Below are 57,671 nucleotides of genomic sequence, written 5' to 3'. Positions count from 1 at the left end.
TCCTGAACCGGTTCCCTTTGTTCTCTAACCGGCCGGCGATTGCTTGGTTCTTCTGCATACTGATATGTATGGGCATAGTCTCTCTCTGCTGATGGTTTTGAACTAGGTTTGGCACGTAATTCCTCTTGCTCGTTAAAGCCGGTCGCAATAACCGTAACAAGTATTTCTTCCTTTAGGGAATCATTGATGACCGAGCCAAAAATCATATTCACTTCCTCGTCTGAAGCGGAAGCGACGATATCTGCAGCCTCTTGCACTTCATATAAGCTGATATTAGCACCGCCTGTAATATTCATGATGACGCCGCGGGCTCCATTAATGGAAGTTTCTAATAAAGGACTTGATATTGCTTTACGGGCTGCTTCAGCCGCACGGTCTTCCCCTGTGGCAATTCCAATCCCCATCAAGGCTGTTCCTTTATGGGACATAACTGTTTTAACATCGGCAAAATCGAGATTGATTAAACCAGGAACGGCAATCAAATCAGAAATACCCTGAACACCCTGGCGGAGGACATTATCCGCTTCCATAAACGCTTCAAGCATAGGTGTTTTCTTATCAATAATCTCTAATAAGCGATCATTTGGAATAATAATTAGCGTATCGACTGCTTTTTTCATTGCCTCAATGCCTGCATCCGCATTGGCTGCACGCTTGCGGCCCTCGAACTTGAAGGGGCGGGTTACCACACCAATTGTCAGAGCGCCTACTTCACGGGCAATGCGTGCAATGGCAGGAGCAGCACCAGTTCCAGTTCCGCCGCCCATTCCGGCAGTAACGAATACCATGTCAGCACCCTTCAATACTTCACGAAGCTGGCTTTCACTTTCTTCAGCCGCCTTCCTGCCTACATCAGGATTTGCCCCTGCTCCCAGGCCCCTCGTTAAGGTAGCACCGATTTGCATGGTTACTTCTGCCTTTGATTGATTTAGAGCTTGTCCATCTGTATTAACAGCAATAAACTCTACTCCCTCAACTCCATGTTCAATCATCCTGTTTACAGCGTTGTTTCCCCCGCCTCCGACACCGATGACTTTGATCGTAGCATATTGGTCTATATTTGTATCAAACTCCAGCATTGCGGCTCCTCCTTTAATTCAAATAGACTTGCATGATTGCTTTAAAAAAGAGAGTAACCCTTTAAAGGTTTACTCTCTTCTATTGTAAAGGCCTATATGAAAGAATTCGAGTGATTTATCTATTTTTTGGGGCAATTTTCTTAAAATTCCGGTGGTAAATATTACTATAAAAAAACACCCCCAGCTTAGCCAGGGGTGCTGATGTTTTTATTAGAACTTTCTTTCCGAAACTTCGATCCGATTGATTGCACGCTGAAGTGCAAGCTCTGCACGGCGAAAATCAATGTTTTCACGCTTCTGCTCATTCAGGCGCTGTTCAGCACGCTGTTTCGCACGAACGGCACGCTCTACATCAATTTCTTCTGCCTGCTCAGCAGATTGCGCTAATATCGTTACCTGCTCCGGACGAACTTCCAGGAATCCGCCGCTGACTGCGACGAAATCAGTTTTTCCGCCGTTTTTTAAACGAACGGCTCCAATTTGTAACGGTGCAACCATTGGAATGTGTCCAGGTAAAATTCCAAGCTCACCGCTTTGAGCTTTTGTGCTTACCATTTCCACATCTGATTCATACACCGGGCCATCGGGAGTAACAACACTGACTTTAATCGTCTTCATTTTTTACCCTCCTGGTCCAGAATTAGACCTCTACGCCCATTTTCTTAGCACTCTCGATAACTTCTTCGATTCGGCCGACAAGTCGGAATGCATCTTCTGGCAGGTGGTCATACTTTCCTTCAAGAATATCTTTGAAACCTTTAACAGTTTCTTTAACCGGTACGTATGAACCTGGCTGGCCAGTAAACTGCTCAGCAACGTGGAAGTTTTGTGATAAGAAGAACTGGATACGGCGTGCACGTGCTACGACTAGCTTATCTTCATCAGAAAGCTCGTCCATACCAAGAATCGCAATGATATCCTGAAGTTCTCTGTAACGCTGTAATGTCTGCTGCACCTGGCGTGCAACTGAGTAGTGCTCTTCGCCAACAATTTCCGGTGACAATGCACGGGAAGTGGAAGCGAGCGGATCCACCGCTGGGTAGATACCCATCTCAGAAAGCTTACGCTCAAGGTTAGTTGTTGCATCTAAGTGGGCGAAAGTTGTAGCCGGAGCCGGATCCGTATAGTCATCGGCTGGTACGTAAATCGCCTGGATGGAAGTAACAGAACCTACGTTAGTAGATGTGATACGTTCCTGTAATTTACCCATTTCAGTTGCAAGTGTCGGCTGGTAACCAACGGCAGATGGCATACGGCCTAATAGGGCAGATACCTCTGAACCTGCCTGTGTGAAACGGAAGATGTTATCCATGAAGAAAAGAACGTCCTGTCCCTGGTCATCACGGAAGAATTCTGCCATTGTCAAACCTGTCAGGGCAACACGCATACGCGCTCCTGGCGGCTCGTTCATCTGACCGAATACCATCGCTGTTTTCTTGATAACGCCTGAATCTGTCATTTCATGATAAAGGTCATTACCTTCACGAGTACGCTCACCTACACCGGCAAATACGGAAATACCGCCGTGCTCCTGAGCGATGTTATTGATCAATTCCTGGATTAATACGGTTTTACCTACACCGGCACCACCGAACAGACCGATCTTACCACCTTTAATGTATGGAGCAAGAAGGTCTACTACCTTAATTCCAGTTTCAAGAATTTCTACTTCAGTAGAAAGCTGCTCAAACTTAGGAGCCTCTCTGTGGATAGAATCACGACGGGCATCTGCAGGGATTGCAGGATCTAAGTCGATTGATTCACCAAGTACGTTGAATACACGTCCAAGTGTTACATCACCTACTGGTACAGAGATTGAAGCACCCGTGTCAACAACTTCACTTCCGCGCTGTAAGCCGTCAGTAGAAGACATTGCAATGGTACGGACTGTATCATCACCTAAATGAAGGGCAACTTCAAGGGTTAAGTTGATGTCAACTTCAGATTCGTTACGCGCAGGATTTGTAACAGTCAATGCATTATAGATCTCAGGAAGCTGGCCGCTTTCGAACTTTACGTCAACAACCGGACCCATAACTTGAAGAACGCGTCCTTTGTTCATCTTTTTCCCTCCGTTCGTTTTACATAATGGAGAGCAGGCAACAACTCACCTGCTAACTCCGCTTTTCGTTTGTCTAGCTCTGGCGCCTAGCCCATCGAGTCATAAGCCATTTCCTTCCTGAAGGATAGAACACCTTCCTGCAGGGCTCGTCTTATGCTTTTAGGGGCTGATCGAGGCGCTTCTGCTTTTCTTTATTATTCTAACGCGGCTGCTCCGCCGACGATTTCGGTAATTTCCTGCGTGATGGCTGCCTGACGTGCACGGTTGTAGCTTAAGCTTAATGAGTTAATAAGATCTTTAGCATTATCCGTTGCATTCTGCATCGCTGTCATCCTTGCAGCATGCTCACTTGCCTTACTGTCTAATAGCGCACCGTAGATTAAGCTTTCAGCGTATTGAGGCAGCAATACTTTTAAAATTTCTTCAGCGGAAGGTTCAAACTCATATGATGTAAGCTTTTTCGAGCTGGAGATATCCGTAAGCGGAAGAAGCTTCTTCTCTGTTACATCCTGTTGAATCGCGCTGACATAATGGCTGTAGTACATATATAATTCATCAAATGTTTCATCAGCAAACATGCCAACTGTTTTGCTGGCAATATCTTTGATTTCAGCAAATGCTGGCTGGTCTGCAACGGCAACGATATCCAGAATGACGTTCATATTGCGCTTTTTGAAAAAGTCGCGGCCAACACGTCCGATCGCAATGATTGCATACTCATCAGGTGATTTATGGCGCTTTTGAATCGTCTGGTAGACATTTCGCAATACGTTACTGTTATAAGCTCCCGCAAGTCCGCGGTCAGACGTGATTACCAGGTAACCAGTTTTCTTGACAGGGCGGCTGGTCAGCATTGGATGTGATACATCTTTGCTTCCCAAAGCGATGGATGCCGTAACTTCCTGGATTTTCTCCATGTAAGGCACGAATGACTTTGCATTCATTTCTGCCTTATTCATTTTCGCAGCTGATACCATCTGCATTGCTTTTGTAATTTGACTCGTTTTCTTCGTAGAAGTAATACGATTTTTTATATCGCGTAATGATGCCACAGGTTCTCACCACCCTTATTCAGATTAGGCCAGCTGCAGCGCCTAACCCCTCGAGGTCATAAGCCAATCCCTTCCGGAAGTAAAGAACACCTTCCTGCAGGGCTAGTCTTATGCTTGTCGGGGCTGACCAAGGCGCTTCCGCTTTTTATTGTTTGTCAGAACCGAATTGAGGTGCTTAGATGGGGAGCACTTCCCCATCCGGGCAATCTCGATTATTCGGATACTGCGAAAGTTTTCTTAAAGTCGTTAATCGCAGATGCCATATCGTCATCAGAAGGAAGTTCTTTAGTAGCCACGATATGGTCTAACAAATCTTTGCGGTTATGGTCTAACCATGAAAGGAATTCAGATTCGAAACGACGAATATCCTGTACAGGAATGTCATCTAAGAAGCCGCGAGTTAGAGCGTAAAGGATTGCAACCTGCTTCTCAACTTTTAACGGCTTGTTAAGATCCTGCTTTAGAACCTCTACTGTACGGGCACCACGGTTAAGTTTAGCCTGTGTTGCTTTATCAAGGTCAGAACCGAACTGGGCAAATGATTCAAGTTCACGGTATGAAGCAAGGTCAAGACGCAGTGTACCTGCAACCTTTTTCATTGCTTTGATCTGTGCAGATCCACCTACACGTGATACAGAAAGACCTGCGTTGATCGCCGGACGTACACCGGAGAAGAATAGGTCTGACTGAAGGAAAATTTGTCCGTCAGTGATTGAGATAACGTTTGTTGGAATATAAGCAGATACGTCCCCTGCTTGTGTTTCGATAAATGGAAGCGCAGTGATTGAACCTGCACCTTTCGCATCGCTTAGCTTCGCAGCGCGCTCAAGCAAGCGGCTGTGCAAGTAGAATACGTCCCCTGGATATGCTTCACGGCCTGGAGGACGGCGCAATAGCAATGAAAGCTCACGGTAAGCAGAAGCTTGCTTTGTTAAGTCATCATACACAACAAGAACGTGCTTCCCGTTGTACATGAACTCTTCACCCATAGTTACACCAGCGTAAGGAGCTAAGTATAGCAATGGAGCAGGCTGTGATGCAGATGCTGTTACAACAATTGTGTAATCTAAGGCACCTTGCTTACGAAGCGTTTCTACTGCATTACGAACAGTAGATTCTTTTTGTCCGATTGCTACATAGATACATACCATATCCTGATCTTTTTGGTTCAGGATTGTATCAATTGCAACAGATGTTTTACCTGTTTGACGGTCACCGATGATTAACTCACGCTGTCCGCGGCCGATTGGCACAAGAGCGTCAATCGCCTTGATGCCTGTCTGAAGCGGCTCGTGTACAGATTTACGATCCATAACACCTGGTGCCGGGCTTTCAATTGGACGTGATTTTGTTGTGTTGATTGGTCCCATGCCATCTACTGGCTGTCCAAGAGGGTTTACTACGCGGCCGATTAGTTCTTCACCAACCGGTACCTCCATGATGCGGCCCGTACGGCGTACTTCATCGCCTTCACGGATTTCTGTAAATGGTCCTAAAATGATAATACCGACGTTATTTTCTTCAAGGTTTTGTGCCATACCCATAACGCCGTTTGAAAATTCAACAAGTTCTCCAGCCATGACATTGTCGAGGCCATGAGCACGAGCGATACCGTCACCAACAGAGATAACCGTACCTACATCACTCACTTGAATTTCCGACTGATAGTTTTCGATTTGCTTTTTTATCAGCGCACTGATTTCTTCAGCATTGATGCTCATGAGTTTCACCCCTATCTACGAATCTTAGCCTAATAATTGACGTTCAAGACGCTCAAGCTTCCCGCGCAAGCTGCCGTCGAAAATCCGGTTTCCGATTCGAAGCTTGATGCCGCCGAGCAAGTTAGTATCAACTATATTGTCAATACGAAGTGATTTTTTTCCAACCTTAGCTGCAAATGACACAGATAATGCTTCCTTCTCTGCTTCAGTCAGCGGACGAACAGTGTATACTTTCGCATCCGCAATCCCTTTTTTGTCATTCGCAAGGCTTATAAAATGATCTGCCACATCAGAGATATGATCTTCGCGGTGGCGTTCAATTAGTATCATTAACGTATTTAATACAAACGTGTTCACAGATGCAAATGCGTCTTTTAAAATCTCTTTTTTCTTCTCAATTGAAAGCTTTGGAGATTTCAATACAGACTTTAAATCTGAGTTATTAGTTACTACTTCTTTCACTGCACGAAGCTCTTCTTCCATTTGGTCAAGAAGCTGGTGTTCATTCGCAAGCTGGAAAAGAGCCAACGCGTAGCGCTTTGCTACTGTGGAGCCCGTCATCGCTTTTCTCCTGCCTCTTGAATGTATTCATTGATCAGCTTTTCTTGATCAGCTGCGCTTAATTCCTTCTCAATAACCTTGGAAGCAATTAGGACAGACAATGAAGCGACCTGCTCGCGGATAGCGGCAACCGCCTGTTCTTTCTGCTGCTCGATTTCAAGCTTAGCAGATTCCTTAATGCGTTCAGACTCAGTGCGGGCAGCCGCAATGATTTCCTCACGCTGCACGTCGCCTTGTTTCTTCGCATTTTCGATAAGGCCCTGTGCTTCTGTACGTGCTTCTTTTAAAAGATTTCTTTGCTCTTCTAAAAGTTTTTTTGCTTCTGTACGGCTTTCTTCTGCCGCTTGGATTTCACTGGCAATGTGCTCTTCACGCTGCTGCATAATGCCCATTAAAGGACCCCACGCGAATTTTTTCAGCAATGCCAACAAGATGATGAACATGATCAGCTGGTACAAAATGTCCCCGCCGTTAAAACCGCCGCCTGCAGCGCCTAATACTAGACTGTTTGTTAACACCCTCGATTCACTCCCTTCAAGAGTTGTTCCACTTATGAAACGGAGTCATATGCATGATTCCGAATTAGTTTTAAGGTAAAAAAACATAAAGGAATGGCGAAGGTTCATAGAATGATCTTCGCCATTTAGAACGATTGGTACAGTATTAATTAACCGCCGATAACCATGAACGCGATAACAACGCCGATGATCGGAACAGCCTCTACTAACGCAACCCCGATGAACATTGTAGTTTGAAGCATACCGCGAGCTTCTGGCTGGCGAGCCATACCTTCAACTGTTTTTGATACGATAAGACCGTTACCGATACCGGCACCTAGTGCTGCTAAACCGATTGCAATTGCTGCTGCTAAAAGACCCATTATTGAGTTCCTCCTTAAATTGTATGAAAATTTATTTGTTTAAAATGTTTTGTCCATGAAATGAACAGGTATATATTAATGGTCATGGCTCACTTTGTGTGCCATATAAACCATTGTTAACATACAGAAAATGAATGCCTGGATAGATCCGACAAAGATTGAGAATCCTTGCCATACAAGTGTCGGCAGGATTGCTGCAAGCATTCCGCCTACACCGGCGTGAGCCAGTCCTCCGACAAGCAATGTCAGCAGGATTTCACCTGCATAGATATTACCGTAAAGACGAAGTCCCAACGTCAGAGTGTTTGCAAACTCTTCAATGATTTTCAATGGGAACAAGAAAGGCATTGGCCTGATAAAATCCCGGCCGTATTCTCCTACTCCTTTAAGCTTTACGCCATAGTAATGCGAAAGCCCAACAACCATTGCCGCTAATGTTAATGTGATAACAGGATCGGCTGTCGGCGATTTCCACCATAAAGTGTGATCATAAGTGATTGCGAACGGAAGTCCGAGCATGTTTGAAACAAAGATATACATGATCAGGGTTAATCCAAGGATGTGGAATCTTCCGCCTGTCTTCCAGTCCATCGTGCTGTTAATGATATTCTTAACAAAATCCATAATCCATTCGAAGAAATTTTGCATCCCCGTTGGTTTCATGGCCAATCGACGGGTTGAAAGCAAAGCAATAATGAAAACAATAGCACTTGCCACTGTAATCATCAGTACGTTTGATAAGTTAAAATTCAATCCTAAAAAGTCCACTATAGGAGCTTCATGATGCAATAGTGTTCACCTCTCTTCCCGCTATTTACGTAATTGAAAAGATTGAAGAAAATAATCTATCATAATGACAATATAGGATGTCATTAATCCAAATACCACACTGATCAGGTGCAGCTTATCAGGGTATTCCAGAGCGATCATCACAGCAAATACTGCTGTAGCCATTCTGGATACCGTTCCAAGTGAACGCACCTTCTCGCCTCTCTCGACTGCCTCTCCAAACTGCAGCGCCTTTCGTGAAATCAGCCACAAATTGAACAGGCTTAAGCTTGTACCAAATATCAAGCCCAGAAAAATAGATTGATAAGGTGTAAACCCCCAGCCGAGAACGTATACAGACAACAAAAGGAATATGTATTTTCGCTGTCTTTGAAAAGTTACTTTGATTTCCGGCATGATGTTCATTCTCCTGTGAAGAAATGTTGGATTAAGCGAAGCATGGCGTAAATCCCGGCGCCCAGTCCAATGAACAAACCGACCAATAGGAATAACGGCTCTGTTCCTGCCTTGCTGTCAAGCCACCTTCCGGCGAAAATGCCAATGAGCGTGGAACCTACTAACTGAGAAAGAATGGCGGACATTAAGGCCATCGCCTTAAATGGGTTGCGGTCTTTTTGACGCATAAAAACGCATCCTCCCTTAAGAGAATGGTAAGTGGGTTTTGAGGCCATAATTAATCATATTAACATCATGCAGAAGTGGGAAATATGTCTGCACAAATATTTTGAAAACCCTATCATCTTTTACCCTTTGTAAGCATACAATAGGGCTTTGTCAATGTCAATGCGTTTGGAGTGAAAAAGTTCACAAACAAAAAGGTAAAAATATGGTATGTTCACATATTTATCACATTTAATTTTTGGATATCTATTGAAAAAGGAGCGAGTTTCTGCATCGCTCCTGAAAACGTTTTATTTTAACATTATCACTTACTTTGAGTGGTCCGCTTGTTTGCCGAAGGTTCCGGGTCCCCAAGCTGCCCATCCGGCCTCACAAATAGGTAGGTTTCAATCCAATCTTCCTTGCCGGCTTTTTTGGCAAACACCTTTGCAAGGTACAGCCCAGGCCCAGGAAGCTTATCTGCCGGAATTTCCTGCAGCAGCTGTCCTTTGCCTGCATTTCTTTTCCAGTCAAGAAATCCCATGAAGCGGAGGCTTTCCGAATCAAACATGGCAATTCCGAACTCTTCTGCCCCGCCAGGAAGATACACTTCATAGCGATACGTGCCCGGCTTATCTCCTTTGCCCAGTCCGAATCCCATCACCCTTGGATAATCCGGCTCTTCAAGCACATAAAGATAGGGAATTCTGATGCTTTCGGCACCTGCCTTCATAAGCAGGTACCCATCATAGATCTTTTTCTTTAAAAGAGTCGGGTCTGCCGACATTTTGATTTCCACCTTTTTCTTATCACCTGGGTTTAATTGAAATGTCATAGGCATTTCCCAATTGATGCCCTGTGCCTTATAAGGTACAGAAAAGGAGTAGGTCTGCGTTTTCTCACTAATATTTTCAACCGCTATAAAACTGCTGTGTTCATGCAGCCTGTCTGCGATCTGAAATTTCCCAAACTGCAGAGAGGCCGGGAGGACAAGCGTTTCTGCTCTCAGCGCTTGATCAAGCTGGATTCTGCCTGCTCCCTGCTCATAAGTTCTATATGTTTTTCCTTCTGTATTCATAAGAAGCTTAGCCGTATTCATAAGTACTGCCTTAATCCGTTCCGGCCCCCATTCGGGATGAGCCTGTTTCAGGATGGCACAGGCCCCTGCGACATGCGGAGCGGCCATGCTAGTCCCCTGCAGCGGCAGGTAACCGCCAGGAATGGTGCTATTTATGGCGACTCCAGGTGCCACAACATCCGGCTTGATTTCCCATGTTGATGTAACGGGTCCGCGGGAACTGAAGTCAGCCAGGATATCCCTTTCTTCTATTATATTAGTCCGGGCAAGGAGTCTTCCTTCATTAATGTTCTTCTTGAGCTCCTCTCCTTCTTCCTTTGATAACGCCGCTACCGGAATTGGAACACCACTGTCCAGATTGCCAAAGAACCTGCCTTTTGTATTATTAAAAATAATGATTCCCTCTGCTCCTGCTTCCATTGCATGGACTGCCTTATCAGTAAACGTTAGTTCCCCTCGTTCCACTAATACCATTTTCCCTTTGGCATTCTTCAATTCTTCAGGATGACCGAGTCCTCCATCGACCAATTCATAGGATCGGTCAAATTCCCAATCCTTTGACCCCTGCAGCAAATCAAGACGAATTTCCCGCCCGCCTATGCTCAAAAATGGCACCTTCATTGTCGGTGTTGAGGCTCCTACAGAAATGGCCTTCGCCGCTGTGCCCGGTGATCCGACCGTCCAAATATTCGGGCCCGAATTACCCGATGAAGTGACAGCCGTTATTCCCTTTTCAACTGCTTTATTAAGGGCCATGCTTATCGGAAGGTCAGGTCCGTTCACGTTATTTCCCAAGGAAAGGTTTAACACATCTACTTTATCCTTTATTGCCTGTTCGATGGCCGCTATCACCTGTTCTGTTGTTCCGCTGCCGCCTGGTCCGAGAGCCCGGTAGGCGATAATGGTTGCTTCAGGTGCAACCCCTTGAATTCTGCCATTTGCCGCAATGATTCCTGCGACGTGAGTGCCGTGCAGTGTGCCTTGTCCCCCTGCAGCTTTTGTTTCCATCGGATCCTTATCATTATCCACCAGATCATGTCCGCCGCCATAGCTCCTTCGCAAGTCTGGATGATTATAATCGATGCCGGTATCGATTACGCCCACTTTCACACCCTTGCCTGTGAGTCGCTGATTATCTCTGTCATAATAGCCTCTGGCACTAATTCCGCCAATCAGCTTGATATTGTCATCGGAATGTACATGATAGGTATTAACCGGTGAAACAGAAGATACTGACTCTATCTTTTGCAGGCTTTGCAATGCAGATTGCTTTCCTATAACTGAAAAGCCGTTCAACGCCTGATTGAATGTATGCCTAATTTGCAGATCAGGATTTTGATCGATCATTTTCTTAATCCCCTGTTCGTTCTTCGCATCTTTCAGAACGACGATAGCCACTTTTTCTATATCAGGTGACTCTTCCGGAATAGGAGGGTGTGAAAGTGTCCGGGCCAAAACAGTACTTTGACTCCAAAAGAAGGAGATGAATGTTAAGATTAGCAAGAGTTTTTTCATAAGAAAACCCACCCTCTTTTTGTTTTAGGGTGGGCTGAATAGGTGCCATGTATGCGTAAATTGATATAAAATAAACGGCTAGTTCAAGGATTCATAAACAATATTAGCTACTTCTTTTGAAAGAGCGCCTGTGCTTCGGTATGATCCGCTTGGCAAAGGACCATTGTTTTGTTTGTTCGTAAGCAGGATAATCTGGAGGTTTTCCTTTGGATCTATAATAACCTGGGTTCCAGTAAAACCAGTATGGCCAAAGGCTATGTCAGAATAGTGATCTCCCATATACCAGCTTTTATCCAGCTCCCAGCCATATCCCTGGCCAAAACGCTGAGGAGAGGTAAAGATATCAATCACTTCTTTATCATACATTTTGGTTTTTCCATATGTTCCGCCATTTAACATGGTCTGGCCCAATACGGCAAGGTCCCTTGCTGTCGAAAATAAACCGGCATGGCCAGCAATACCTTTATTGCCATAGAAGCTATTCCCATCATTAACTTCTCCAATTAATGTGTAATTTCTCCAGTATTTAAACATATCCGGACTTTCTTCAACATAGTACCCAAAATTAGGGTCATCAATCATTTTATATTCATAAGGATTCCCCCAGGAAGTAGCTGCAAATTTATGTTTGAAATGTTCAGGAGGAGTAAACATCGTATCATGCATTTTTAAGGGATTATATATATTTTCCTCTAAGTATTTATCCAATTTTTGTCCACTTATCTCTTCAATTAAAAAACCCAGCATCATAAAGCTAAAATCACTATATCTTCTGTCCGTTCCAGTCGGGTATTCAAGGGGCAGCTGGTTTATATAACTCAGAACCTCTTCCGAATTGTCAGCATATAGGTATGTCGGTTTCCAAGGAGTCAATCCTGAGGTGTGTGTCAGCAAGTCGGCTATTGTAATATCTTCTTTTCCACGCTGAGCAAACTCAGGTATATATTCAGATACCTTGTCATTGACTGAAAGTTCACCGTCACTTACCAGTTTCATAATGCCCTGAGTTGTTCCCATCACCTTCGTAACGGAAGCAAGATCGAAGATTGTTCTCTTTTTCATTTTTCGGGGATTACTGAGTAATTCCCCCATATCGTATTTTTGTGCATATCCATATGCTTCCTCTTTGACGGTTTTTCCATCCTTTGCCACAAGAACTACTGCACCGGGTGTAATACCATCCTCAATAGCCTCCGTAATTGCTCTATCAATACCCTTTAATTTGACAGGATCAAAGCCAGCCTTTTTCGGATCAGCATGACTTAATTTCTGCCCGGACCGTTCTGTGGCATTCACCATATTTCCAGAAAATACTGCAGAACTTAAGGCTAATGCCAATACTATTAACAATATCTTTAACCTTTTCAAATTTTCATCTCCTTTATAACCAATATACAATATTTTGTATAATTAATATTATCTATCTTTCAATCGATTATCAATATAGTTTTTAGTATTTTCAGAAAATAGTACTTTTAGATTATCACGAAAAAAATAAGCCATCAAATAAATGATGGCTTACTCCCTTTATGTATTAGAATAGCTGATTCGGTTCAAGTTTCCCCTTTTGGATTAACCGGTCACGCTTCTTATCTCTCCACATATCCGTTAGCGTCGCAGCTATTAATAATAATGTAAGCAGAATTCCTTTTCCTTCTGCCAGTTTAAATACCAGGGCGATAAAACCTTCGGACATGAAGGTATTCATTAATGAACCCAGCAGCATGATGATCCAGACAATTAATGCTCCTTCTACTACGGCTAATGCTCTCATTTATTCGACCTCCCGAGTATTTAAAATCATTATGCCAATACCCTGAAGACAGCAGTCTAAACGTACATCTAGCAATTTGGGATTGCCTTTACTTTCCAAAAATCTTCTGCCAGATGCTTTTGCTTTTTTCAGCTTCTAATGCACCGGCTACTTCTTCTACAGACTTTTGTGTCGCCATCAGTTTTTCATAGAGGGAAGTGACTTTTTCGCTCTCTTTTTCATATCCTTGTGCATGGGCATTTCTTAAATCTTCAATTGTGAGTTTGAGCTCATGCACCTCATGTATCAGCTGTTTGTTTTGTTCTCTGATTTTATTTTGGGTTAGACGGGATTGTTCATTTTGCTGAACGAGAAAGCTGACCAGCTTTTTCATATCTGTCAGTTCTGAATTCACATTCACCAATGAGGTGGTGCTGCTTTCTTCCTCATCTTCCACTGTAATGATCACTGGGATTCCTGCATCCTCAAGCTTTGCTGTGACTTCCTCTTTTTTTAACCCATCTGAATACAATTTCCGGATGAATTTAAGCTTTTCGATTTCGGAAGCCTGGATTTTATAGCGATTGTGTTCTTTCCGATAATTTATGTATTCTGCATGCTCCTGCAAATAGCGCTTTAAGCTATTCTCAGGTATGTCCGGAAGTGCTTCTTTGAGCTCCTTCATTGTCAAATACTGATTTGCCAACGTCCTCAGCACCTTTCTTGGTATCTTGCCGATTCACCCAGCCCCTCTGGGCATTACCTATGACTAACCACCTAACCGCCAACAAAACCACCATCAATATTTTTGAGGTGAATGCCCCATCAACGAAGCTATTTCTGTTGTCTTTCTTCAACCGTGACCAGACCAACGAATCACTTTGAAACATCTAGAAACACTAATATATCAACAATTTGCAAATAACCATCCAACCATCAACATGTTAACCGCTTACTACTTCAGCGCGAATTATACTTTCATTTCTTCTATACTCTATCATAACTTTTCCAGCTTTGCGGGGAAAGAGACTTTTAACATAATTATTGATTAATACTATAAAAATCCATCTACTCATGATCACCCACCCAACCACCAACATATCAACCATGTAATTTTGCAGTAGTTTGACACTCTTCTCCCCTCCCCTTTATAGAAAAGAACAGAAAAATGCACCTCCTTTTAAGAGAGGTGCATAATACTAATATTAATTGCAGAACTGTTAAAATCTCATTTTAAAAAATGTGATAGAAAAAAATTTTATTTTGTTCCGAATAAACGGTCGCCTGCATCGCCGAGACCAGGAACAATATAGCCTTTTTCGTTCAATTTTTCGTCTAATGCTGCAATATAGATATCAACGTCAGGGTGAGCTTCCTGTACAGCTTCTACCCCTTCAGGGGCAGCAATCAGGCACATGAATTTAATGTTTTTGCCTCCGCGCTTTTTAAGAGAGTGGATGGCTTCAATTGCGGAACCGCCAGTTGCAAGCATTGGGTCAACCACGATGAAATCTCTTTCTTCCACATCACTTGGAAGTTTTGCATAGTATTCAACCGGCTGCAGTGTTTCCGGGTCGCGGTATAAACCGATATGGCCCACTTTGGCAGCTGGAATCAGCTTCAAGATGCCGTCAACCATTCCAATTCCTGCACGCAGAATAGGGATAATTCCTAACTTCTTACCTGCTAGTACGCTGGACTTCATCGTGCTGACTGGAGTTTCTATAGTAATTTCTTCTAAAGGCATATCACGGGTGATTTCGAATGCCATAAGTGTTGCCACTTCATCGACAAGCTCACGAAATTCCTTTGTTCCCGTACTTTTTTCACGAATGTATGTAAGCTTATGCTGAATTAATGGATGGTCAAAAACGTAAACCTTTGCCATGATTATCTCTCCTTTTCAATATGCAGATTAGTCGAACCACACTTCGTCTAATTTTACAGAAAAACAGTTCCATCGGCAACTATGATTCGCTTTTGTTAAAGAAAAGTCATTTTTAAAAGAAAAGCGTAAGCGCCTCGTTCACCTAAGGAACGCAGGCTAAGAGCGTCACGTCCTGTGGCAGCGTCTGCATGACCCGCATCCTCCCAAAAGCTGCCGCTTTTGTTCGTGCGAGGATTATGCTGACGAAGCCTTCCTTGTCCTGCGGGCCTCAAGCATAAGACGGTTCCTGTAAGAAGCCATTTTTCCTTTTGAAAGGAAACGGGCTTAGACCTAGAGTCCCTGGAGCCCCAGCTAGACAAGCTTGTAACCTCGAGGGGGCAGGCTGCTTGCGCCAGACAGTTCTCGAAGTTCGAAATTTTCTTATATAACCATACAAAAGCCGGCCTCTTGCTGTGGCCGGCTGACTGATTAATATTCAGGATATAAAGTGAAGCTGCCTGTTAAGGCTTCGACGCGCTGAGCCGCTTCTTGAAGCTTCCCTTCATCTTCATGATTCTTTAGTGTGAAGGCAATAATGGATGCAATTTCCTGCATTTCTTTTTCGCCAAATCCGCGGGAAGTAACAGCCGCTGTTCCGATGCGGATGCCGCTTGTCACGAATGGGCTTTCCGGATCGAAAGGAATCGTGTTTTTGTTGACTGTAATGCCGACCTCATCAAGTACTTTCTCAGCTACTTTCCCTGTTAAGCCAAGGGAACGGAGGTCAACTAACAGCAAGTGGTTGTCTGTGCCTGCCGATACAAGGTCAATTCCTTCAGCCTGCAATGCTTCAGCCAGCTTTTTGGCATTAGAAATAATATTGCCTGCATATGTTTTGAATTCTTCCTGAAGCGCTTCGCCGAAGGCAACTGCTTTTGCCGCAATAACATGCATTAAAGGTCCGCCCTGGATTCCAGGGAAAATGGATTTATCAATTTTCTTCGCATATTCTTCTTTGCAGAGAATCATGCCGCCGCGCGGTCCACGTAATGTCTTGTGCGTGGTAGTTGTAACAAAGTCCGCGAACGGAACCGGATTCTGATGAAGCCCAGCAGCTACAAGGCCTGCAATATGAGCCATATCAACCATCAGCATGGCACCGACTTCATCGGCAATTTCACGGAAACGCTTGAAGTCAATTTCACGCGGATAGGCACTTGCACCCGCTACAATTAGCTTCGGTTTATGCTGACGGGCCTTTTCAAGCACATCATCATAATTGATGCGATGTGTTTCTTTATCCACCCCATATTCGACGAAATTGTACTGCACGCCGCTGAAATTAACTGGGCTGCCATGAGTTAAATGACCGCCATGGGATAGATTCATGCCAAGAACAGTGTCTCCCTGTTCAAGGACAGTGAAGTATACAGCCATATTTGCCTGTGCACCTGAGTGCGGCTGCACGTTCACATGCTCTGCTCCGAAAATTTCTTTCGCACGGTCACGTGCTAAATCTTCGACTACATCCACATGTTCACAACCGCCATAATAGCGTCGGCCTGGGTAGCCTTCAGCATACTTGTTTGTTAAAACAGAACCCTGTGCTTCCATTACCGCTTCACTGACAAAGTTTTCAGAAGCGATTAATTCAATCTTTGATCTCTGGCGTCCCAATTCTTCCTGAATCGACTTGAAAACCTGCTCATCCTGCTGTGCTAAATGCTTCATAAGAATCCTCCCTTTTCTCCAACACACTTTTAATAAAGGAAAGCTTTGTTAAGGCTCTCCATTTTTATGTATCGATCTTTTTGTGAAAATTCTTTTTCATTTTAGCATGTTTTCCGAAAAAGTGACAGGCACCTATACCAGTTTGATGAAGTGGTATAGGTGCCTGTCGCCATCCTTTTATTCCCAGTTCCAATAATCCACTTCGCCAAGGTATGGCGCACGGATTTGCTTTTCTTCTTTTAGCTTTAATAGCTCTTTTACCGGGCCGGTAACGACTGCTCCATAGACAGTGAAGCCGTTTTTTTGCAGATATTGATGACGTTCTTTCAGATGATCCAGTCCTAAAAAGTTTTCATAATAGCTTTGAGATTCATTTTTTAACAGGTTTTCCATCTGTTTCAGCATCAACTTTTTATTTTCTTCCATAAATTCCTCATTAAGAGCCAATTTCGACTCTGACATATAATCTTCTCCTGCTTCCCTTCCTCCAGTCAGACCATAAATGGATGTTAATTCGATTGAGTTGCCTCCGCTTCCATACCCCGTCTGAAATTCCTTCAGTTCCCCTGTATAGAGCGGCATCCAAAGGACTTCCAGGTCATAGGGCTCTAACAAGGTCAGAAGATCTTCAGGTTCCATGAATGACTGTGTGGAAAATGCCATTTCCGCCACAGTCCCGTCGTGTATTTTGTCAAGAGATGCCCAAACACCTGGTTTCCCTTCAGCTGATAGCTTTTTTCCGCTTTTCGGATTTTCAGGCAGGGAGAAACGGTAAATGTTTTCGTTTTGCGGCTTATATTTCTGGATTTTTAAGGTTGAATACGAATTTAGCAGTCTTTTCTCAATGTGAACCTCCCCGATTGTTTGAGATTCACGGCCAATCTGGCGGGAAATCGGGTAGGATATTTTCTGTGTCAGAAATGGAGTTAGTTCTTTGTTAACAAAACCGCCAAAACCCTCATATAGATTCGGATGCTTCCAATCAAGAGCTACCTTGCTGTAAAATACATGCTTCTTTTCACTATTGGCGGCATCGGATAATATATTCACGGCCATCATATAAACCCAGAACAAAAGCAGACAGGCAGCGATGACCTTCATTACTCTGAATGTTAAGGTAAAACGGTATTTGGCCATGATTTTCTTTTCGCGGTCTTTGTTCCAGTCAGTCATGTTTTTCCCTCCAATGTTCATCGGCGAGCTGTGTCAGCTTTTTCCGGGCCCGATGCAGTGTCACCTTTACTTGATTTTCCGATAGATCCAGCGCCTCCTGGATTTCACTATAGCTAAAAGACTCAAATTCTCTTAAATATAAAATGGACCGATACTGTTCCGGCAGGCAGCTCATAAGGTCTGCCACTCTTTTCTTCGATTCTTTATTTAATGCTTCATCCTCCGGCAGCCCATAGGGACTTGTTATTTCATCTCTGGAAAATAAATAGCCGGCAAAAGGAACCTTCTTTCTCCTCTGCCGTTTCCTCCATTCATCCAAATAGGCGTTCCTTGCTACTTTGAATAGCCATGCCCTTACATCTTCCTGTTTATAGAAAGAGAGAGAAACCGTTGCCTTAATGAATGTTTCCTGAGTTAAATCCTCCGCTGTTTCCTTGGAGCCTGACATTTTATATAAATAGTAATAAAGCGGTCTGGCATAATGCCGATATAAATCATCCAGCCTATCCCGCCTGTTTTCTTTCAACGGTTTCTCCCCCTTTCTCAAGAAAAGCTGCACTTTATACACGTTCTTCCTTCCTGAATGTTACACGTTCCATAAAAAAAAGTGACAGGCACCTATACCAGTTTGATGAAGTGGTATAGGTGCCTGTCACCCATAGAGTTTAACTGCATGATTCATTTTCTGGTTTACGTTCATAGATCGCCCGTGCCCCGCCGATCAGTTTCGGCCTGGTTTTGGCCATGGTGACGTGGGCCTCGCCCACTGATTTTTGTGAGGTCCTGATCGGAACGGCTACATGCTTCAGATGCATGCCGATCAGGGTGTCGCCGATATCAATTCCCGCATCTGCCTTGACAAACTCTACCATGACGGGATCTTTGAAGTGTTCATAGGCATATGCTGCCATCGCGCCGCCGGCCGTGCGGTGAGGGATGACGGTTACTTCATCCAGGCTTTTTGCTTCAGCAACAGCCCTCTCAACTACGAGTGCCCTGTTCAAATGTTCACAGCATTGAAAGGCGAGAGCTGCCCCCGTATCCTTGTGGAGCTTGTCCAGACGTTCAAAAATCATTTCAGCCACTTGTTCCGTTCCGGCTGTGCCGATTCTTTTCCCGGCCACTTCACTTGTGCTGCAGCCAACTACTATAATATGCTTTTCTCTTAGAAGTACTTGTTCGCTAAATTCACGAATGATTATATCCAGTTCTTTTTTCCATTGTTCAATCAAAATGCTCACCCTTTCGGAAGATTCACTTCGTTTCGTAAGCTGTAATCTTTCCTACACGGTTTTCATGGCGGCCGCCTTCAAATTCCGTTGAAAGCCACACTTTTGCAATTTCACGAGCCAGGCCTGGGCCAATCACTCGTTCACCCATAGCGAGGATGTTGCTGTCATTATGTTCACGGGTTGCTTTGGCACTGAATACATCGTGCACAAGCGCACAGCGAATTCCCTTCACTTTGTTAGCGGAGATGCTCATGCCAATCCCCGTCCCGCAGATCAGAATGCCTTTATCGAATTCCCCTCCTGCTACCTTTTCAGCAACAGGCAATGCATAATCCGGATAATCTACTGAAGTTTCGCATTCACAGCCGAAATCCTCATACTCAATGTTCATTTCATCCATTAGGCTTTTGATTTCCTCGCGGAGATTAAGTCCGCCATGGTCTGATGCAATTGCAATTTTCATTATGAAACCCTCCTGTTTGAAGCCCGCTTTATTTTGACATTATGCTTTTATTTTGACACAAAACATTGAAAATATAAAGAAAGGGAGCTGCATTTTGGGCTCCCTTAAAGTTTAAACTTAGTAATTGTGCTATTTAATTTTTCCGCTTGTTCTTTAAGCTCGATGGCCAGTCTTTCTACATTTCCAATCACAGCAGTCTGATGCTGAGTGGCTGCTGAAACCTCCTGTGCGCCTGCTGATGTTTCTTCAGCAATCGCCGCAACTTCCTGGGATTGTGTGGATGTAAGCTGTATTCCCTCCATCTGGTTATCAACCAAGCCTGAAATAGCAGACACAGATGCAGCCATTTCATTGACCACTTTCGCCATTTCTTCAATCACTTCGTTTGTTTTCGTCCCCTTTTTCACTTCATTATTAGCAGTCTCCACTTGATAAGAGATTTGCGTGACAACATTGCGGACCTCTTCCTGAATGTTTTTTATCAATTCTGAGATGCCCTGCACTGCCTGTGCACTTTCATCTGCAAGTTTACGCACTTCCTCAGCGACTACGGCGAACCCTTTGCCATGGTCCCCCGCACGGGCTGCTTCAATGGAAGCATTTAAAGCAAGAAGGTTAGTCTGCGCTGCAATATCACCGACAAGCTGAATAATCTGCTCCACTTTCACGGCATTTTGTTCAAGGCGCTTCACTGTCTGCAATGATTCCTCATTATCGCGGGCCAATTTTTCTATACCTGAAATAAGTGAATGGATCACTTTCTTTGATTCCATCAAGTCCTGAACCATCTCGCCGGAAACATTTTGTGATGCTTTTGCTGTATCCTGGACCTCCTGAGCAATTCTCAGGACATCTTCCATTGATTCAGCTGTTGATTGAATGGAAACCGCAGAACTATCTGCTCCCTGGGAAATTTCGCTAATGGTTCTAGCAATCGAATCTGCCTGCTCTGCAGCTGCTGAAGACTCGGAAGACATCGCAATGACCTTTTCATTCGTTTCTCTAAAATTCTCGTCAATTTTATGGACCATATCCCTTAAATTGAAAAGCATATGATTGAATGCAATGCCCAATGAACGGATTTCATCATCTGACTTGGAAAGCTCTGCGTCCTGGCCGATATCGCCATTGGCAGCCATGAGTGCCGTTTTTTCAAGTTTCTGTAAAGGTTTGATAATGAAACCTGCAGCAAAAAAAGCAAGAACACCTGACCAAAAAATACCCATTCCTAAAGTTATAATAGTAAAAACAGCCTCTCCAAATGGAAGCATTTCTTCAATACCAGGAAATAGAAAGTAAAGAAATATGGCACTTGTGGTGTATGTAATGATGGCCAGCGATGTGATAAAGAATACGAGCTTTTTCCTAAGGCCAAACTTATAGCCCTTTTTCTCCCCCATTATGTTGTCCCCCTGATTAATCTGGTCTCTTTACGCGATCCAACATTTGTTCAATCGCTTCTGTCAGATCTTTAAATGTATTTCTATATATCTCAACCGGTCCCCCATATGGATCGATAATATCTCCCGCGGCTCCGGCAAACTCTTTTAGTGTGAAGGTTTTGTCTTCCGCATCAGGAAACATGGACAGAACGGTATTTTTGTGGCCGGCTGTCATTGTTAAAATATAGGTCGCCCAGTCAATTAACTCTTTACTCATACTGGAAGACTGATGCTGCAGCGGTATCCCATGCTCCTCCAGCACACTTTTTGTATGCGGGGACGCCTCGCTGCCGTCTGCTGCAAAGACTCCAGCCGATTTCACTTCTACACCCGGGAGCGATTTGCTTTTTAAAATGGCTTCTGCCATCGGGCTTCTGCAAGTATTTCCTGTACATACAAATAATATTTTTGTCACAGAGATACTCCCTCCTTATATATCGGTCTATAACCATAAAATTTTATTCAAATATTTCAGTTTGCACTTTTCTTACATTATAAGTCAAAATTCCCATAACACCTATAGCTCCCTTGCAAAAAAAGAAAAAGGGCGACCCGCACCCTTTCCATTTTTCACAAAATATTAACATTTAAACACAGGCTCACTTTTATAAAAATAAGAGTTTTACCCCGAAGGCAAGGAGGATGGCACCACCGAGCGCCTCGCTGTAGGAGCCGATCCAGCTTTGTACCTTCCTGCCAGTGAGGAGGCCAGCCCATGTGAGGATGGTCGCCCCGGCTCCGAAGAACACGAGCACAAGCAAGGTTTTGGCACCGTAGATTCCGAGGCTGAGGCCTACTGAAAAACTATCAAGGCTGACGCTCAAGGCAAAAATCATCAGCCCTATGCCCACAGGGGTGATTAAGCTGTCTTCATCATCCCTGAAGCTTGACCAAATCATCTGCACACCTAATAATAGGAGCAATCCCCCGCCTGCATAACCGGCAATGGCTCCGAATGTATTTGATAGAAATCGGCCTGCTATCATTCCCAATAAAGGCATCCATACATGGAAAAGTCCAATGGTGATGCCGATTTTTGCTATTTGTCTGAGGCGGAGTTTGTACATCCCCATGCCAAGACCTACCGAAAAGGCATCCATCCCCAATGCGAATGCCATTAGAGCCAGTGTTAAAATTTCCCCGATCATTACAGACATTTTTCCGCCTCCTTGGACTTGCTAATTCAGCATATGCACGTCCAGACGGTTTTAGAATGCCGACCGTTTTCCAAAACAAAAAACCGCCTCATGACGAAACGGTTTCATTATCTATCTCCTAATGACCCTGTGTCCTGCTGCTTTCATCAGGCGGTTCATGATTGCGTGCCCGACACCTTCACCCGGGAACATCTCACAGAAAATAATATCAGCATTTGTTGTGTTGAAGTATCTTAATGCTTCATAGAGCGAGCTGGCCACGGTTTCAAGCTTATCCCGCTGTCCGCAGGCATAGATAAAATCAGCGCGATAAAATTCCAGATTTTCCGATGTTGTCAGAACCCCCACAGAAAGGCCTTCCTTCTTTTTATCCTCAACAAAATACTGGATGTCTTCTTTTGTTCCTTCTACTAGATAAAGCGGAGCATCCGGCGCATAGTGACGGTATTTCATGCCGGGAGATTTTGGTGCCTGGCTTTCATCCGCTAATGCAGGATCTACGATGATCTCGCCTACAGCCTCTTCAAGCTGTTCTCTCGTAATGCCGCCTGGCCTTAAGATGACAGGCACATCACCTGTACAATCCACTACGGTGGATTCCACGCCAACGCCTGTCGGACCTCCATCCACTAATCCAGCTATTCTTCCATTCAAGTCTTCCCACACATGGTCAGCCGTTGTCGGACTGGGCCTTCCCGAGCGATTCGCACTTGGAGCGGCAATTGGCAATCCTGTTTTATTCAGCAACGCCAGGGCTACTGGATGATCAGGCATTCTCACAGCAACTGTAGATAAATCTGCCGTTGCATAATGGGAAAGAACACCTGCCTTTAGATTAAAAATGAGCGTAAGCGGTCCCGGCCAAAATCGATCCATGAGCGCCTGCGCATTTTGCGGAATTTCGGTTACAAAAGCATCAAGCTTGCCTTTGTCAGCAATATGAATAATCAGGGGATTATCACTCGGACGTCCCTTCGCCTCAAATATTTTTCTGACCGCTTCATCATTTTCCGCATTCCCGCCTAATCCATATACGGTTTCTGTGGGGAAAGCGACCACTTCATTTTTTTTTAACAGATCGGCAGCTTGTGAACACTGTGAATAACTATCTTCTTTATCCACACTGTTATCCACCGACCATCTTTTTGTAATCATTGTTATCCACCTTCACAAAAAATGTTTTTTTGCTGTCAAAATTCCTATGTTTTCGACATTTTTTTGAACATTCCTTTGGAAAGTATAGTAGAAGAAGCTGGATAACTCAAGTCTTATCCACAAATTGTGTATAAATAAGAGGTATTTGTGTATAACTTTAGCAAGATACCCACAATTCACATGGATAATTTCAAAAAGAAAGAGTTATCCACAGTCATGATATGCTTAACATGCTCCGACTCGAATAAAACTTCCGGCAAGTGGGCTGTTTCTTCCTGTTTAAAGCCAAGCAGGCTGAAAAATGCCAGCGAGTTTCTTTTATTTGATGCGAGATATAAGGATTCCATGCCCCGATCCCTTGCCAGCAATAATATTTGCTCAAACAAAATAAATAGATCTTTTTCAGATGCTGTGGATGTCATCACAAGTGATCTCAAAAGACCGATCTTTCCATGGGGTTCAATTCCCAGGGTAGCCTTAATATCCCCGGAATCACTCTCCATAATCAAAAAATATTCGATTGCTTCCCTTATCCCATCCGTACTTAAGTTTGCCGATTCCAGAAAAGATGCCAGATTCTCCACATCTGAAGCATCAGCACATCTCACTACACCTGTTTCCATTTCTTCACCCCATTTTCTTATTGTCACTCTATGAATATGAAAAAATAGAAAAAGTAGAACTAGATTTGAAAAATATTTCAGGATGTGAGAGAAAGATTACTGTAAAACAAAACACGGCAGCTGTCTGAATTCCGCTGCCGTGTTTATATTACTATCATATGCAATTTTTCTGCGGCGGGTTTAGTCGTTCGAGTTGCCGCCTTTTCTGCCGATTTCTTCGTAGAAATCGCGGTCATGGTTTTCACTTGTTGCTTCTCCGCCTTTGCGTCCAATTTCCTGATAGAATTCCTTGTCATGATTTTCTGCTGTCGCTTCTCCGCCTTTTTGGCCAATCTCCTGATAGAATTCACTATCATGATTTTCCGCTGTTGCTTCTCCGCCTTTTTGGCCTATTTCCTGATAGAAGTCCTTGTCATGGTTCTGGCTTGTTGCTTCTCCGCCCTTTTGGCCTATTTCCTGATAGAATTCCTTATCATGGTTGCGGCTTGTTGCTTCTCCACCCATGCGTCCTCTTTCCTCACGAGACATTTTATCGTTGTTATTATTGTTGTTTTTAGCCATTATCTTTCATCTCCTTTTTGTTTATGTTTTGTTGTTACACTACTTTAAATATCCGTTTTTAGTAGAATCAAACGCATGAAAAGAAGATGTTAAATGCTTGTCTTAAATGTAATTTGATTTCCAGTTTTTATAATGATTCTAAAAAAGAAAGACCTTGCTCTGCAGCAAGGACTAACCGAAGATTTTCTCCCATATTTCAGCTAAAAAGAATTTTACTTCCACAGGTTCTTCATCTTCTTCTGTATAAACAGGTGCTGTTTCTTTTTCGGAATCTGTATCAGCAGCGATTTCTTCTGCTTTTACTTCTCCCATCTTTTCTCCTTCTTCAAAGCCTTCGCTTACAGCCACACCGTTTGAGAAATCAAGGAAGCAAAGAGGCGGGAAAAGCACACACCACCAGTTGGCTCCTTTTCCTTCGCCAAGAGTGATCAAGATCGCTTCGTATTCGCCAGCCGGATATAAAAACTGTCCGTATAATTTCGTCGGGAAGCTGACTTTTCCAAAGTCGGCATTTACTTTCTGATCAGATCCTTCATCAGCTACAACTTCTTCAGCAATCTTTTGAATCTCAGGCAATCTGGACTGGATCAGTTCACGTGCATCTTCGATTGAAGTTAAATCTGCCACCCACTCAGTGATCTCTGCATTTATTGCGTCCCTTACTTTCCTCTTAATCGCCTGGTCTTCTTCATTATCGCTGTTGGCCAGAATGCGCAGCCTGATTGCCTCACTTGGTATGACCATCGGCTCATCTGCCGTCACTTCTGTTTGCGGTATATATAAACTTAAAATGGTTCCTAAGGATAAAATCAGTACATATAATTTCACAATCGTTTTTGTATTCATCATTTCCGGCACCATCCCTTCACTATCCACAGTGTGGACAGGTTGCCAGAATCTTAAACTATTAAAATTAAATTTTTTTATAGTATTCTGATGCAGTGCCTCTCACCTAATAAAAAACCGCCACGCGGCGGCTGTGTTACTCTATTTCCGCAAAAACCATCCGGTCTTTGCCGTTAATGTCATAGACTGTTTCCACATTTGCCTGCGGGAATGCCTGCTTCAGGAGTAATGAAACTGCTTCACTTTGGCCGGCACCCACCTCGAAGCCGATGATGGCACGGTCTTTGATGACAGCTGGCAGCTCTTCCATGAAGCGCCTGTATAAGTCCAGTCCGTCTTCACCCGCAAAGAGGGCGCGGTGCGGTTCGTGCTCGGTAACTATATCTGACATCCACTCGATATCCTTTTCCGGTATATATGGAGGATTGGATAGAATGATATCAAATTTCTTCCCTTTTGAAATAAGAGGCTGGAGAAGGTCACCCTGATAAAAATCGATTTCCGCGCCATTCTGTTCTGCATTTTTCTCAGCCAGTTCAAGGGTTGGTCCGTAGATATCTGTGGCCGTGACATTTAATTCCGGTTTTTCAAGCTTCATCGTAACGGCAATCGCCCCGCTGCCTGTGCCGATGTCTGCCATTTCAAGTCCATTCACAGAGCCGAACAGCTTATTTATCTTCTGCAGAGCGTTATAAACCAGTTCTTCCGTTTCTGGCCTTGGAATAAGTACATCTTCATTCACCTGGAAGGCGCGCCCATAGAATTCTTCAGAGCCGATGATATACTGAACAGGCTGGCCCGCAGCGTGTGATTGCACTGCCTTCTGGAATTCATCCAGGACTTCCGGATTCAAATCTTCACGTAAATTAGCCAAAAAGCTTGCCCTGGTCATCTTCATAAAATGCTGCAATAACAGCTCACCGGCATTCTCATCGCGGTTTGACTCTTTTAAAAAAGAAGAAGCCCAGTTGAGGGCTTCATATACTTTCATAGTTGGATTACTCATTGGATGCACTGTCCAGCTTCGCAGATTGCTCTTCAACGATCAGCGCGTCAATAACCTCATCGAGCTTGCCTTGAAGGATCTGATCAAGCTTTTGGATTGTCAAGCCGATGCGGTGATCCGTTACACGGTTTTGCGGGAAGTTGTACGTCCGGATACGCTCAGAGCGGTCTCCGGTACCAACTGCTGATTTACGCTGCTGGTCATATTCGGCCTGTGCTTCCTGCTGGAATTTATCATAAACACGGGCACGAAGAACTTTCATCGCTTTTTCTTTATTTTTAATCTGTGATTTTTCATCCTGGCAGGATACAACCGTACCTGTCGGCAAGTGAGTCAGACGAACAGCTGACATCGTCGTGTTAACACTCTGTCCGCCCGGTCCGCTTGAAGCAAATGTATCCACACGGATATCTTTTTCATGAATGTCAATTTCCACTTCTTCTGCTTCAGGAAGAACCGCAACTGTTGCAGTTGAAGTGTGGATGCGCCCGCCGGATTCAGTTTCCGGCACACGTTGAACACGGTGTGCGCCATTTTCAAACTTAAGCTTGGAATAAGCGCCATTTCCGTTGATCATAAAGATGATTTCCTTATAGCCTCCAACGCCCGTAGAGCTTGCCTCAATGACATCGATCTTCCAGCCCTGCGTCTCGGCATAGCGGCTGTACATACGGTATAAGTCACCTGCAAATAATGCAGCTTCATCACCGCCGGCTGCACCTCGGATTTCCATAATAACGTTTTTATCATCATTAGGATCTTTAGGAATGAGGAGGATTTTCAGACGTGCTTCCAGATCCTCTTTTCTTTCCTCAAGCTCGGACAATTCTTCTTTTACCATTTCGCGCATTTCGGCATCAAGCTTCTCTTCAAGCATGGCACGCGCATCCTGATACTGCTCTTTCACTTCTTTATATTCGCGGTATGTGTCCACAGTTTCCTGAATACCAGACTGTTCTTTTGAATATTCGCGAAGCTTTTTCGGATCATTGACAATTTCCGGATCGCTCAAAAGCTCATTTAATCTTTCATAACGGTCCTCGACAGATTGAAGACGATCAAACACAGCCATTCACCTCAATTTTTTATCCAATAACCGCCGGATATTGTCCCAGCGGGGTATAGTTTCATTTTATTTAAAGCCGTAACTCCATAACATTCTAATTATAGTATAGGTGATTGTTGCAGTCAAAACCATTCGGGAATAAGGATGACTTCTTCCCTGTTAATAAATTTTCTGAAAAATCATTGCGGATTTTTGTGATATCCGATATATTGGTTTTATGAAAAACAAAAACATTACACCCATCAAACGTTTGTCCCTTAGAGATGAAGTATACGAAACAATTAAGAAAAATATTATCCAGCTTGATTTTGAACCGGGTTCGCGCCTTCATGACAAGGAACTGGCAGAAGACTTTGGGATCAGCCGCACGCCTGTCCGGGAAGCCTTAAAACGGCTTGAGGATGAAGGGCTTGTTGTATCGACGCCCGGTTCATCAACCCGAGTCACCCCTCTAAATGAAGAAGGTGCCAGCCACGCCTTTCCTGTGGCAGCTTCCCTGCATGCTTTAGGTGCCAGGCTTGGCGTTCCCCGCTTAGTGCCAAGTGATTTTAAAAGGCTTGAGGCAGCCAATAAAAATTTGGAGGCCGCTATGAAAAAACAGGATATTCTTGGTGCAGTAAAAGCAGATGAAGCCTTCCACGAGGTTTATCTTTCTGCTGCAGATAATCCCGAAATTATCTCAGCATTAAAGAGAATTATGCCCAAAATTCAGCGTCTGGAAATTGCTCAATTCGGATCTATGAATGGGCTGAAATCTGTTGAACAGCACAAAAAAATTATGGAAGCTAGCAGGCAAGGCCAGGAGCAGCTGGCATCCAGACTGGTGGAGGAAAACTGGCTGAGCCTTGGCGGGCTTTTAACAGGGAAATGAGGTGAACTCGCATGAAGGCTATTCTATTAGGCGTTTGCTCCGCCTTCTTTTTTGCTTTTACATTTGTTTTGAACAGGGCAATGGAAATGGATGGCGGGAGCTGGCTGTGGAGTGCATCGCTCCGCTATTTTTTCATGATTCCCCTCTTGGGTGCCATTGTGGCATTCAGAGGGAATTTACGGCCATTATTTACTGAGATGAAAAAAGCTCCCGGACAATGGCTGTTATGGAGCTTTGTTGGCTTCGGTTTATTTTATGCTCCGTTATGTTTTGCAGCAGCCTATGGTCCCGGCTGGCTGATTGCCGGGACCTGGCAGATTACGATAATATCCGGCTCCCTGCTTGCACCGCTGTTTTTCGTTGCATATCGAACTGGAAAAGGAACTGTTAAGGCTAGAGGAAAGGTACCATTTCGCGGTCTGATGATGAGCCTGATCATTCTTCTTGGAGTTGCTGTGATGCAAGTCGAGCATGCCTCCTCCATTTCATTTCGGGATACCATGCTTGTAATCATTCCTTTAGTTATCGCATCCTTTGCCTATCCATTAGGCAACCGCAAAATGATGGATGTGTGTGAAAATCGGCTGGATGCCTACCAGCGTGTGCTCGGAATGACAATTGCCAGTCTTCCGTTCTGGGTCATTCTTTCTGCAGCTGCCATGGCAACAAGCGGAGTGCCCAGCTTTGGCCAGGTCACTCAGTCCGGTTTAGTCGCCCTTTTTTCCGGGGTCTTTGCCACGGTGCTTTTCTTTGCAGCCACTGACCTTGTCCGCGGCAATATGCAAAAACTAGGGGCGGTGGAAGCAACCCAGTCTCTCGAGGTCCTTTTTGCTGTTCTCGGCGAAGTGCTGCTGCTGTCAAGCCCCCTGCCATCTGGAATTTCTTTGACAGGGATGGCACTTGTGATCATCGGCATGGTGCTGCACAGTTATGTAACTTCAAATAAAGTAAAATTAAAAAGAAAGGCTGCGTAAAAAAAGGCCCTAGGTAAGCAGGGCCTTTTTTATGTGCGGTCTTCCTGAACCTTTACTTCAATGTGATAAGTCGGAAGAGCTTTAATGAGATCTTTGTGCAATTGTGCCTGTGAATCAATCTTTTCCTGGTGGGTCATATTGCCTTGTCGATATGCAGTCACCCACATATCCTCTCCATTTACCCAAACAGCTCCCGGGCGATACCCCTCGTGAGCAGCAACGACCTTGCGGGCCTGGTCGATATCATCCTGATTATCCAGACGTTTGCCGTCAAAATTGATAAAGTTTGGGTTCTGCTCTCCGCTCATCGTCCTGTCCAATGTATCATTGTCCTCTGTACGGTCCAGATCATTATTTATAAATGAAACTCCATCCTGGGTCTCATGGTCATACTCACTCTCAGTTGCCTGATTGTTGGCACAGCCAGCCATAAAGGCGAGCATTAAAAGGAAAACACTAAGTTTTTTCATTACTGCACCTCCTTTTTATAGCATGTCCGCTATTAGGAGGAATGTGCAGTCCAATATAAGGCAGAGCTGGGGTAGTGAAGGATTTGAGTTTAGCGCTTTAACGTTCGGCGGCTTTTTTCGGCTTCCCTTTCGTTTTTCGGCTTCATGAGGCGGTCATGGCAACCTTTTTCCAGCTTCCTTTTCGTTTTTGGGCTTCATGAAGCCTTCATGGCGACCTTTTCTTTGCTTTCCTTTCGTTTTTGGCTTCATGAACCATTCATGCCGACCTTTTCCCGGCTTCCCTTCTGTTTTTGGGCTTCATGAGGCGGTCATGGCGACCTTTTCCGGCTTCACCAACCGGTCATGGCGACCATTTCTGGCTTCGCTTTCATTTTTATGAGCCGCTCATGATTAAATTTTTAATTTCGCCTTCCGTTTTCCTTTTCCTGCACCATAAAAAACCCCACAAACAAAAAAACTGCCCGGAACATGCCAGGGCAGAGAGATCGTTTAGTATAAAATTATGATAAAAACTCGGTTGTTTTATGTTTGTCTAGAACATTTGGCGACTTGGGAACTTCATGGTGATGGCGGCAGCGCGGTTCATATGCTTCTGATGCGCCGACCAAAATAACCGGGTCATCATATGAAGCTGGCTTTCCATTGATCAGGCGCTGTGTACGGCTTGCAGGTGAACCGCAAACGGCACAGACGGCTTGAAGCTTTGTAACCAATTCTGCTATCGACATGATGGCAGGCATTTGGCCAAACGGCTCCCCGCGGAAGTCCTGGTCAAGTCCAGCCGCGATGACACGATGTCCGCTGTCAGCCAGGTGCTGAATGACTTTTACAATTTCATCATCAAAAAATTGCACTTCATCAATCGCAATCAAATCAATGTCAGCTGTAATGTATTTAAAAATATCGGTAGACTGGGAAATGGGTCTAGCTATGACCGAAGTTCCATTATGTGAAACGACAGCTTCATCACTGTATCGGTTATCGATCTGCGGCTTAAATACAGCGATTTGCTGCTTGGCGAATTGAGCTCTGCGCACACGGCGAATCAGTTCTTCTGATTTGCCGGAAAACATGCTGCCGCAAATGACTTCCACCCATCCGTGATGATTCATAACGTACATGAACGGCCTCTCCTTCCTCGTTCTAACTAATAGAATGGCTTGTTATCATTATTTTATGAAGAAAGGGTCGAGCTGTAATTTGTATTATACTCCGCTTTTTTCAAGGCAAAAAAGTCCACTCAAAACAGTTCTTCATATCCAATAAGGCTTATTTTGCAATAAAAAACAGGCAAGATAGTTAACTTGCCTGTTTTTGTTGTTTATTATTTTTGTTCTGACTTAATGCCGTATTTCTTATTGAAACGGTCAACACGTCCGCCAGCTTCAGCGAATTTTTGACGTCCAGTATAGAATGGGTGGCACTCAGAGCAAGTTTCAACGCGGATCTCTTCTTGAACAGAACCGGTTTCGAACTCGTTACCGCAAGCACATTTCACCATTGCTTTTTTATAGTTAGGATGAATTCCTGATTTCATTCTTTTCATCTCCTTCCGCCCTGAATCATTCGAAACAGAGTTATATATTACGGGCAATCATGAATTGCCGTAAACTTCAAAAACACACTGTCATCATTATAACAAGTCCATGTATATTTTGCAATATGCGAATTCCGCATCCTGGAATTTCCAGAATGCTGTGTTTGCTTATTAAAGGCGTCCGCTGATTTCCGCTTTCCGCTCCAACCAACTCAGTAGAGTAATTTAGATTACTGCAGAAAACAAACTTAACATAAACAGCGTTTCTAAATAGCTACATGAGCATTCAAGGTTATTAAGAACGCTTAGCCTTCATTTCTTCTGCCAAGTTAGCAAAAAACTCTTCGTTCGATTTTGTCTGTCTTAGCTTGCGAAGCAGTTTTTCAGCAAAATCCGGTGAATCGGACATGGATTTGCGGATTGCCCACAGCTTGTCCAGATGATCTTTCTTTATAAGAAGTTCTTCTTTGCGCGTTCCGGAACGGCGGATGTCGATGGCCGGGAAGATTCTTCTTTCAGCCAAGGAGCGGTCAAGGTGCAGCTCCATATTGCCTGTCCCCTTAAATTCTTCGTAAATAACGTCATCCATGCGTGAACCCGTGTCAACGAGTGCAGTTGCCAAAATCGTCAAGCTTCCACCCTCTTCAATGTTACGCGCTGCACCGAAGAAACGCTTCGGACGGTGGAATGCAGCCGGGTCAATACCGCCGGAAAGTGTTCTTCCGCTTGGAGGAATAACCAGGTTATACGCTCTTGCCAGTCTTGTAATGCTGTCCATCAAAATAACAACATCACGCTTGTGCTCAACCAGGCGCATAGCGCGTTCAAGAACGAGCTCGGCCACTTTAATATGGTTTTCAGGCACTTCATCAAATGTAGAGCTGACCACATCGCCTGCAACTGAACGCTCGATGTCTGTTACCTCTTCCGGGCGCTCGTCAATTAATAAAACAATCAGTTCCGCTTCCGGGTGGTTGGTTGTAATGCTATTGGCAATTTCTTTTAACAGCATGGTCTTACCTGCTTTTGGCGGCGCGACAATCAGACCGCGCTGCCCGAATCCAACCGGTGCAAGCAGGTCCATAATTCTTGTAGACAGCTGTCTTGTACCTGTTTCCAGTTTCATATGGCGGTTTGGATATAAAGGAGTCAGACCAGGGAAGTGAACACGCTCTTTTGCTGATTCCGGATCATCGCCATTTACGGCTTCAACTTGCAAAAGGCCGAAATAACGCTCATTTTCTTTTGGAGGACGGACTTTTCCTGAAACCTTATCTCCGTTTCTCAAGTCGAAACGGCGAATCTGGGAAGCAGAAATATAAATATCCTCAGAGCTTGGTGAATAATTGATTGGACGAAGGAAGCCGAATCCTTCTGACTGAATGATCTCCAGGACACCTTCCATGAAAAAGTAGCCTTCCTGCTCTGCTCTTGCTTTCAGGATGGCAAAAATCAATTCTTTTTTCGATAACTTGCTGTAATAAGAAACTTTATATTCACGGGCAAGTTCATAAAGCTCTTTCAGCTTCATATTTTCTAAACTTGAAATGTTTAAACCCATTTTTACACCACACTTTTGAAATTTTCAATCATTTCCTCCATATGCAGCTGTACAAATAATGGACTTTATATGAAAGGAAAGGGAAAGATACTTGAGGCACTGAAAATAGCTGAAGAATCTATCATTATGTTCTTAATTAAAGGTTTCGAGGAATGGAACGGTTTATTGTCCGTTTTTCAGTTGATATTGGAGGCATCCTCTTCTCCGAAATGCGTAAGCGCCTTGCCTGACCCTCGGGGGGAGGCGCTGGAGCCAGTTTAAAAAACAATCTCTATTTTACCCCTTAATATGAAAATTAATCAATAACTAAATTTGAGATGGAAAATATAGCAGGAAGGAAATGAAAATGAGCAGGCTGGCGCAGATGGCCAGCTCTCATTTTCTTATCTATCTTTTATGAAAATTATTTAATAACAAGATTTGGCTTTTTCTTTAGACTATGGCGTCCTTCGACAAAGCGGACCGTACCTGATTTGGCACGCATGACAAGCGAATGGGTCGAACCATACGAACCTTTAAATTGTACCCCTTTAAGAAGCTCTCCGTCTGTTACACCTGTTGCAGCAAAAATGGCATCATCACCTTTTACCAGGTCTTCCATAAGAAGGACTTTATTAATATCGAGGCCCATCTTCAAGCAGCGCTCAGCCTCTGCGTCATTTTGCGGAAGAAGTTTTCCTTGAATTTCTCCGCCAAGGCACTTAAGGGCAACAGCTGCCAATACGCCTTCAGGTGCTCCACCAGATCCGAACAGAATATCAACGCCAGTCTCATCAAATGCGGTATTAATGGCTCCAGCCACGTCCCCATCATTGATCAATTTAATTCTGGCACCAGCTTCGCGAAGCTGGCTGATGATGTGCTCATGGCGCTCACGGTTAAGCACTGTAGCCACAACATCCTGGATATCTTTATTTTTTGCTCTTGCGACCGCTTTCAAATTATCCAAAACAGAAGCGTTAATGTCAATTTGTCCAACCGCTTCAGGACCGACTGCAATTTTGTCCATGTACATATCCGGAGCATGCAGAAGGTTTCCGTGGTCAGCTACCGCAAGAACAGCTAATGCATTCCAGCCTCCAGATGCTACGATGTTGGTGCCTTCGAGCGGATCGACAGCAACATCTACACGCGGACCATAGCCTGTTCCAAGCTTTTCCCCGATATAAAGCATTGGCGCTTCATCCATTTCGCCCTCTCCGATAACAACTGTTCCCTTCATTGGCACAGTATCGAATACATCTCTCATTGCAGAAGTAGCAGCATCATCCGCTTCATCTTTTAATCCGCGGCCCATCCAGCGTGCTGATGCTAAAGCGGCACCTTCTGTTACGCGAACTAATTCCATTGACAAACTTCTTTCCATCGATTCTTCCTCCCCAGATTCTAAGGCTGGCAGCATGGCGAATGCAGACCGGCTATTACCGCCGGCACCGCAAAAGCCCGCCTTAATTTATATTTGTCTGCTGATGTCACTTAGGCTTTGGCCCAAGTAAATCAGTCAGCTGTCAATATCTCAAGATGTTTCTCTATTATGCGTTCTTCATTTGTTCCATTTCGTCTTTGCTCATTTCTTCGCGCCAGATTGTGGCACCGAGTCCATTCAGCTTTTCAACAAGGTGGCTATAGCCTCTGTCGATATGCTCTAAACCAGTGACTTCGGTAACTCCCTCAGCCATCAAGCCGGCAATTACCAGTGCTGCGCCTGCGCGCAAATCACTCGCCTTAACTTTAGCACCCTGAAGCTGAATTGGCCCATTGATGATTGCCGAGCGTCCTTCAACTTTAATGTTGGCATTCATCCTGCGCAGCTCATCAATATGCTTGAAACGGGCACTATAAATGGTATCCGTAACCATGCTTGTCCCTTCTGCACCAGTTAACAGAGAAGTCAGCGGCTGCTGAAGGTCTGTTGGGAATCCAGGATAAACAAGCGTTTTAATATCCACTGCTTTCATTTTTTCAGCTGGCCCGACAAATACCTGATCGTCGTTCGTTTCAACCTGAACGCCCATTTCGCGCAGCTTTGCTATTAGGGACTCAAGGTGATGGGGGATGACATTGTCAATCAGCACACCTTCTCCAGCCGCTGCACCAACAATCATATAGGTCCCCGCTTCAATCCGGTCTGGGATAATCGTATGCTGGCAGCCATGCAGCTGGTCTACGCCATCGATGCGGATCACATCTGTGCCGGCACCCTTGATTTTCGCCCCCATATTGGTTAAAAGCGTAGCAACATCAATGATTTCAGGCTCTTTTGCAGCATTTTCAATTATTGTTCTGCCTTTTGCCCTGACAGCAGCAAGCATGATATTGATGGTTGCCCCAACGCTGACAACATCGAGATAAATACGGGCTCCGCGAAGCTCATCGGCACGAAGGTAAATGGCTCCCTGCTCATTGGTCACACGCGCGCCAAGAGCTTCAAAACCTTTGATATGCTGGTCAATCGGCCTTGGTCCGAGATGACATCCTCCAGGAAGTCCAATAACCGCTTTTTTAAATCGGCCGAGCATCGCTCCCATTAAATAATAGGAAGCGCGTAATTTTTTCACTTTTCCGTTCGGCAAAGGCATGGAAATCATGGAAGAGGGATCCACTGTCATATCATTTTCAGAGAATTCGACAGTGCCCCCTATTTCTTCAAGCAAATCTTTTAGAATTTGTACATCCGAAATATCCGGCAAACCTTCAATTGTCACAGGGGATTCCGCTAAAATGGTAGCTGGAATCAATGCTACAGCACTATTCTTCGCTCCGCTGATCCGGACTGTTCCTTTTAATGGATATCCGCCTGCAATCATTAGCTTTTCCATTTGTAACTCCCTTCTAAGCCGTTGTTAAAACACTCATGCTGACATTTGACTTCAATATTATAAAAATTGATAGCCCTTACAGCAAAAGCTACACACTACTTTTCTAACCAATTCCGCCAGAAAATAGCCCCAGATTCTATAAGAAACCAAATAGGCCTGTCTATTTTTAATATCGGAAAAATAGTCTTTGGGAAAATATGCACTTTCATATTATCATGTATCTGCATTTTGCAACATCGCAAGATGAACATGGAACGATTTTCCATTCGTTTTTTACAGATTCCGACATTATCTTTATCCTATAGTTTACACGAAAAATCAAATCTCATGTATTGTATTCAAAAAAAGTTAAAATTAAGAGAGAAGCACTAAAATCCGGGGTACAAATGATGGGGCTGGCTTTGCTCAAGAAAAGCGCAGGCGCCTTGCCCACCCCCGACACCTCGAGGGGTAGGCTGCTTGCGCTAGACAGCTCTCAAAGTATTAAATAAGCAAAGCCAGTATCCTAAAGTTATTTTTTCGCAGATTCCATTATCCTCTTGAGTTCCAGTCTGCCAGGAATGCTTCGATTCCCTTATCTGTCAGAGGATGGTTGAATAATTGCTGGATGACTTTATAAGGAACTGTCGCAATATGAGCTCCTCTTAATGCTGCATCCGTCACGTGCTGAGGATGTCTGATGGAAGCGGCAATGATTTCTGTATCAATGTCATGAATCGCAAAGATTTCTGCGATTGTGGAAATGAGATCCAGACCGTTATGGCCAATATCGTCCAAACGTCCAAGGAATGGAGAAACGTATGTAGCACCTGCTCTTGCAGCAAGCAGCGCCTGGTTTGCACTGAAAATTAACGTTACATTTGTTTTAATGCCTTCTTTCGAGAAAGCACTTACTGCTTTTAGGCCATCGGGTGTCATTGGCACCTTGATTGTGATGTTTGGTGCAATCGCTGCCAGCTCTCTTCCTTCTTTAATCATGCCTTCAGCATCAAGGGCGATGACCTCGGCGCTTACTGAGCCTGGCACCAAATCCGTGATTTCGCGAAGACGGTCAGGGAAGGATACATTCTTTTCCTTTGCCACCAATGATGGATTGGTTGTTACCCCTGCTACTACTCCAAGGGCATATGCTTCTTTAATTTCGTCCATGTTTGCTGTATCGATGAAAAACTTCATAATAATCCCACCTTGTTTAATATTTTGATGATTTTTGTTGCGGGTATCTATGTATTATTAAATAAAGTTGTGATTCTGTAAAGCCTTACATTTGGAAGCAGAAATCCCCAGCTGGCACTCAGCGAACCGCCGGATAAAATACAGGAAAACCGCCTCTAAATCTAGAAGCGGTTTCTTATCCAATGATATTTATTATGCTTTGTTTGAAGAACCGAACTCTCGCATTTTGCCGATTACAGTTTCTTTAATCGCTTCGCGTGCTGGTCCTAAGTATTTGCGTGGATCGTATACTTCTGTGTCTGCTGCCAATACTTCGCGAACGCGTTTTGCAGAAGCAATTTGGTTTTCAGTGTTTACATTGATTTTTGCAGTTCCTAAAGAGATAGACTTTTGGATATCCTTTGTTGGGATTCCAGTTCCGCCATGAAGAACTAAAGGAACACCAGTAAGGCTTCCGATCTCTTCCATTTCAGCAAAGCCAAGATTTGGCTCACCTTTATATGGGCCATGAACAGAACCTAGTGCAGGAGCAAGGCAGTCGATGCCTGTGCGTTTTACCAGTTCTTCACATTCTTTAGCATCAGCATAAATAACGCCATCAGCAACAACATCGTCTTCCTGTCCGCCGACAGTTCCTAACTCCGCTTCTACTGAAACGCCTTTTGAATGTGCATATTCAACTACTTTTGAAGTAGTCTCAACGTTTTGTTCAAATGGATCATGTGAAGCATCGATCATAACGGATGTGAATCCTGCATCAATTGCTTCTTTACATTTATCAAAACTTGAACCGTGGTCTAAGTGGATAGCCACTGGAACGGTAATTTTGTAATCTTCCAGCAGTCCTTCAACCATCTTTACAACCGTTTTGAAACCGCCCATGTATCGTGCAGCACCTTCGGAAACACCAAGGATAACAGGTGATTTTTCTTCTTCTGCCGCCTGCAGGATAGCTTGAGTAAACTCAAGGTTGTTTAAGTTAAATTGACCTACTGCATAGCCTTCTGATTTTGCTTTATTAAGCATTTCAGTCATAGAAACTAAAGGCATTTTTCTTCCTCCTTATTGATAATCGTTTAAGTTCGTCAGACTAAATACTGTTAAAGTTTTCCCCTTAACACTATCGAATATGTACCCTTAAAATAGTCCGCTAAACGAAGACGATCCTTTGGAATTCATCTGTTATCATACCAAAAAGGACTTAGAAAAGCCATTATTCCAGAGCGTTTTTGTTAATTGTCATAAAGCAAACGCTATCATTTTTATAGCGATGGAATTTCAGGTTAAAAACGGTTAATTTTGGATTATTTCGAGTTAGGCACAGGCAAATATTTCTTTACCGCTGCCCTGATGTCATCAATATCGAATGGCTTCGCAAAGTGAGTAAGAGCTCCCAAATCCTTGGCCTCCTGAATCATATCGAGTTCACCATATGCAGTCATGATAATGACGCGGATATCTTTATCCACCACTCTCATTCTTTTTAAAATTTCAATCCCGTCCATTCCCGGTATTTTCATGTCGAGAAGAACAAGATCAGGCGAATGCTTGGAAACAATGTCGAGAGCCTGGACTCCATTGGCAGCCTGGTATGTGTCGTACCCTTCTTTCTGTAGTACCTCATTAAGCAAAATACGGATTCCGAACTGATCATCTACAATTAATATTTTCCCTTTCATCAAGCCACCTCTTCCTGTCGTATTAAAAGCACTTAGGTTTTAAACCAATACTGAATTATGACTGCAGGTCACTTAACTATACATTCTCCTACAGCTAAATTCTCTGTGAAACATGATTATTCCTGCTGGTATTTGCAATTTCAAATGTGAATATTTTACCTTTCCCTTCCTTTTCACTATAATAGAACCGCTAAGTGCAGTGACCGAAGGAGTGAAATAATTTGCTAAAGATGTTTTCTACCCAGCTGACAGGCTTGTTTAAAAGACTTCAGGAAAAGGAAGAGTTTTCCATCGAGGACAGTGCACGCTTATTGGCTCAGGCTGCCGCCGGTGATGGGAAAATATATATTTATGGTACAAAAGAAATGGCTGCAATCGGCTATGAAGCCGTTCAAAGCCAGGAACCGCTTAGAGATGCAGCGATTTTGAAAAGTGATGAGGAAGTCTCAGAAACAGACAGAGTAATCATCTTCTCAAGACATTCAGATGATGAAGACGCAGCCGCTCTGGCAAAATCTTTGTCCGAAAAAGGAATTCCCTTTGTGGCAGTGAGCACCATCAAAACCGAAAGCAGTGAAAATCTCGCTGATTTGGCTGATGTCCATATTGATTTAAAGCTTGCTAAAGGGCTTCTGCCTGATGAAGAAGGAAACCGCTTCGGCTATCCGGCTTCCATGGCTGCTTTATTTGTTTATTATGGAATTAAGTTTACGATTGAAGAGATTTTGGCGGAGTATGAATAATAGATAAGCAGAATCAGCACCCACTTCGAGGGCTGATTCTGCTGTCATTTTTGTAGGTTGTTTTTTATTGCCGAGCTAGCTTCTTTTGGGGCTTGATTCCCTGTAATGGCACTTCCAACAATGACTACATCGGCAATACTGTCCTTCAATTCTCCGATTGTTTTTTCTGAAATCCCGCCTGCAATAGCAACCTCTATGTCATTTAACCCTTTTACCAGGCTAAATAAATCGGGATCTGCTATAGCCCCCTCTTTCTGCATATCCTTTCCTATATGGAGACAAAATAAGTCCGCCCCTAAATCATATAGGCTCTTTACTCTTTCTGCGTCCTGAACTCCCAGCAAATCAATCATAATTCTTCTATTGGCGGTATTTGCAATCTCTAATGCCTGTTTTATCGTGCTGTCATGTGAAAAGCCCATCACAGTCATAATGTCCGCCCCTGCTATAAAGGCCTGTTCTGCTTCATATTTTCCTGCGTCACAAGTTTTCATATCCGCCACAATTGTTTTATCTGGATAAGCAGCCTTCATTTCCCGAATTATCTTCATACCATATTCTTTAATCACGCCCGTTCCGATCTCAATCCAATCTATATTTTCACAAGTTTCATCTGCAATACGGAAACATTCCTGCTCGGTTAAACGGTCAAGTGCAAGCTGAATTTTCACTTCTATTCTCCTTCGTTTAGAATTGTATTTTAAAAAGGAAGAAGCCTGAAACAAAAACCACAGGAATACTTCCTGTGGCCCTATTTTTCATATTAAACTCCTGAGTATGCCATAAATCCGCCGTCAACTGGCACTGTAACACCTGTTACAAAACCCGAGTATTCTTCGTCAGCCAGCCACAGCAGTACACCAAGCAAATCTTTCGGCTGGCCAAACCTTTTCATTGGTGTATGAGCAATAATTTTCTCTGACCTGGCCGTATGGGAACCATCTTGATTCAATAATAAATTGCGGTTCTGAGTTGTTAAGAAAAAGCCCGGTGCAATTGCATTTACCCGCAAACCTGTTTCTGCGAAATGTACAGCCATCCACATTGTAAAATTGTTAATGGCTGATTTGGCTGCACTATAGGCAGGCACTTTTGTCATTGGTGAGTAGGAACTCATTGATGAGATATTAATAATGATAGGCGATTCCTGCTTTAACAGTTCTTTGCCAAAAACCTGGCTGGCTAAAAAAGTTCCGGTAAAGTTGCTGGCAAATACTTGGGAGAAGCCTCTCTCATCCATATCAAAGAAGGACTTTTCAGAAGAAGGCTCCACATTATGGGTTTCTACAGAAGTAATGGCATCCGGGTGATTCCCGCCTGCACCATTAATTAATATATCCACCCTGCCAAAGTGGCTGATCACTTCTTCCCTTGCCTTTTCCAGGGATTCACGATCTAAGACGTCTGCTGCAACAGCAATCGCTGTCCCCCCTGCTTTCTCAATTTCGGCTGATACTGCAGCTCCCTTTTCTGCCGTACGATTAAGAATGGCCACTTTCACCCCATGTCTTGCGAGCTCCCTGGCCATTTCCGAGCATAGCACGCCGCTTCCGCCCGTAATTACAGCTGTTTTTCCATTTAAATTTCCGTGTATTGGAAACATTAGCATTCTCCTTATTTCTCAGATTGATAGGCATCCCATAATCCGTGAAGATACATGATTCCAAGAGCCCGGTCATATAATCCGTAACCTGGTCTGCATTCTTCACCCCAAAGATGCCTGCCGTGGTCAGGACGCACGTACCCCTCATATTGAATCTCAGATAACTCCTTGACGACCCCTTTAATATTGATGGAACCATCTGCTGTTAAATGAGAAGTTTCAATAAAATCACCGTTCTCGAAAATCTTTACATTTCGGATATGTGCAAATGGTGACCTTTCGGCAAATTTTCTTGCGAGTTCAACCATATCGTTTTGCGGGTTGGCCCCTAGCGATCCCGTGCAAAAAGTAATGCCGTTGGAAGGTGAATCAGAGATAGAAAGGAGCTTCTGCAGACTTTCATCTCCCGTCATGATTCGCGGCAGGCCAAAAATAGACCATGGCGGATCATCCGGGTGGATAGCCATCTTGATGCCTGCTTCTTCTGCCACCGGTAAAATTTCCTGTAAGAAATAGCGCAGGTTTTCCCATAAGTCCTCTGCACTTACATGCTGATACGCTGCAAATAACTCTTGAATCCGGGACATTTTCTCTGGCTCCCAGCCAGGCAGAGTCAGATCAGAAGCCTCGGAAACCGTTTTGATTAAATCTTGCGGATCCAGTTCTTCCACTTTGTTCTTTTCATAAAATAATGCCGTTGAGCCATCTGGAAGTGAGCGGTATAAGTCAGTTCGTGTCCAATCAAAGACAGGCATGAAGTTATAACAAATAACTTTAACCCCAAATTCACCCAGGTTCCGAATGGTTTTTTTATAATTTTCTATAAATAAATCCCTTTCATTGTTTCCCAACTTAATAGATTCATGTATATTAACACTTTCCACTACATCTGCATGAAACCCAAAGGACTTTATATACTCAACTTCAGATTTGATCTCGTCTGTCTCCCAGACTTCCCCGACAGGTTTTCTGTGAAGGGCCCAAACGATTCCTTTCACATTGGGAATCTGTTTTACTTGCTCAAGGGTTACAGTATCATTATCCCTGCCATACCAGCGAAAGGTCATATTCATTTTTCGGCGCCTCCATTTATAGCTTCGACATATTTTTCACAAAGTGCTTTTACTGATTCTTTACCGCCAGCTTTGTATGCCTTGTTTAAGTCACTTCCAATTCCGGCTGCGACAGCGCCAGCTTCAAGCCACGCACCGACATTATCTAAATTCACCCCGCCAGTGGGCATGATTCGCACCTGGGGCAGGGGACCATTGACTGCACCTATAAATGATGGATCAAAACGATTGGCCGGAAACAGCTTTACAATGTCGCAGCCATATTCGAGTGCTGTCATGATTTCAGTTATGGTCATGCATCCAGGAAGGTATGGAATGCTGTATCGATTGCAAATCAAGGCTATATTCTTATCAAAATGCGGACTCACAACAAATTCCGCCCCATTTAAAATGGCATGACGGGCTGTTTCCGAATCCAGAACTGTCCCAGCACCGATTACACCGTCTGAACCTCTTAAAGCCTCAAACACTTTTTCCGCTGCAGGTGTAGTATAAGTCACTTCAATAGCACGAAATCCGCCTTCAATAGCTCCTTCAGAAATATTAATCGCTTCTTCAGGTGTTTTTCCGCGCACAACTGCAACCACTTTTGATTCTACTAGCTGATTAAGTTTCTCTATTTTTAAGTTCATCTAATCTCCCCTTAATCGAAAACAATAACTGCTTTTCGAACCTGGTCAGGATTCTTCTCTACATATCGGAATGCTTCCTGCACTTCACTTATCGGAAAATGGTGGGTAATAAAACCGTTTGATTGAAGTTTTTCTACATTCAGCAGAGATACAACCTTTTCAAATTGGTTTGTCTGGAGCCGCGAACCGACAATAGTTACTTCTTTTTTCGTTATTGGCAATTGCGGAATAGAGGATGGCCGTTCATCAAACCCCAGAACAACTACCGTGCCGGCAGGCGATACAAGATTTACGCCAAGCTCAAAGGTAGAAGGCAGACATACTGCATCAATCACTACATTTGGTCCTTCACCATCTGTCAATTCCAATACCCGATCTTCTACAGACTCTTCCGATGCATTAATGATTTCATCTGCCCCATTTTCCTTGGCAAATGCTAGTCGTTCCTGCTTCAAATCACTGATAATAACCCTTGCACCCTGCAGCTTCGCCATTTTTAAAATGCATATGCCTATCGGGCCGCTTCCCTGGATGAATACAGTATCTCCTTCTCCAACGGCCCCGCGCCATACAGCCTGAGCTCCAATGGTGTAGGGTTCAGCCAATACAATTTCATCCCATTCTAATGATGAATTCACAACATGAAGCTGTTTTTCAGGCAGTACAAAGAATTCCCGCAACCCTCCATCTTCATGAACACCAAAAACAGATAAAGACTGACATACATTCGGGCGTCCTTTTCGGCATGCGTAGCACTCTCCGCAATAGCGGATTGGCTCCACTACAACATGGTCACCAGGTTTCATTCCTGAAACATTTGACCCGACTTCAACGACTTCTCCTGCCACTTCATGGCCAACAATTCTTGGGTAGGTTGCAAGTGGATTTGTCCCATGGTAAATATGCATATCTGACCCGCATATTCCAACTCTTTTAACTTTTACTAGAACCTCATCAGGATTGCGGATAACTGGTTTTTCTATATCAATGACTTCCATTTCCATTGCACTTGGAATTTGTACTGCTTTCATTTTACTACCCCCTATTCAAATAAACTTGGAAGAAACAGTGAGATTTGCGGCACAAAAGCCACAAGCATTAAGACAGCCAGACTGACTCCTAAGAATGGCAGTAATTCTTTTGCTGTTTTTCCAATTGAGATCTTGCCGATTTGTGATGCTACAAATAGACAAACACCAACAGGAGGCGTTACTAGACCAATAACAAGGTTTAATACCATCATGACCCCAAATTGAACCGGATCCATACCAATGGAAGCAGCTACCGGTAATAACACCGGGAACAGAATGACTAGAGCCGCAATCGTCTCCATGAACGTTCCAACAAACAATAACAGCAAGTTAATCAATAAAATAACGACAATTGGGTTTGACGAGATTCCGAGAATTGCATCTGCAACCATTTGTGGAATCTGCTCACTTACCATAATCCAGCCAAAAAGGTTGGCAAAACCTACGAGAAGCATGATAGAAGCCGTACCTGTCATGGAAGAAAGCATAATTTCCGGAATTTTTTTAATGGGAAGCTCTTTATAAACGAAGATTCCAATAACAAAGGCATACAATACTGCAATGACAGACGCTTCAGTCGGTGTGAAGTAGCCTCCGAGAATTCCATACATAATGATAACTGTCATAAATAGTGCCCAGAACGCCCCAGTGAAGCTTTTCCATATTTCCTTTAGTGACTTTCTTTCCCCTTTTGGATAATTTCTTTTAACAGAAATAATATAGGTTGGAATCATTAATCCCAGGCCAAGTAATAACCCTGGCAGGGCACCAGCCAAAAACAGATCGCCAATAGATACTGATGCAAGTGTCCCGACAATAATCATCGGAAGAGACGGAGGAATAATCGGGCCAACTGTTGATGAAGATGCCGTTACAGCTGCAGAAAAACCTGCTCCGTACCCTTCTTTTTTCATAGCAGGAATAAGAATAGCTCCTATACTGGCTGTGTCTGCCAAAGCTGTACCCGAAATACCTGCAAACCCCATCGATGATCCTACATTCGCTAAGCCAAGTCCCCCTCGGATATGGCCGAAGCAATTATTTGCAAACTGAATGATGCGATCTGTAATACCCCCAGCATTCATTAAGTTTCCTGCCAGAATAAACCCGGGGATACAGAGCAAAACAAAGGAGTTTAGCCCTCCAAACATTTTTTGCGGAATGATGCTTAACGGGATATCAGCCAGTATTAAATAAAAAAGTGAAGATAGGCCAAGGCTGAATGCTACTGGCACGCCTAGGAATATCAGGATTATGAACGAGAAAAACAAAATGGCTGCCATCATAGCTCCCCACCACCCATTTGTGAATTAAAATCTTCTTCATTTCGGATTAGCCTAATGATTTTGACAATTGAATACAATAATAAAAATGCACTCATGATAAATATTGCAGCGTGGATTACCGACATCTGAAAAGGCATTGTGGCTGAAGTCTGATTTTCCCCTAGCTGTGTAAAGAACCATCCTTCTTTAACGAGAACCCCGCTTAACAATATAATCAGTAAATAAATCCCAATTTCATAATACCGGCGAAAAGCATGTGACATTTTTGTAAGAATCAGATCTACATTAATAAACTCGCCTCGAAGCAAAGCTAGCGGTGCCCCAAAGCAAATGGAGTATATAAACAAATAGCGCGTAAGCTCTTCCGTCCAAATTGCTGTGTAGGGAAGATAGCGCGACATGATTTGAATGGTAACCACGATAATTACCCCGGAAAAACTTATAACAGTCAAGAAGGCTAATATTCGGTCAAGCCAAATTCGAATTTTCATTTTTTCATTCCTTCCTTTAATTAAAGGCACTGCTGGCAAAATAGTCAGCGGTGCCTTTAACTTGTTCCAATAAGACTATTATTCTACCTCTAGAATTTTTTCATAAAGCTCATACTGTTCTGGCTTAAGGCTATCTTTAATCGCAGGCTGCATTTTTTCACGGAAGGCATCCTGGTCAACATCAACAAACTCCATTCCTTCACTTTCAAGCTCAGACTCTATCTTGGAAATTTCTTCATCATAAAGTTTTTCTCCAAATGCCTGCGCTTCTGCAGCTGCTTCTGTCACAGCTTTTTTCTGTTCATCATTCAAGGCCTCAAACTGCTTGTTGCCAATCAGGATATAAATCCATGAATATACATGCTCTGTACGATTCACATACTTTTGAACTTCATACAACCCGCCGCTCTGTATTAAATCAACCGGATTTTCCTGTCCTTTAATAACTCCTTGCTGGAGGCCAGTAAATACTTCATTGAAGTCCATAACCTGCGGCTTGGCACCTGCGGCTTCCCAGACTTTCAGGAACAATGGAACATTTGGAACACGCATAGAAAAACCCTTTAAATCAGATGGTGACTCAATTGGCTCACTTGAAGTCAAGTTACGTGGAGCACGTGTATGATAATACAAAGGAGTCAAGCCAACTTTTTCAGTAATTTCCTTCTCAATTTCTTCACCGATTTCCCCTTCTACAACCGTTTTTACATGGTCAAGATCACGGAAAGCATACGGTACTGCCATTAAAGCAGCTTTAGGTGCCCAGTTTTGCATGGTTTCACCAGAAATAACCAAGTCAGCTGTACCCGCCTGAATGGCATTGATTGTATCTGTTTCTCCGCCAAGAGAGTTGTTCGGGAATATCTGAATTTCAATTTGCCCTTCTGTTTTTTCATTAACCAGATCTGCAAATTCCTCAGCCGTTTTATGCCAAATGTGATTCTCATCTGCCAAGTGGCCAAACTTCCACTTGATTACTTCTCCCTCTTGCTTCTCGCCGCTTGCCCCATTAGAACCGCTCGAACCGCAGGCACTAAGCATCAATGTCGCTGCTAAAACACCAGATAACCACTTCAATTTCATTATGTTTCTCCCCTTTTTTCTATAGGTTTAGTTTGTTAAAAACTGATGGACCGTTGAAGCAATTGTTATCCCTTTTTCAAGGTTTCTTTCTTCATTCATTTGTTCAATTTCACCTGGCACAAGAACACTTTTAAAACCCGGAGCTGGAGGGGCCTGACGGATTTCCTCCATCATTTGATCCATATTTTCCAGGAATGCATCTGCATCCGTGAAGAATGCCGGATTAATTGCACAGAAATAATGGCCAAGCTTCCGCTTCTTATCCAGGTCTCCATACATCTTGGCTACATGCGGCCCAAAAGCTGCACCTGCAAGCAAACCCGAGAAGATGTCGACAATCATTGATAGTCCATAGCCCTTAGGCCCACCAAACGGAGAAAGTGAAACGACTTTGGAAGGATCTGTTACGGTTTCCCCATTCTCGTCTACACCCCATCCTTTTGGAATTTCTTTTCCTTCTTCTTTATATTGAAGGATTTTCCCCAGAGCTACATTCGATGTTGCCATATCCAGGATGAATGGTTTCTGTGTTTTTGCCGGTACACCATAGGCAATCGGATTGGTTCCAAGGAAAGCATCTTTGCCTCCAAATGGCACGACAATTTTATCGGTATGTGTCATCGCAATTCCAATCAGGTTTTCCTCTGCGGCATTTTGAACAAAATAGCTAAGTGCCCCGCAATGGCTGCTGTTAATGGCTGTGACCATTCCCACACCATTTTCCTTTGCCATCTGGATGGCATGATTCATGGCTTCATCTGCAATGACGTGTCCAAATCCGTCATCCCCATCGACTACCCCTGTCACAGGACCAGTTTTATTGAATGAAATCTCGGCAGCGGGATTGATACCTCCCGCATTTAAACGGTTCACATAATGTTCAGTACGAAGTACACCATGTGAATTAACATTTCTTAAATCCGCATGAACCAGGATTTCCGCAACTTTTTCTGCATGTTCATGCAGCAAGCCAGCATCTGTTAATTTCTGAATTACTAGCTTCTTGGCTTCTTCATGATGAATTGTCACAGTAGACATAATGATCCCCCTACTCCAGGTTGGTATGTTTCTTGACCATTTCTTCGTTCGAATTTCTTTCTGATAAACTATCAATGATTGCTGCATCTAAAATAAGATGTGCAGCCTGATCAAACTGATTCCCCAGAGGCTGAATCGTATCTGGTTCTCCTGAAAGGCGGTATTTTGTTGCCGCAGGAATCTGCATTCCCCCCGTAAAGCATGGCTGGTGAATGGCCTCTTTGTCAGTTGTGATCAGAAATACTTTCGCCCCCGCCTTGAAGGCGTTTTCAGAAAAACTTATGGTCTGTCCTGTTTTGGCTGAGCCAGATAAAACGATTAGTATATCGTTCTCCTGTATGGCCGGTGTTGTCGTTTCTCCCAAAACATAGACTGTTTTTCCGCTATGCATAAGACGCATGGCAATCGCCTTTGCCACTAGGCCTGAACGGCCTTCCCCAGTAAAGAAGAAACGAGCGTCACTCTTTAAAAGTGCTACGAAAGAGTCGTATTCGTTCTTATCGACATGTGTGCATACTGCTCTCATTTCTTTAAGAATTGTAAGAATCGTATCCATTTGTCCACCCCTTATCTTTCAACAATAAGGTCATTATTAATAAATGCGTTTACTTCACTAAGATAAGGAAGACCTTCATTATCTCCTGAGACGGTTGTAACCAGGGCACCTACGCCATTAGCAAATTGAAGCAGTCTTTCCTTGCTGAAGCCGTTCAGCCAGCCATAAATGTATCCTGCATCGAATCCATCCCCGGCTCCGACAGTATCAACAGGAGTCACACGGAAGCTTTCTGCCCGTGTCCAATCGCCATTCCGGAATAGCTTTGATCCATTAGCGCCATCCTTTAAGACCAAATCCCTAATGCCATATTCTCTGGCAAAAAGTGCAAGTTCATCTTCTTCTTCCATTCCGCTTATTAGCCTGATCTCTTCTAATCCAGTCAGCAGGATATCAACATGCGGAAGAATTTCTTTATATGCTTTTCTCGCTTCTTCAATCGCCCAAAGCTTCAGTCTGATATTTGGATCAAAGGAGATTGGAATCTTTTTTTGTTTTGCGACTTCAATCACTTTTGCGGCAGTTTCGATGTTCTTTGAATCAATAGCAAGGAAAACACCTGTAAGATGGACAAGATCTACATTTTCAAACAGTTCTTCCTGAATCATTTCCGGTGTCAAGGTTAAGATAGGCGAGTTATATCGGTAATAGAATGTCTTGCCTGATCCATCCTCATTAATTTCCTTAAAGTTAAGTGATGTCGGGCAGCCGCTTACAAAATCCACACCCGATACATCTACGCCCTCTCCCCGAGCGAAGTTATATATGACTCTGCCAAACTCATCTTCCCCCAGCCGGCTAATCCACTTGCTGTCTAACCCAAGCCTTGCACATCCAATGGCAAAGTTAAGTTCTGCACCGCCCACCTTGCGTTCAAACTGGGTGACATATCTAAGTGGTCCTTTTACAGCTGGGTTCAGTGTTATCATGGCATCTCCGATTGTTAAAACTTTGAATGGTGATGACATTATTTTTCTCTCCTAACACTCTATAAAGATTCCCGCTCAACTAAAGCAGGAGCATATCTTTTAATCTCATATACTTCCTCAAACTGAGGATTTCTAATTAAATCTAATAAAACTGAAGCGGCATCATTGCCAATTTCAAAAGTCGGCTGTTTGATGGCTGTTATTGGTGTTGCCGAGATTTCCAGGAAATCAGAGTCATCTACTGCAATAACGCTTACATCATCAGGAACCTTCAAATTCTTTTTTCTTAAAAATTTCAAAAGTTCAATGAGTGAAAGGTCGTTTGTAGCAAAAAATGCCTCTGGCGTTTCTTCTTTCAGCCACATTTTTTCTAGTTCAGGGATAATGTCTTTTCTTTCTGCCGCAATAATCCAATCATCCTTTACAGGCAAATCATTTTGTTTCAGCGTTTTCTTGTATCCATTTATCCGTTCGATCCGGGGTGTCACTTTTTGGCTTAAGGACATGGATACCAGCCCTATTTTCCTATGGCCTTTTTGGACAATTTCCTGAACGGCAATCTCAGCTGCTCTCTCGTTATCCAAAAGCAGCGTTGGATAAATTGTTTTTTCAAGCTTTCTATCTACAAAAACAATAGGGAAATTTGAAAGTTTCAGCCGTTTATATTGATCTTCATTTCCGATGGTCGGAAAGATAATCAGTCCATCAACTTGTTTAGCTAAGAGCATATCAATGTATGCACGTTCTTTTTCCGGATTATCGTCTGCGTTACAGACAAACAAATGAAATTCATTTTTTTCGCAAACATCTTCAATGGCCCTGATAATTTCTGTCGAAAACGTATGAAGTATATTGGCAACAATCACTCCAATGGTTGATGACTTCTTTTGCTTCAAACTTTTAGCTACGAAATTAGGGATATATCCCAGCTCGCGAATGGCATCTTCAATTCGCATTTTAGTAGATTCCGCCATATACTCGTAGCGATTATTGATATACTGTGAAACTGTGCTCTTTGATACATTTGCTTTTTGCGCAACATCTAACATCGTTATTTTTTTCATGTTGTACTATCCTCTCGCTAAACCGATTTAGTAAATCGGTTTAGTAAACCGGTTTAGGGAAAGTATAAATGAAAACCTTTTCAAAATCAATACTAAAATTTCTGAATTTTATTTTTAGCAGGAATCATTCAACAACGGTTTGAACAAAAAAAATCCCTCCGCATCCGGAGGGATTTTTCCACATTATAATTTCTCGCTAAATTTCAAAGAAGCCCCGACAAATTCACGGAATAATGGCTGAGGGCGAGTTGGTCTTGAGATAAATTCAGGATGGAACTGGGAAGCAACGAACCAAGGGTGATCCTTCACTTCGATGATTTCCACTAAGCGGCCATCCGGGCTTGTACCAGAGAAGACAAAGCCCGCTTTCTCCATATCCTGGCGGTAGTGGTTATTGAACTCATAGCGATGGCGATGACGCTCATATACCACTTCGTCCTGGTATGCCTCAAAGGCTTTTGTCTCTTCATTCAATTTACAAGCTTGTAATCCAAGTCTTAGAGTTCCGCCTAAATCCTCAATATCCTTTTGCTCAGGCAGAAGGTCGATAATTGGATGCGGTGTTTCAGGAGCAATTTCTGCTGAGTGTGCCCCTTCAAGACCCAGTACATTTCTTGCAAATTCAATCGAAGCCAGCTGCATCCCAAGACAGATGCCAAGGAATGGCCTTTTGTTCTCACGGGCATATTGAATCGCAAGGATTTTCCCTTCAATGCCACGGTCGCCAAATCCGCCTGGAACCAGAATTCCGTCAGCATCCTGAAGCAGTTCATTGACATTACTGCTGTCCACTTCTTCCGAGTTGATCCATTTGATTTCAATATCAGAATCAAAAGCATAACCCGCATGTTTTAGGGCTTCGACGACTGAAATGTAAGCATCCTGCAATTCAACATATTTACCGACAAGGGCAATTCTGGTTTTTCTGGAAAGGTTCAGAACCTTGTCGACCAGCTGCTTCCACTCTGTCATGTCCGCTTCTCCGCAATCCAGCTTCAAATGCTTGCAGACAATTTCATCAAGCTTCTGATCTTGAAGAGATAGTGGTATAGAATATAATGTATCCGCATCTGTTGCTTCAATAACTGCTTCTTTATCGATATCACAGAATAGCGCAATTTTATCCTTCATATCCTGGGAAATTGGCATTTCTGTACGAAGAACGATGACGTTTGGCTGAATGCCAAGGCTTCTCAGTTCTTTCACACTGTGCTGTGTAGGCTTTGTTTTCATTTCACCTGCTGCCTTGATATAAGGAACCAATGTACAGTGAATGTACATCACATTATCGCGGCCGATATCGCTCTTAATCTGGCGGATCGCTTCAAGGAATGGAAGTGACTCAATATCCCCTACTGTTCCGCCGATTTCTGTGATGACCACATCAGAATTCGTTTCATGGCCTGCACGGAAAACCTTATCCTTGATTTCATTTGTGATATGCGGAATAACCTGTACCGTTCCGCCGTTATAGTCGCCGCGGCGCTCTTTTCTTAGGACAGTTGAGTAAATTTTACCAGTTGTTACACTGCTGTACTTAGTCAGGTTAATATCAACAAAACGCTCATAGTGACCTAAGTCCAGGTCAGTCTCCGCGCCGTCACCTGTTACAAACACCTCACCATGCTGGTACGGGCTCATTGTTCCCGGATCCACATTTATGTAAGGGTCGAATTTCTGAATCGTAACCGTTAACCCTCTGTTTTTCAATAAGCGGCCAAGTGATGCTGCCGTGATTCCTTTTCCTAGTGACGAAACAACTCCGCCCGTAACAAAAATATACTTAGTCATGAAAAATTCCCCCTTGATATCAGTTTGTGCATAATGATGCCGGTTTAAAGACTTGATGATAAAAATTCTATTGTTCAGCCTCCGATTTTTTCAGCGGAAGCTTATCGCAAAGGGATGGTTTAGCTCTTTTAAAAAGGCACATGGCCTATAAAAAAATAAAAAGCGCCCCTCTTACTTAAGTAAGTAAGGGAGCGCTATTAGCGTCTAAACGAATCGTCCTCTTTTAAGGAGCCCAAAAAGTATTCTACAAGCCCTGAAACGAAATGTCAAGATTATAAATCTTCTTCCTCTTCGTCAGCGTCTAGGTCATCTTCCTCAAGCTCTTCGTCCTCATCGCCAAGGTCGTATTCTTCATCTTTTTCGATTATTTCATCATCGTCCTCGAACTCATCATCATCAAGATCATCGTCATCGTCAAGAAGATCGTCATCATCGTCTTCTGTCAGATCATCATCGTCAAATCCGTCGATATCGTCGTAATCGATATCTTCTTCATCAAGCTCATCATAATCTTCAAGATCGAGATCCTCGTCGTCCTTTTTCTTCGCCTTTTTCTTCTTAGGCTTGATTACGGTAACGATTTCTTCTTCATATTGGTCAACCGGATACCATGAACGAAGGCCCCAGCGGTTATCGCCCAATCCGATAAAATGGCCATCTATATTTAAATCTGTATAGAATTGTGCAATTTTTCCCCTGACTTGTTCCTCTGAAAGGTTCATAAGTTTAGCCACTTCATTCATAATGTCATTAAAGGCCATTGGTTCTTTTTTGCTTGTCAGAAGTTCATAAGCCACTTCGATTAATGACATTTCTTGTAATTCTTCTTTTGAGAACTGTTCCAAACTCAATATCAGCACTTCCTTTCCCTATGTAAACGCTCATTCTGCAGCGCAAATCACAAACTATTAAAGCTGAAGTTCCGCAGCTGTATGAAAATGCGTGCGGACAGCCTCCAAGAAGGCATATTCTTCATTATAAACAAATTTTTACGGTTTATGCCAGTTATATCTGCTGTTCTGCGTATTTTTATGCGATTTATTCTTGATTTTAAATTATCTGCGGGCACTTGCTTTCCGCGGGGAGGAGCAGGGGACTCCCGCAGGACATTGAATAAGCTTCCTCGAATGAATACCGCACGAAGGAAATGCGCCAGCATTTTCGAGGATCAAGTGTCCTCCACTCCAATTAACTCAGCAGAAAAACTCTCATTGTATTAACAAGACAATTAACTTTTTTACATTATCCGTTAAAAAGAAGCTAATTTACCCTCCTCTTTCTCCTCCCCTTTACCGGCCGGTCCCATTTTTTATAGGCGAGCCAGGTGAAGTAGAAGGAGAGCACAAAGAATGCAATGGCTCCCAGCTGTTTTCCATATAAAAAGTAAACTCCTGCAGCAGCTGCAAGTATGGCTGCGTAGAGCAAGATTTTTTTCATTTTTTCACATCCTCAGGGTCCCCGAAGTGCACTGCTATGTATTGATTCCATTATATAGGATATGGATGTATTTTATATTAATTCTATGTTAAATAAAAGTGCAGAAAAACAAGGGCCTGCAGCTGCAGGCCCTGTTGATCCATTTGGTTTTACATATTCCGGCGGTACTGTCCACCCACTTCGTATAAAGCACGGGTGATTTGGCCGAGGCTTGCCACTTTGACGGTTTCCATCAGTTCGGCAAAAATGTTGCCGCCGCTGACTGCTGCTTCCTTCAATTGTTTCAGCGCCTCTTCCGATTTGTCTTTGTTACGGTCCTGGAAGCTGCGCAGATTGCGGATCTGTGTTTCTTTTTCTTCCTTCGTTGCCCGTGCAAGCTCCATGTTATTCATTTCATCCTCTGAAGGAGGATTAGGATTTAAGTATGTGTTAACTCCAATAATTGGAAGCTCACCAGTGTGCTTCTTCATTTCATAATACATGGACTCATCCTGGATTTTGCCGCGCTGGTATTGAGTTTCCATGGCGCCAAGCACGCCGCCGCGGTCATTGATGCGTTCGAACTCTCTCAGCACCTGCTCTTCCACAAGGTCTGTCAATTCATCTACAATAAATGCACCCTGAAGCGGGTTTTCATTTTTCGATAATCCATGCTCTTTAGTAATGATCATCTGGATGGCCATCGCACGGCGGACAGATTCTTCTGTCGGTGTCGTAATGGCTTCATCATAAGCATTAGTATGAAGGGAGTTACAGTTATCCTGAAGCGCCATTAATGCCTGCAGCGTTGTACGGATATCGTTAAAATCAATTTCCTGTGCATGCAGAGAGCGCCCTGAAGTCTGGATATGGTACTTCAGTTTCTGGCTTCTTTCATTGGCGCCATATTTATCTCTCATAACCGTTGCCCAGATGCGGCGCGCCACACGGCCCAGCACCGTATACTCCGGATCAAGTCCATTGGAGAAGAAGAATGAAAGGTTTGGTGCAAAATCATTGATGTTCATGCCTCTGCTCAAATAGTACTCGACATAGGTGAAGCCATTTGCCAGTGTAAAGGCAAGCTGAGAAATCGGGTTTGCGCCCGCTTCTGCGATATGGTAACCGGAAATCGAAACAGAGTAATAATTTCGGACTTTATGGTCGATAAAGTACTGCTGGATATCCCCCATCATCCTCAAAGCAAACTCAGTCGAGAAGATACAAGTATTCTGTCCCTGATCTTCTTTTAAAATGTCAGCCTGAACCGTCCCGCGGACAGTCTGCAGTGTTTTCGCCCTAACTTCTGTGAATTCTTCAGGAGTCAGCACGCGGCCAAGCTCCTGCTCTTTTACTTCAATCTGCTGTTCGATGGCCGTATTCATGAACATCGCCAAAATAATCGGTGCCGGCCCATTAATCGTCATCGATACAGATGTAGATGGATGGCACAAATCGAATCCTGCATACAATTTCTTCATATCATCCAGCGTACAGATGCTGACTCCGCTTTCCCCGACTTTTCCGTAAATGTCCGGGCGATAGTCAGGATCTTCCCCGTATAGGGTTACAGAATCAAACGCTGTGCTCAGACGCTTCGCGGCATCATCCTTGGACAGATAATGGAAGCGGCGATTTGTCCGTTCAGGTGTACCTTCTCCGGCAAACTGTCTCTTCGGATCTTCACCCTCGCGTTTAAATGGAAAAACACCAGCTGTATAAGGGAATGAACCCGGCACGTTTTCTCTGTATACCCAGCGGATGATTTCTCCGTAATCCTTATACTTAGGCAGTGCCACTTTTGGAATGGACAGGCCGGATAAGCTTTTTGTTTTTAAAACCGTCACGATTTCTTTATCGCGGATTTTTGTCACAAATTGCTCGCCTGAGTATTTTTCCTTTAGATCATCCCAGCCAGCAAGGATTTTCTTTGTTTCAGCAGACAGTTTTTCTTCTGCTGCTGATTTAATGGCGTCAAGAGAAGCAATGACTTCTTCATTTCCTTCTTGTTCTTTCACAGCAAGCAGAGCCCCTTCGAGCTGGAACAGTTTGCGGGCAAGATCGGCCTGCTCCTCCGCTTTCTTGTGGTAGCCGCGGACTGTTTCAGACACTTCGCGCAGATAATAGCGCTGTTCATTCGGGATAATCACATTCTGCTTTTCAACTTTTGCGTTTTTTGTAAAACTTGTCTTCCAGTCTGTACCTGCTTTTTCATTAATTGTTTCCACAAGTGCCGCAAACACCGCATTTGTGCCAGGATCATTAAACTGGCTGGCAATGGTTCCGTAGACAGGCATGTCTTCCAGCTCTTTTTCAAAAAGCATCCGGCTGCGCTGGTACTGCTTTTGCACCTGCCGCATGGCATCTTCAGAACCTTTGCGCTCAAATTTATTAATGACGATCAAGTCTGCATAATCGATCATATCAATTTTCTCAAGCTGGGAAGGCGCGCCGAATTCACTTGTCATGACATACATGGAAGCATCACAAATTTCCGTAATGCCGGCATCTCCCTGCCCGATTCCGCTTGTTTCTACAATAATCAGATCATAGCCGGCTGCTTTGACAACTGATATGGCATCCTGAATCGCAAGCGACAGCTCGCTGCGGGAATTTCTTGTTGCCAGGCTTCGCATGTAGACTCGCGGATTAAAGATGGCGTTCATGCGGATACGGTCGCCAAGAAGCGCACCGCCTGTTTTTTGCTTTGTCGGATCAACAGAAAGGATCGCAACTTTTTTCTCCGGAATTTCATTAATGAAACGGCGGATCAGTTCGTCAGTCAGCGAGCTTTTTCCAGCACCGCCTGTACCCGTAATTCCCACTACAGGTACCTGCTTTTCCAGTGACTTCACTTTCTCCATGACCGGCTCAAGCGATGCTGCCGCTTCTTTGCCTACGGTTACCTGATGCTCAGCCAGTGTAATCAGCTTGGCAATGGCATTGGTTTCCCCATCCTGAAGCTTTTCAATCTGCTCGGATGCTTCAGCTGTGAAAGTCGGGAAATCACACTCCTTGATCATTTGATCAATCATCCCCTGGAGGCCGTATTGGCGGCCATCTTCCGGAGAGAAAATCCTCGCGATTCCGTAGTCATGCAATTCTTTGATTTCCTTCGGGATAATGACACCGCCCCCTCCGCCATAAATGCGGATGTGGGATGCGCCCCGCTCCTTCAAAAGGTCATACATATATTTGAAGTACTCTACATGTCCTCCCTGATAAGAGGAAATAGCGATTCCCTGCACATCTTCCTGGATTGCAGCATTTACGACTTCTTCCACAGAACGGTTATGCCCGAGGTGGATGACCTCTGCACCGCTTGCCTGAATGATGCGGCGCATAATATTAATAGAAGCATCATGTCCGTCAAATAGGCTGGAAGCCGTAACGAAGCGAATATGATTTTTCGGCTTATAGACTTCTGGATTGCTCATCGTTCTCCCCCTTGTCCGTAAGCGCAGGCAACTGTGCTGCTGTTGCCTGCACGCTATTATTAAGCTTTTTCCGAAACTCTTCCCGGATCCTTTATTCCTTGAATAAGGAGATTGGTCTGCAGCTGGATATATTCATCGATGCTGTACATTTTCTGCAGTGACCAGCGGCGGAATGCCCACATTTGCCCCTGGACAAAAATGTTATGGGCAATCATTTTGATTTTTTCCTCCGGCAGGTCCAGTTCCCCGTTCTCGACACAAAGTGTAATGACATGCTCGAACATGCCGACCATTTCAATTTCTTTTTTCAGAACATATGGAAGCGCGTCCTTTGTCAGAGCCTTTACTTCCTGGTACATGACGAGCACTTCATCCTGCATTTCATCGACAACCTTGAAATAGTCGGCGATGCCTTGTTTCAGGCTTTCAAGCGTGCCCTGTTTCGTATCAAGACCTTTTTGAAGCCGTTCAGCGACCTGGTCATAAATGCTGTCACAAACCAGATATAGTACGTCTTCCTTCGTACGGATGTATTCATAAAGCGTTCCAATACTAAAACCAGATGCCTTCGCGATCTCTCTAGTTGTTGTACGATGGAACCCTTTTTGGATAAAAAGGGTGACGGCACCTTTAATCATCTGATCACGTCTTTTTTTGACAAGACGCTCATCTTTAACAGAAGCCTGCACTTCCCGTTTTTTCATTGTTTACCTACCGCCTCCCGTGAATCATAATGCCTGTTTATAAATGTGTATTAACTTATGAATTCTGCCCGTTGATTTCCTCTCCAGGATGCTCGCTTTCCGCGGGGCGGGCGGTGAACCTCCTCGACGCTCTGCGTCTGCGGGGTCTCACCTGTCCCGCTACTCCCGCAGGACGTTGAATAAGCTTCCCAGAAAAAACACCGCACGAAGAAAATGCGATAGCATTTTCGAGGATCTCGCACCTTCCGCTGCAATCAACTCATTGCTTAAACTTAGTCAGCAGCTCTAAAGACAC

The 57,671-nt window shown here is 43.7% G+C and carries 60 protein-coding genes (1 of these 60 only partly in view); 3 read left to right on the top strand and 57 right to left on the bottom strand.

Annotation, left to right across the window (positions count from 1 at the left end; translation table 11 throughout):
* The 31 genes from ftsZ to prfA all read right to left on the bottom strand — a co-directional run.
* Nucleotides 1-1,079: the 5' portion of a cell division protein FtsZ gene (gene ftsZ / locus NR125_RS12715; RefSeq protein ID WP_009332208.1), read on the bottom strand. Its footprint begins 82 nt before the window's first position; the window shows 1,079 of its 1,161 coding nt (coding positions 1-1,079); the start codon lies at nucleotides 1,077-1,079; the stop codon falls past the left edge of the window.
* A 210-nt stretch (nucleotides 1,080-1,289) separates the two neighbouring features.
* Nucleotides 1,290-1,697: a F0F1 ATP synthase subunit epsilon gene (locus tag NR125_RS12710; RefSeq protein ID WP_009332209.1), complete on the bottom strand. Its 408-nt coding sequence runs from the start codon at nucleotides 1,695-1,697 to the stop codon at nucleotides 1,290-1,292.
* 22 nt (nucleotides 1,698-1,719) lie between these two features.
* Complete coding sequence (gene atpD, locus NR125_RS12705) at nucleotides 1,720-3,141, bottom strand: F0F1 ATP synthase subunit beta (protein WP_009332211.1); 1,422 nt, start codon at nucleotides 3,139-3,141, stop codon at nucleotides 1,720-1,722.
* Between the two features lie 194 nt (nucleotides 3,142-3,335).
* Nucleotides 3,336-4,193, bottom strand: coding sequence for a F0F1 ATP synthase subunit gamma (locus tag NR125_RS12700; RefSeq protein ID WP_009332212.1), 858 nt, complete (start codon nucleotides 4,191-4,193; stop codon nucleotides 3,336-3,338).
* 212 nt (nucleotides 4,194-4,405) lie between these two features.
* A complete protein-coding gene (atpA, locus tag NR125_RS12695) occupies nucleotides 4,406-5,914 on the bottom strand; it encodes a F0F1 ATP synthase subunit alpha (RefSeq protein ID WP_009332214.1) in 1,509 nt (502 codons plus the stop codon).
* A 24-nt stretch (nucleotides 5,915-5,938) separates the two neighbouring features.
* Nucleotides 5,939-6,475, bottom strand: coding sequence for a F0F1 ATP synthase subunit delta (locus NR125_RS12690; protein WP_019380612.1), 537 nt, complete (start codon nucleotides 6,473-6,475; stop codon nucleotides 5,939-5,941).
* Nucleotides 6,472-6,993, bottom strand: coding sequence for a F0F1 ATP synthase subunit B (locus tag NR125_RS12685; protein ID WP_009332218.1), 522 nt, complete (start codon nucleotides 6,991-6,993; stop codon nucleotides 6,472-6,474). Before NR125_RS12685 ends, NR125_RS12690 begins: the two co-directional genes overlap by 4 nt.
* A gap of 149 nt (nucleotides 6,994-7,142) precedes the next feature.
* Entirely contained in the window at nucleotides 7,143-7,355 is a 213-nt protein-coding gene (gene atpE / locus NR125_RS12680) for a F0F1 ATP synthase subunit C (RefSeq protein ID WP_009332220.1), read from the bottom strand.
* 75 nt (nucleotides 7,356-7,430) lie between these two features.
* Nucleotides 7,431-8,144, bottom strand: coding sequence for a F0F1 ATP synthase subunit A (atpB, locus tag NR125_RS12675; RefSeq protein ID WP_009332222.1), 714 nt, complete (start codon nucleotides 8,142-8,144; stop codon nucleotides 7,431-7,433).
* Between the two features lie 21 nt (nucleotides 8,145-8,165).
* On the bottom strand, nucleotides 8,166-8,540 hold the full coding sequence (locus NR125_RS12670; protein ID WP_009332224.1) for an ATP synthase subunit I: 375 nt from the start codon (nucleotides 8,538-8,540) through the stop codon (nucleotides 8,166-8,168).
* 5 nt (nucleotides 8,541-8,545) lie between these two features.
* Complete coding sequence (locus tag NR125_RS12665; protein WP_009332225.1) at nucleotides 8,546-8,767, bottom strand: AtpZ/AtpI family protein; 222 nt, start codon at nucleotides 8,765-8,767, stop codon at nucleotides 8,546-8,548.
* Between the two features lie 302 nt (nucleotides 8,768-9,069).
* Nucleotides 9,070-11,337, bottom strand: a complete 2,268-nt coding sequence (locus NR125_RS12660) for a S8 family serine peptidase (protein ID WP_284951564.1) — start codon at nucleotides 11,335-11,337, stop codon at nucleotides 9,070-9,072.
* 78 nt (nucleotides 11,338-11,415) lie between these two features.
* Nucleotides 11,416-12,705, bottom strand: a complete 1,290-nt coding sequence (locus NR125_RS12655; protein WP_071159501.1) for a serine hydrolase — start codon at nucleotides 12,703-12,705, stop codon at nucleotides 11,416-11,418.
* Between the two features lie 166 nt (nucleotides 12,706-12,871).
* On the bottom strand, nucleotides 12,872-13,111 hold the full coding sequence (locus NR125_RS12650; protein ID WP_009332231.1) for a hypothetical protein: 240 nt from the start codon (nucleotides 13,109-13,111) through the stop codon (nucleotides 12,872-12,874).
* Nucleotides 13,112-13,199: 88 nt separating this feature from the next.
* Nucleotides 13,200-13,796 carry a hypothetical protein gene (locus NR125_RS12645; RefSeq protein ID WP_009332239.1) on the bottom strand — a complete coding sequence of 199 codons (597 nt, stop codon included), beginning with the start codon at nucleotides 13,794-13,796 and terminating at the stop codon, nucleotides 13,200-13,202.
* A gap of 238 nt (nucleotides 13,797-14,034) precedes the next feature.
* On the bottom strand, nucleotides 14,035-14,166 hold the full coding sequence (locus tag NR125_RS12640) for a hypothetical protein (RefSeq protein ID WP_256815451.1): 132 nt from the start codon (nucleotides 14,164-14,166) through the stop codon (nucleotides 14,035-14,037).
* Nucleotides 14,167-14,348: 182 nt separating this feature from the next.
* On the bottom strand, nucleotides 14,349-14,978 hold the full coding sequence (gene upp / locus NR125_RS12635; protein ID WP_009332241.1) for a uracil phosphoribosyltransferase: 630 nt from the start codon (nucleotides 14,976-14,978) through the stop codon (nucleotides 14,349-14,351).
* Between the two features lie 468 nt (nucleotides 14,979-15,446).
* Nucleotides 15,447-16,688: a serine hydroxymethyltransferase gene (locus NR125_RS12630; RefSeq protein WP_071159499.1), complete on the bottom strand. Its 1,242-nt coding sequence runs from the start codon at nucleotides 16,686-16,688 to the stop codon at nucleotides 15,447-15,449.
* A gap of 177 nt (nucleotides 16,689-16,865) precedes the next feature.
* On the bottom strand, nucleotides 16,866-17,861 hold the full coding sequence (locus NR125_RS12625; protein WP_071159497.1) for an anti-sigma factor: 996 nt from the start codon (nucleotides 17,859-17,861) through the stop codon (nucleotides 16,866-16,868).
* Nucleotides 17,854-18,387 (bottom strand): sigma-70 family RNA polymerase sigma factor, encoded by a 534-nt coding sequence (locus NR125_RS12620; protein ID WP_071159509.1) that lies wholly within the window; start codon nucleotides 18,385-18,387, stop codon nucleotides 17,854-17,856. Before NR125_RS12620 ends, NR125_RS12625 begins: the two co-directional genes overlap by 8 nt.
* Before the next feature lie 139 nt (nucleotides 18,388-18,526).
* Nucleotides 18,527-19,093 (bottom strand): TIGR01440 family protein, encoded by a 567-nt coding sequence (locus NR125_RS12615; RefSeq protein ID WP_009332250.1) that lies wholly within the window; start codon nucleotides 19,091-19,093, stop codon nucleotides 18,527-18,529.
* Nucleotides 19,094-19,115: 22 nt separating this feature from the next.
* Entirely contained in the window at nucleotides 19,116-19,556 is a 441-nt protein-coding gene (rpiB, locus tag NR125_RS12610) for a ribose 5-phosphate isomerase B (protein ID WP_009332252.1), read from the bottom strand.
* A gap of 104 nt (nucleotides 19,557-19,660) precedes the next feature.
* On the bottom strand, nucleotides 19,661-20,956 hold the full coding sequence (locus tag NR125_RS12605) for a methyl-accepting chemotaxis protein (RefSeq protein WP_217035419.1): 1,296 nt from the start codon (nucleotides 20,954-20,956) through the stop codon (nucleotides 19,661-19,663).
* 16 nt (nucleotides 20,957-20,972) lie between these two features.
* Nucleotides 20,973-21,413 carry a low molecular weight protein arginine phosphatase gene (locus NR125_RS12600; RefSeq protein WP_019380606.1) on the bottom strand — a complete coding sequence of 147 codons (441 nt, stop codon included), beginning with the start codon at nucleotides 21,411-21,413 and terminating at the stop codon, nucleotides 20,973-20,975.
* Between the two features lie 190 nt (nucleotides 21,414-21,603).
* Nucleotides 21,604-22,155 carry a manganese efflux pump MntP gene (locus NR125_RS12595; protein WP_009332258.1) on the bottom strand — a complete coding sequence of 184 codons (552 nt, stop codon included), beginning with the start codon at nucleotides 22,153-22,155 and terminating at the stop codon, nucleotides 21,604-21,606.
* A 111-nt stretch (nucleotides 22,156-22,266) separates the two neighbouring features.
* On the bottom strand, nucleotides 22,267-23,310 hold the full coding sequence (locus NR125_RS12590; protein WP_256815450.1) for an L-threonylcarbamoyladenylate synthase: 1,044 nt from the start codon (nucleotides 23,308-23,310) through the stop codon (nucleotides 22,267-22,269).
* 176 nt (nucleotides 23,311-23,486) lie between these two features.
* Entirely contained in the window at nucleotides 23,487-23,933 is a 447-nt protein-coding gene (locus NR125_RS12585; protein ID WP_019380603.1) for a GNAT family N-acetyltransferase, read from the bottom strand.
* A 180-nt stretch (nucleotides 23,934-24,113) separates the two neighbouring features.
* Nucleotides 24,114-24,494, bottom strand: a complete 381-nt coding sequence (gene gsiB, locus NR125_RS12580) for a glucose starvation-inducible protein GsiB (protein WP_009332264.1) — start codon at nucleotides 24,492-24,494, stop codon at nucleotides 24,114-24,116.
* A 171-nt stretch (nucleotides 24,495-24,665) separates the two neighbouring features.
* Nucleotides 24,666-25,340, bottom strand: a complete 675-nt coding sequence (gene spoIIR / locus NR125_RS12575; RefSeq protein ID WP_254786621.1) for a stage II sporulation protein R — start codon at nucleotides 25,338-25,340, stop codon at nucleotides 24,666-24,668.
* A 136-nt stretch (nucleotides 25,341-25,476) separates the two neighbouring features.
* Nucleotides 25,477-26,331, bottom strand: coding sequence for a peptide chain release factor N(5)-glutamine methyltransferase (prmC, locus tag NR125_RS12570; protein WP_009332268.1), 855 nt, complete (start codon nucleotides 26,329-26,331; stop codon nucleotides 25,477-25,479).
* Nucleotides 26,332-26,338: 7 nt separating this feature from the next.
* Nucleotides 26,339-27,412: a peptide chain release factor 1 gene (gene prfA, locus NR125_RS12565; protein ID WP_019380601.1), complete on the bottom strand. Its 1,074-nt coding sequence runs from the start codon at nucleotides 27,410-27,412 to the stop codon at nucleotides 26,339-26,341.
* A 217-nt stretch (nucleotides 27,413-27,629) separates the two neighbouring features.
* Here prfA and NR125_RS12560 point away from each other — a divergent pair, with 217 nt between their 5' ends.
* Nucleotides 27,630-28,283, top strand: coding sequence for a GntR family transcriptional regulator (locus NR125_RS12560; protein ID WP_071159486.1), 654 nt, complete (start codon nucleotides 27,630-27,632; stop codon nucleotides 28,281-28,283).
* Nucleotides 28,284-28,294: 11 nt separating this feature from the next.
* On the top strand, nucleotides 28,295-29,257 hold the full coding sequence (locus NR125_RS12555; protein ID WP_009332274.1) for a DMT family transporter: 963 nt from the start codon (nucleotides 28,295-28,297) through the stop codon (nucleotides 29,255-29,257).
* Between the two features lie 29 nt (nucleotides 29,258-29,286).
* Here NR125_RS12555 and NR125_RS12550 read toward each other — a convergent pair whose 3' ends face one another.
* The 9 genes from NR125_RS12550 to NR125_RS12510 all read right to left on the bottom strand — a co-directional run bounded on the left by NR125_RS12550 (nucleotide 29,287) and on the right by NR125_RS12510 (nucleotide 38,502).
* Complete coding sequence (locus tag NR125_RS12550; RefSeq protein WP_009332276.1) at nucleotides 29,287-29,727, bottom strand: putative periplasmic lipoprotein; 441 nt, start codon at nucleotides 29,725-29,727, stop codon at nucleotides 29,287-29,289.
* Between the two features lie 500 nt (nucleotides 29,728-30,227).
* Nucleotides 30,228-30,848, bottom strand: a complete 621-nt coding sequence (locus NR125_RS12545) for a thymidine kinase (protein WP_009332277.1) — start codon at nucleotides 30,846-30,848, stop codon at nucleotides 30,228-30,230.
* A 203-nt stretch (nucleotides 30,849-31,051) separates the two neighbouring features.
* Nucleotides 31,052-31,264 carry a 50S ribosomal protein L31 gene (gene rpmE, locus NR125_RS12540; RefSeq protein ID WP_009332279.1) on the bottom strand — a complete coding sequence of 71 codons (213 nt, stop codon included), beginning with the start codon at nucleotides 31,262-31,264 and terminating at the stop codon, nucleotides 31,052-31,054.
* 295 nt (nucleotides 31,265-31,559) lie between these two features.
* Nucleotides 31,560-32,825, bottom strand: a complete 1,266-nt coding sequence (gene rho / locus NR125_RS12535) for a transcription termination factor Rho (RefSeq protein ID WP_256815449.1) — start codon at nucleotides 32,823-32,825, stop codon at nucleotides 31,560-31,562.
* Nucleotides 32,826-33,228: 403 nt separating this feature from the next.
* Complete coding sequence (gene glpX / locus NR125_RS12530) at nucleotides 33,229-34,191, bottom strand: class II fructose-bisphosphatase (RefSeq protein WP_009332282.1); 963 nt, start codon at nucleotides 34,189-34,191, stop codon at nucleotides 33,229-33,231.
* Nucleotides 34,192-34,357: 166 nt separating this feature from the next.
* Nucleotides 34,358-35,644 (bottom strand): UDP-N-acetylglucosamine 1-carboxyvinyltransferase, encoded by a 1,287-nt coding sequence (locus tag NR125_RS12525; RefSeq protein WP_009332283.1) that lies wholly within the window; start codon nucleotides 35,642-35,644, stop codon nucleotides 34,358-34,360.
* Nucleotides 35,645-36,175: 531 nt separating this feature from the next.
* Entirely contained in the window at nucleotides 36,176-36,820 is a 645-nt protein-coding gene (gene fsa / locus NR125_RS12520) for a fructose-6-phosphate aldolase (RefSeq protein WP_009332284.1), read from the bottom strand.
* A gap of 192 nt (nucleotides 36,821-37,012) precedes the next feature.
* Nucleotides 37,013-37,870 (bottom strand): class II fructose-bisphosphate aldolase, encoded by an 858-nt coding sequence (locus tag NR125_RS12515; RefSeq protein ID WP_019380596.1) that lies wholly within the window; start codon nucleotides 37,868-37,870, stop codon nucleotides 37,013-37,015.
* 254 nt (nucleotides 37,871-38,124) lie between these two features.
* A complete protein-coding gene (locus NR125_RS12510) occupies nucleotides 38,125-38,502 on the bottom strand; it encodes a response regulator (protein WP_175502221.1) in 378 nt (125 codons plus the stop codon).
* A 218-nt stretch (nucleotides 38,503-38,720) separates the two neighbouring features.
* Here NR125_RS12510 and NR125_RS12505 point away from each other — a divergent pair, with 218 nt between their 5' ends.
* A complete protein-coding gene (locus tag NR125_RS12505) occupies nucleotides 38,721-39,242 on the top strand; it encodes a DUF2529 domain-containing protein (protein ID WP_009332287.1) in 522 nt (173 codons plus the stop codon).
* Nucleotides 39,243-39,286: 44 nt separating this feature from the next.
* Here the strand turns inward: NR125_RS12505 and hxlA are convergent, their stop codons facing one another.
* The 17 genes from hxlA to NR125_RS12420 form a co-directional block, all read right to left on the bottom strand.
* Nucleotides 39,287-39,913, bottom strand: coding sequence for a 3-hexulose-6-phosphate synthase (gene hxlA / locus NR125_RS12500; RefSeq protein ID WP_256815448.1), 627 nt, complete (start codon nucleotides 39,911-39,913; stop codon nucleotides 39,287-39,289).
* Nucleotides 39,914-40,005: 92 nt separating this feature from the next.
* Entirely contained in the window at nucleotides 40,006-40,845 is an 840-nt protein-coding gene (locus NR125_RS12495; protein WP_009332289.1) for an SDR family oxidoreductase, read from the bottom strand.
* Nucleotides 40,846-40,856: 11 nt separating this feature from the next.
* Nucleotides 40,857-41,918 carry a mannonate dehydratase gene (gene uxuA / locus NR125_RS12490; RefSeq protein ID WP_019380595.1) on the bottom strand — a complete coding sequence of 354 codons (1,062 nt, stop codon included), beginning with the start codon at nucleotides 41,916-41,918 and terminating at the stop codon, nucleotides 40,857-40,859.
* The gene (locus NR125_RS12485) at nucleotides 41,915-42,550 is read right to left on the bottom strand and encodes a bifunctional 2-keto-4-hydroxyglutarate aldolase/2-keto-3-deoxy-6-phosphogluconate aldolase (protein WP_009332291.1); all 636 of its coding nucleotides are present in this window, start codon (nucleotides 42,548-42,550) and stop codon (nucleotides 41,915-41,917) included. Before NR125_RS12485 ends, uxuA begins: the two co-directional genes overlap by 4 nt.
* A gap of 11 nt (nucleotides 42,551-42,561) precedes the next feature.
* The gene (locus NR125_RS12480; RefSeq protein ID WP_217035436.1) at nucleotides 42,562-43,581 is read right to left on the bottom strand and encodes a zinc-binding alcohol dehydrogenase family protein; all 1,020 of its coding nucleotides are present in this window, start codon (nucleotides 43,579-43,581) and stop codon (nucleotides 42,562-42,564) included.
* 11 nt (nucleotides 43,582-43,592) lie between these two features.
* Entirely contained in the window at nucleotides 43,593-44,867 is a 1,275-nt protein-coding gene (locus NR125_RS12475) for a TRAP transporter large permease (protein WP_009332293.1), read from the bottom strand.
* A complete protein-coding gene (locus tag NR125_RS12470; RefSeq protein WP_019380594.1) occupies nucleotides 44,864-45,358 on the bottom strand; it encodes a TRAP transporter small permease in 495 nt (164 codons plus the stop codon). The genes NR125_RS12475 and NR125_RS12470 overlap by 4 nt, the downstream gene beginning before the upstream one ends.
* Nucleotides 45,359-45,436: 78 nt before the next feature.
* Nucleotides 45,437-46,441: a TRAP transporter substrate-binding protein gene (locus NR125_RS12465; RefSeq protein ID WP_256815447.1), complete on the bottom strand. Its 1,005-nt coding sequence runs from the start codon at nucleotides 46,439-46,441 to the stop codon at nucleotides 45,437-45,439.
* A 27-nt stretch (nucleotides 46,442-46,468) separates the two neighbouring features.
* Nucleotides 46,469-47,479 (bottom strand): ureidoglycolate dehydrogenase, encoded by a 1,011-nt coding sequence (gene allD, locus NR125_RS12460; protein WP_256815446.1) that lies wholly within the window; start codon nucleotides 47,477-47,479, stop codon nucleotides 46,469-46,471.
* Between the two features lie 10 nt (nucleotides 47,480-47,489).
* Nucleotides 47,490-48,035: a 6-phospho-3-hexuloisomerase gene (gene hxlB / locus NR125_RS12455; protein ID WP_009332297.1), complete on the bottom strand. Its 546-nt coding sequence runs from the start codon at nucleotides 48,033-48,035 to the stop codon at nucleotides 47,490-47,492.
* 11 nt (nucleotides 48,036-48,046) lie between these two features.
* A complete protein-coding gene (locus NR125_RS12450) occupies nucleotides 48,047-49,003 on the bottom strand; it encodes a sugar kinase (RefSeq protein ID WP_256815445.1) in 957 nt (318 codons plus the stop codon).
* 20 nt (nucleotides 49,004-49,023) lie between these two features.
* The gene (locus NR125_RS12445; protein WP_009332299.1) at nucleotides 49,024-50,028 is read right to left on the bottom strand and encodes a LacI family DNA-binding transcriptional regulator; all 1,005 of its coding nucleotides are present in this window, start codon (nucleotides 50,026-50,028) and stop codon (nucleotides 49,024-49,026) included.
* A 183-nt stretch (nucleotides 50,029-50,211) separates the two neighbouring features.
* Nucleotides 50,212-51,819 carry a CTP synthase gene (locus NR125_RS12440; RefSeq protein ID WP_019380591.1) on the bottom strand — a complete coding sequence of 536 codons (1,608 nt, stop codon included), beginning with the start codon at nucleotides 51,817-51,819 and terminating at the stop codon, nucleotides 50,212-50,214.
* Nucleotides 51,820-52,091: 272 nt separating this feature from the next.
* Entirely contained in the window at nucleotides 52,092-52,670 is a 579-nt protein-coding gene (rpoE, locus tag NR125_RS12435; RefSeq protein WP_019380590.1) for a DNA-directed RNA polymerase subunit delta, read from the bottom strand.
* A gap of 409 nt (nucleotides 52,671-53,079) precedes the next feature.
* Nucleotides 53,080-53,256, bottom strand: a complete 177-nt coding sequence (locus NR125_RS12430) for a hypothetical protein (RefSeq protein WP_019380588.1) — start codon at nucleotides 53,254-53,256, stop codon at nucleotides 53,080-53,082.
* A gap of 149 nt (nucleotides 53,257-53,405) precedes the next feature.
* On the bottom strand, nucleotides 53,406-56,672 hold the full coding sequence (gene icmF, locus NR125_RS12425; protein WP_071159477.1) for a fused isobutyryl-CoA mutase/GTPase IcmF: 3,267 nt from the start codon (nucleotides 56,670-56,672) through the stop codon (nucleotides 53,406-53,408).
* Nucleotides 56,673-56,731: 59 nt separating this feature from the next.
* Nucleotides 56,732-57,376, bottom strand: a complete 645-nt coding sequence (locus tag NR125_RS12420) for a TetR/AcrR family transcriptional regulator (protein WP_071159475.1) — start codon at nucleotides 57,374-57,376, stop codon at nucleotides 56,732-56,734.
* Nucleotides 57,377-57,671: the final 295 nt, after the last annotated feature.

Origin of the sequence: Cytobacillus sp. Bac17 (assembly GCF_024519925.1) — a bacterium.
Classification (GTDB): domain Bacteria; phylum Bacillota; class Bacilli; order Bacillales; family Cytobacillaceae; genus Cytobacillus; species Cytobacillus pseudoceanisediminis.
Note: the sequence above shows the minus strand (reverse complement) of the source record. Positions and strands in the feature narration are given on the sequence as shown.

Excerpts from the sequence above, each read along its gene's own strand:
- NR125_RS12710 (WP_009332209.1), bottom strand. The coding sequence starts at position 1,697 with ATGAAGACGATTAAAGTCAGTGTTGTTACTCCCGATGGCCCGGTGTAT.
- atpD (WP_009332211.1), bottom strand. The coding sequence starts at position 3,141 with ATGAACAAAGGACGCGTTCTTCAAGTTATGGGTCCGGTTGTTGACGTA.
- atpA (WP_009332214.1), bottom strand. The coding sequence starts at position 5,914 with ATGAGCATCAATGCTGAAGAAATCAGTGCGCTGATAAAAAAGCAAATC.
- NR125_RS12690 (WP_019380612.1), bottom strand. The coding sequence starts at position 6,475 with ATGACGGGCTCCACAGTAGCAAAGCGCTACGCGTTGGCTCTTTTCCAG.
- atpE (WP_009332220.1), bottom strand. The coding sequence starts at position 7,355 with ATGGGTCTTTTAGCAGCAGCAATTGCAATCGGTTTAGCAGCACTAGGT.
- NR125_RS12670 (WP_009332224.1), bottom strand. The coding sequence starts at position 8,540 with ATGCCGGAAATCAAAGTAACTTTTCAAAGACAGCGAAAATACATATTC.
- NR125_RS12665 (WP_009332225.1), bottom strand. The coding sequence starts at position 8,767 with ATGCGTCAAAAAGACCGCAACCCATTTAAGGCGATGGCCTTAATGTCC.
- NR125_RS12660 (WP_284951564.1), bottom strand. The coding sequence starts at position 11,337 with ATGAAAAAACTCTTGCTAATCTTAACATTCATCTCCTTCTTTTGGAGT.
- NR125_RS12650 (WP_009332231.1), bottom strand. The coding sequence starts at position 13,111 with ATGAGAGCATTAGCCGTAGTAGAAGGAGCATTAATTGTCTGGATCATC.
- NR125_RS12640 (WP_256815451.1), bottom strand. The coding sequence starts at position 14,166 with ATGAGTAGATGGATTTTTATAGTATTAATCAATAATTATGTTAAAAGT.
- upp (WP_009332241.1), bottom strand. The coding sequence starts at position 14,978 with ATGGCAAAGGTTTACGTTTTTGACCATCCATTAATTCAGCATAAGCTT.
- NR125_RS12630 (WP_071159499.1), bottom strand. The coding sequence starts at position 16,688 with ATGAAGCATTTAGCACAGCAGGATGAGCAGGTTTTCAAGTCGATTCAG.
- NR125_RS12625 (WP_071159497.1), bottom strand. The coding sequence starts at position 17,861 with ATGACTGACTGGAACAAAGACCGCGAAAAGAAAATCATGGCCAAATAC.
- rpiB (WP_009332252.1), bottom strand. The coding sequence starts at position 19,556 with ATGAAAATTGCAATTGCATCAGACCATGGCGGACTTAATCTCCGCGAG.
- NR125_RS12605 (WP_217035419.1), bottom strand. The coding sequence starts at position 20,956 with ATGGGGGAGAAAAAGGGCTATAAGTTTGGCCTTAGGAAAAAGCTCGTA.
- NR125_RS12595 (WP_009332258.1), bottom strand. The coding sequence starts at position 22,155 with ATGTCTGTAATGATCGGGGAAATTTTAACACTGGCTCTAATGGCATTC.
- NR125_RS12590 (WP_256815450.1), bottom strand. The coding sequence starts at position 23,310 with ATGATTACAAAAAGATGGTCGGTGGATAACAGTGTGGATAAAGAAGAT.
- NR125_RS12585 (WP_019380603.1), bottom strand. The coding sequence starts at position 23,933 with ATGGAAACAGGTGTAGTGAGATGTGCTGATGCTTCAGATGTGGAGAAT.
- gsiB (WP_009332264.1), bottom strand. The coding sequence starts at position 24,494 with ATGGCTAAAAACAACAATAATAACAACGATAAAATGTCTCGTGAGGAA.
- spoIIR (WP_254786621.1), bottom strand. The coding sequence starts at position 25,340 with ATGAATACAAAAACGATTGTGAAATTATATGTACTGATTTTATCCTTA.
- prmC (WP_009332268.1), bottom strand. The coding sequence starts at position 26,331 with ATGAAAGTATATGAAGCCCTCAACTGGGCTTCTTCTTTTTTAAAAGAG.
- NR125_RS12560 (WP_071159486.1), top strand. The coding sequence starts at position 27,630 with ATGAAAAACAAAAACATTACACCCATCAAACGTTTGTCCCTTAGAGAT.
- NR125_RS12555 (WP_009332274.1), top strand. The coding sequence starts at position 28,295 with ATGAAGGCTATTCTATTAGGCGTTTGCTCCGCCTTCTTTTTTGCTTTT.
- NR125_RS12550 (WP_009332276.1), bottom strand. The coding sequence starts at position 29,727 with ATGAAAAAACTTAGTGTTTTCCTTTTAATGCTCGCCTTTATGGCTGGC.
- NR125_RS12545 (WP_009332277.1), bottom strand. The coding sequence starts at position 30,848 with ATGTACGTTATGAATCATCACGGATGGGTGGAAGTCATTTGCGGCAGC.
- rpmE (WP_009332279.1), bottom strand. The coding sequence starts at position 31,264 with ATGAAATCAGGAATTCATCCTAACTATAAAAAAGCAATGGTGAAATGT.
- rho (WP_256815449.1), bottom strand. The coding sequence starts at position 32,825 with ATGGGTTTAAACATTTCAAGTTTAGAAAATATGAAGCTGAAAGAGCTT.
- glpX (WP_009332282.1), bottom strand. The coding sequence starts at position 34,191 with ATGGAAAGAAGTTTGTCAATGGAATTAGTTCGCGTAACAGAAGGTGCC.
- NR125_RS12525 (WP_009332283.1), bottom strand. The coding sequence starts at position 35,644 with ATGGAAAAGCTAATGATTGCAGGCGGATATCCATTAAAAGGAACAGTC.
- fsa (WP_009332284.1), bottom strand. The coding sequence starts at position 36,820 with ATGAAGTTTTTCATCGATACAGCAAACATGGACGAAATTAAAGAAGCA.
- NR125_RS12515 (WP_019380596.1), bottom strand. The coding sequence starts at position 37,870 with ATGCCTTTAGTTTCTATGACTGAAATGCTTAATAAAGCAAAATCAGAA.
- NR125_RS12495 (WP_009332289.1), bottom strand. The coding sequence starts at position 40,845 with ATGTTTCCAATACACGGAAATTTAAATGGAAAAACAGCTGTAATTACG.
- uxuA (WP_019380595.1), bottom strand. The coding sequence starts at position 41,918 with ATGAATATGACCTTTCGCTGGTATGGCAGGGATAATGATACTGTAACC.
- NR125_RS12485 (WP_009332291.1), bottom strand. The coding sequence starts at position 42,550 with ATGAACTTAAAAATAGAGAAACTTAATCAGCTAGTAGAATCAAAAGTG.
- NR125_RS12480 (WP_217035436.1), bottom strand. The coding sequence starts at position 43,581 with ATGAAAGCAGTACAAATTCCAAGTGCAATGGAAATGGAAGTCATTGAT.
- NR125_RS12475 (WP_009332293.1), bottom strand. The coding sequence starts at position 44,867 with ATGATGGCAGCCATTTTGTTTTTCTCGTTCATAATCCTGATATTCCTA.
- NR125_RS12470 (WP_019380594.1), bottom strand. The coding sequence starts at position 45,358 with ATGAAAATTCGAATTTGGCTTGACCGAATATTAGCCTTCTTGACTGTT.
- NR125_RS12465 (WP_256815447.1), bottom strand. The coding sequence starts at position 46,441 with ATGAAATTGAAGTGGTTATCTGGTGTTTTAGCAGCGACATTGATGCTT.
- allD (WP_256815446.1), bottom strand. The coding sequence starts at position 47,479 with ATGTCTACTGTGACAATTCATCATGAAGAAGCCAAGAAGCTAGTAATT.
- hxlB (WP_009332297.1), bottom strand. The coding sequence starts at position 48,035 with ATGGATACGATTCTTACAATTCTTAAAGAAATGAGAGCAGTATGCACA.
- NR125_RS12450 (WP_256815445.1), bottom strand. The coding sequence starts at position 49,003 with ATGTCATCACCATTCAAAGTTTTAACAATCGGAGATGCCATGATAACA.
- NR125_RS12445 (WP_009332299.1), bottom strand. The coding sequence starts at position 50,028 with ATGAAAAAAATAACGATGTTAGATGTTGCGCAAAAAGCAAATGTATCA.
- NR125_RS12440 (WP_019380591.1), bottom strand. The coding sequence starts at position 51,819 with ATGACTAAGTATATTTTTGTTACGGGCGGAGTTGTTTCGTCACTAGGA.
- NR125_RS12430 (WP_019380588.1), bottom strand. The coding sequence starts at position 53,256 with ATGAAAAAAATCTTGCTCTACGCAGCCATACTTGCAGCTGCTGCAGGA.
- icmF (WP_071159477.1), bottom strand. The coding sequence starts at position 56,672 with ATGAGCAATCCAGAAGTCTATAAGCCGAAAAATCATATTCGCTTCGTT.
- NR125_RS12420 (WP_071159475.1), bottom strand. The coding sequence starts at position 57,376 with ATGAAAAAACGGGAAGTGCAGGCTTCTGTTAAAGATGAGCGTCTTGTC.